General features: G+C 65.5%; 56 protein-coding genes and 1 pseudogene (1 of these 57 cut by a window edge). 21 read left to right on the top strand and 36 right to left on the bottom strand.

The window, feature by feature from the left end:
• The 3 genes from LJ737_RS14725 to LJ737_RS14715 form a co-directional block, all read left to right on the top strand.
• A protein-coding gene (locus LJ737_RS14725) for an ArnT family glycosyltransferase (RefSeq protein WP_227767004.1) crosses the window boundary here: on the top strand, positions 1-365 show its final stretch. Its footprint begins 1309 nt before the window's first position; 365 of the gene's 1674 nt are visible here — the last part of the coding sequence; its start codon lies off the left edge, out of view; its stop codon occupies positions 363-365.
• Between the two features lie 229 nt (positions 366-594).
• Positions 595-1365, top strand: coding sequence for a T9SS type A sorting domain-containing protein (locus LJ737_RS14720; protein ID WP_227767002.1), 771 nt, complete (start codon positions 595-597; stop codon positions 1363-1365).
• Between the two features lie 77 nt (positions 1366-1442).
• Positions 1443-2372: a T9SS type A sorting domain-containing protein gene (locus LJ737_RS14715; RefSeq protein ID WP_227767000.1), complete on the top strand. Its 930-nt coding sequence runs from the start codon at positions 1443-1445 to the stop codon at positions 2370-2372.
• A gap of 91 nt (positions 2373-2463) precedes the next feature.
• On the opposite strand, the gene lysA is transcribed toward LJ737_RS14715, so the two are convergent.
• Positions 2464-3609 carry a diaminopimelate decarboxylase gene (gene lysA, locus LJ737_RS14710; protein WP_227766998.1) on the bottom strand — a complete coding sequence of 382 codons (1146 nt, stop codon included), beginning with the start codon at positions 3607-3609 and terminating at the stop codon, positions 2464-2466.
• 43 nt (positions 3610-3652) lie between these two features.
• Positions 3653-4990 carry an aspartate kinase gene (locus LJ737_RS14705; protein WP_227766996.1) on the bottom strand — a complete coding sequence of 446 codons (1338 nt, stop codon included), beginning with the start codon at positions 4988-4990 and terminating at the stop codon, positions 3653-3655.
• A 784-nt stretch (positions 4991-5774) separates the two neighbouring features.
• On the opposite strand from LJ737_RS14705, the gene LJ737_RS14700 reads away from it, so the two are divergent.
• A complete protein-coding gene (locus tag LJ737_RS14700; protein WP_227766994.1) occupies positions 5775-6638 on the top strand; it encodes a DUF2911 domain-containing protein in 864 nt (287 codons plus the stop codon).
• An 83-nt stretch (positions 6639-6721) separates the two neighbouring features.
• On the opposite strand, the gene LJ737_RS14695 is transcribed toward LJ737_RS14700, so the two are convergent.
• The 7 genes from LJ737_RS14695 to LJ737_RS14665 form a co-directional block, all read right to left on the bottom strand.
• Positions 6722-8830: a glycoside hydrolase family 97 protein gene (locus tag LJ737_RS14695; RefSeq protein WP_227766992.1), complete on the bottom strand. Its 2109-nt coding sequence runs from the start codon at positions 8828-8830 to the stop codon at positions 6722-6724.
• A gap of 96 nt (positions 8831-8926) precedes the next feature.
• Positions 8927-9250 carry a hypothetical protein gene (locus tag LJ737_RS14690; RefSeq protein WP_227766990.1) on the bottom strand — a complete coding sequence of 108 codons (324 nt, stop codon included), beginning with the start codon at positions 9248-9250 and terminating at the stop codon, positions 8927-8929.
• 272 nt (positions 9251-9522) lie between these two features.
• Entirely contained in the window at positions 9523-9972 is a 450-nt protein-coding gene (locus LJ737_RS14685; RefSeq protein ID WP_227766988.1) for a GNAT family N-acetyltransferase, read from the bottom strand.
• A gap of 56 nt (positions 9973-10028) precedes the next feature.
• Entirely contained in the window at positions 10029-10562 is a 534-nt protein-coding gene (locus LJ737_RS14680; protein WP_227766986.1) for a hypothetical protein, read from the bottom strand.
• Between the two features lie 138 nt (positions 10563-10700).
• Positions 10701-10883: a hypothetical protein gene (locus LJ737_RS14675; RefSeq protein ID WP_227766984.1), complete on the bottom strand. Its 183-nt coding sequence runs from the start codon at positions 10881-10883 to the stop codon at positions 10701-10703.
• A 75-nt stretch (positions 10884-10958) separates the two neighbouring features.
• A complete protein-coding gene (locus LJ737_RS14670; RefSeq protein WP_227766982.1) occupies positions 10959-11309 on the bottom strand; it encodes a hypothetical protein in 351 nt (116 codons plus the stop codon).
• An 83-nt stretch (positions 11310-11392) separates the two neighbouring features.
• Positions 11393-12160 carry a slipin family protein gene (locus LJ737_RS14665; protein ID WP_227766980.1) on the bottom strand — a complete coding sequence of 256 codons (768 nt, stop codon included), beginning with the start codon at positions 12158-12160 and terminating at the stop codon, positions 11393-11395.
• A gap of 502 nt (positions 12161-12662) precedes the next feature.
• Between LJ737_RS14665 and LJ737_RS14660 the strand changes: the two genes are divergently transcribed.
• Entirely contained in the window at positions 12663-13355 is a 693-nt protein-coding gene (locus tag LJ737_RS14660; protein WP_227766978.1) for a hypothetical protein, read from the top strand.
• A 112-nt stretch (positions 13356-13467) separates the two neighbouring features.
• On the opposite strand, the gene LJ737_RS14655 is transcribed toward LJ737_RS14660, so the two are convergent.
• The 21 genes from LJ737_RS14655 to LJ737_RS14555 all read right to left on the bottom strand — a co-directional run bounded on the left by LJ737_RS14655 (position 13468) and on the right by LJ737_RS14555 (position 32633).
• Entirely contained in the window at positions 13468-14823 is a 1356-nt protein-coding gene (locus LJ737_RS14655) for a M28 family metallopeptidase (RefSeq protein WP_227766977.1), read from the bottom strand.
• A gap of 63 nt (positions 14824-14886) precedes the next feature.
• A complete protein-coding gene (locus tag LJ737_RS14650) occupies positions 14887-16104 on the bottom strand; it encodes a beta-ketoacyl synthase N-terminal-like domain-containing protein (RefSeq protein ID WP_227766975.1) in 1218 nt (405 codons plus the stop codon).
• A complete protein-coding gene (gene bioA / locus LJ737_RS14645) occupies positions 16097-17425 on the bottom strand; it encodes an adenosylmethionine--8-amino-7-oxononanoate transaminase (RefSeq protein ID WP_227766973.1) in 1329 nt (442 codons plus the stop codon). Before bioA ends, LJ737_RS14650 begins: the two co-directional genes overlap by 8 nt.
• Before the next feature lie 162 nt (positions 17426-17587).
• Positions 17588-18289, bottom strand: a complete 702-nt coding sequence (gene bioD / locus LJ737_RS14640; protein ID WP_227766969.1) for a dethiobiotin synthase — start codon at positions 18287-18289, stop codon at positions 17588-17590.
• Positions 18252-19415 carry an aminotransferase class I/II-fold pyridoxal phosphate-dependent enzyme gene (locus tag LJ737_RS14635; protein ID WP_227766968.1) on the bottom strand — a complete coding sequence of 388 codons (1164 nt, stop codon included), beginning with the start codon at positions 19413-19415 and terminating at the stop codon, positions 18252-18254. Before LJ737_RS14635 ends, bioD begins: the two co-directional genes overlap by 38 nt.
• Positions 19416-19454: 39 nt before the next feature.
• A complete protein-coding gene (locus LJ737_RS14630; protein ID WP_227766965.1) occupies positions 19455-19721 on the bottom strand; it encodes a hypothetical protein in 267 nt (88 codons plus the stop codon).
• Positions 19722-19869: 148 nt separating this feature from the next.
• Complete coding sequence (gene bioB, locus LJ737_RS14625) at positions 19870-20862, bottom strand: biotin synthase BioB (protein ID WP_227766964.1); 993 nt, start codon at positions 20860-20862, stop codon at positions 19870-19872.
• Between the two features lie 181 nt (positions 20863-21043).
• On the bottom strand, positions 21044-21526 hold the full coding sequence (locus LJ737_RS14620; RefSeq protein ID WP_227766962.1) for a T9SS type B sorting domain-containing protein: 483 nt from the start codon (positions 21524-21526) through the stop codon (positions 21044-21046).
• A gap of 88 nt (positions 21527-21614) precedes the next feature.
• Positions 21615-22664: a 23S rRNA pseudouridine(2604) synthase RluF gene (gene rluF, locus LJ737_RS14615; RefSeq protein WP_227766961.1), complete on the bottom strand. Its 1050-nt coding sequence runs from the start codon at positions 22662-22664 to the stop codon at positions 21615-21617.
• Between the two features lie 156 nt (positions 22665-22820).
• A complete protein-coding gene (locus tag LJ737_RS14610) occupies positions 22821-23438 on the bottom strand; it encodes a hypothetical protein (protein ID WP_227766959.1) in 618 nt (205 codons plus the stop codon).
• Positions 23439-23500: 62 nt separating this feature from the next.
• A complete protein-coding gene (locus tag LJ737_RS14605; RefSeq protein WP_227766957.1) occupies positions 23501-24100 on the bottom strand; it encodes a Crp/Fnr family transcriptional regulator in 600 nt (199 codons plus the stop codon).
• A gap of 9 nt (positions 24101-24109) precedes the next feature.
• On the bottom strand, positions 24110-24604 hold the full coding sequence (locus tag LJ737_RS14600) for a RidA family protein (RefSeq protein ID WP_227766956.1): 495 nt from the start codon (positions 24602-24604) through the stop codon (positions 24110-24112).
• 183 nt (positions 24605-24787) lie between these two features.
• On the bottom strand, positions 24788-25339 hold the full coding sequence (locus LJ737_RS14595; RefSeq protein ID WP_227766953.1) for a hypothetical protein: 552 nt from the start codon (positions 25337-25339) through the stop codon (positions 24788-24790).
• A gap of 89 nt (positions 25340-25428) precedes the next feature.
• The gene (locus LJ737_RS14590) at positions 25429-26481 is read right to left on the bottom strand and encodes a proline iminopeptidase-family hydrolase (RefSeq protein WP_227766951.1); all 1053 of its coding nucleotides are present in this window, start codon (positions 26479-26481) and stop codon (positions 25429-25431) included.
• Positions 26482-26550: 69 nt separating this feature from the next.
• Entirely contained in the window at positions 26551-27159 is a 609-nt protein-coding gene (locus LJ737_RS14585) for a hypothetical protein (protein WP_227766949.1), read from the bottom strand.
• A gap of 44 nt (positions 27160-27203) precedes the next feature.
• Complete coding sequence (locus LJ737_RS14580; RefSeq protein ID WP_227766948.1) at positions 27204-28268, bottom strand: serine hydrolase domain-containing protein; 1065 nt, start codon at positions 28266-28268, stop codon at positions 27204-27206.
• Between the two features lie 124 nt (positions 28269-28392).
• Positions 28393-29472, bottom strand: coding sequence for a serine hydrolase domain-containing protein (locus tag LJ737_RS14575; protein WP_227766946.1), 1080 nt, complete (start codon positions 29470-29472; stop codon positions 28393-28395).
• Positions 29473-29705: 233 nt separating this feature from the next.
• Positions 29706-30440 (bottom strand): YebC/PmpR family DNA-binding transcriptional regulator, encoded by a 735-nt coding sequence (locus LJ737_RS14570; protein WP_227766944.1) that lies wholly within the window; start codon positions 30438-30440, stop codon positions 29706-29708.
• A gap of 119 nt (positions 30441-30559) precedes the next feature.
• On the bottom strand, positions 30560-31429 hold the full coding sequence (locus tag LJ737_RS14565; protein WP_227766942.1) for an SDR family NAD(P)-dependent oxidoreductase: 870 nt from the start codon (positions 31427-31429) through the stop codon (positions 30560-30562).
• A 35-nt stretch (positions 31430-31464) separates the two neighbouring features.
• On the bottom strand, positions 31465-32010 hold the full coding sequence (locus LJ737_RS14560) for a hypothetical protein (protein ID WP_227766941.1): 546 nt from the start codon (positions 32008-32010) through the stop codon (positions 31465-31467).
• Between the two features lie 116 nt (positions 32011-32126).
• Positions 32127-32633 (bottom strand): hypothetical protein, encoded by a 507-nt coding sequence (locus LJ737_RS14555; RefSeq protein WP_227766939.1) that lies wholly within the window; start codon positions 32631-32633, stop codon positions 32127-32129.
• Between the two features lie 153 nt (positions 32634-32786).
• On the opposite strand from LJ737_RS14555, the gene LJ737_RS14550 reads away from it, so the two are divergent.
• The 3 genes from LJ737_RS14550 to LJ737_RS14540 all read left to right on the top strand — a co-directional run bounded on the left by LJ737_RS14550 (position 32787) and on the right by LJ737_RS14540 (position 36289).
• Positions 32787-33590 (top strand): N-formylglutamate amidohydrolase, encoded by an 804-nt coding sequence (locus LJ737_RS14550; protein WP_227766937.1) that lies wholly within the window; start codon positions 32787-32789, stop codon positions 33588-33590.
• 198 nt (positions 33591-33788) lie between these two features.
• Positions 33789-35093, top strand: a complete 1305-nt coding sequence (gene hutF, locus LJ737_RS14545) for a formimidoylglutamate deiminase (protein WP_227766935.1) — start codon at positions 33789-33791, stop codon at positions 35091-35093.
• 359 nt (positions 35094-35452) lie between these two features.
• Positions 35453-36289, top strand: a complete 837-nt coding sequence (locus tag LJ737_RS14540; RefSeq protein ID WP_227766933.1) for a DUF4097 family beta strand repeat-containing protein — start codon at positions 35453-35455, stop codon at positions 36287-36289.
• Positions 36290-36429: 140 nt separating this feature from the next.
• Here LJ737_RS14540 and LJ737_RS14535 read toward each other — a convergent pair whose 3' ends face one another.
• A complete protein-coding gene (locus LJ737_RS14535; protein ID WP_227766931.1) occupies positions 36430-37512 on the bottom strand; it encodes an MBL fold metallo-hydrolase in 1083 nt (360 codons plus the stop codon).
• 196 nt (positions 37513-37708) lie between these two features.
• Between LJ737_RS14535 and LJ737_RS14530 the strand changes: the two genes are divergently transcribed.
• Positions 37709-39085, top strand: coding sequence for a S41 family peptidase (locus tag LJ737_RS14530; protein ID WP_227766929.1), 1377 nt, complete (start codon positions 37709-37711; stop codon positions 39083-39085).
• A 143-nt stretch (positions 39086-39228) separates the two neighbouring features.
• Here LJ737_RS14530 and LJ737_RS14525 read toward each other — a convergent pair whose 3' ends face one another.
• Together LJ737_RS14525 and LJ737_RS14520 are read right to left on the bottom strand one after the other, a co-directional pair.
• A complete protein-coding gene (locus LJ737_RS14525) occupies positions 39229-39450 on the bottom strand; it encodes a hypothetical protein (RefSeq protein ID WP_227766928.1) in 222 nt (73 codons plus the stop codon).
• Positions 39451-39688: 238 nt separating this feature from the next.
• Positions 39689-40093 carry a hypothetical protein gene (locus LJ737_RS14520; protein ID WP_227766926.1) on the bottom strand — a complete coding sequence of 135 codons (405 nt, stop codon included), beginning with the start codon at positions 40091-40093 and terminating at the stop codon, positions 39689-39691.
• A gap of 358 nt (positions 40094-40451) precedes the next feature.
• Here LJ737_RS14520 and hutU point away from each other — a divergent pair, with 358 nt between their 5' ends.
• The 3 genes from hutU to LJ737_RS14505 all read left to right on the top strand — a co-directional run bounded on the left by hutU (position 40452) and on the right by LJ737_RS14505 (position 43831).
• Positions 40452-42215 carry a urocanate hydratase gene (gene hutU, locus LJ737_RS14515; RefSeq protein WP_227766924.1) on the top strand — a complete coding sequence of 588 codons (1764 nt, stop codon included), beginning with the start codon at positions 40452-40454 and terminating at the stop codon, positions 42213-42215.
• Between the two features lie 295 nt (positions 42216-42510).
• The gene (locus LJ737_RS14510; protein WP_227766923.1) at positions 42511-42906 is read left to right on the top strand and encodes a YkvA family protein; all 396 of its coding nucleotides are present in this window, start codon (positions 42511-42513) and stop codon (positions 42904-42906) included.
• A gap of 37 nt (positions 42907-42943) precedes the next feature.
• Positions 42944-43831, top strand: a complete 888-nt coding sequence (locus LJ737_RS14505; protein WP_262907943.1) for an NADPH-dependent F420 reductase — start codon at positions 42944-42946, stop codon at positions 43829-43831.
• Between the two features lie 303 nt (positions 43832-44134).
• Here LJ737_RS14505 and LJ737_RS14500 read toward each other — a convergent pair whose 3' ends face one another.
• On the bottom strand, positions 44135-44965 hold the full coding sequence (locus tag LJ737_RS14500; RefSeq protein ID WP_227766919.1) for an ion transporter: 831 nt from the start codon (positions 44963-44965) through the stop codon (positions 44135-44137).
• A 173-nt stretch (positions 44966-45138) separates the two neighbouring features.
• Between LJ737_RS14500 and LJ737_RS14495 the strand changes: the two genes are divergently transcribed.
• The 5 genes from LJ737_RS14495 (at position 45139) to LJ737_RS14475 (ending at position 47836) form a co-directional block, all read left to right on the top strand.
• Positions 45139-45765 carry a succinate dehydrogenase/fumarate reductase transmembrane subunit gene (locus tag LJ737_RS14495; RefSeq protein ID WP_227766917.1) on the top strand — a complete coding sequence of 209 codons (627 nt, stop codon included), beginning with the start codon at positions 45139-45141 and terminating at the stop codon, positions 45763-45765.
• An 86-nt stretch (positions 45766-45851) separates the two neighbouring features.
• Positions 45852-46283: a hypothetical protein gene (locus LJ737_RS14490; RefSeq protein WP_227766915.1), complete on the top strand. Its 432-nt coding sequence runs from the start codon at positions 45852-45854 to the stop codon at positions 46281-46283.
• Between the two features lie 156 nt (positions 46284-46439).
• Positions 46440-46760: a GNAT family N-acetyltransferase gene (locus LJ737_RS14485; protein WP_227766912.1), complete on the top strand. Its 321-nt coding sequence runs from the start codon at positions 46440-46442 to the stop codon at positions 46758-46760.
• A 342-nt stretch (positions 46761-47102) separates the two neighbouring features.
• Positions 47103-47294, top strand: coding sequence for a cold-shock protein (locus LJ737_RS14480; protein ID WP_111476179.1), 192 nt, complete (start codon positions 47103-47105; stop codon positions 47292-47294).
• A gap of 350 nt (positions 47295-47644) precedes the next feature.
• Complete coding sequence (locus tag LJ737_RS14475; protein WP_078014057.1) at positions 47645-47836, top strand: cold-shock protein; 192 nt, start codon at positions 47645-47647, stop codon at positions 47834-47836.
• A gap of 100 nt (positions 47837-47936) precedes the next feature.
• Here the strand turns inward: LJ737_RS14475 and LJ737_RS14470 are convergent, their stop codons facing one another.
• A complete protein-coding gene (locus tag LJ737_RS14470) occupies positions 47937-48854 on the bottom strand; it encodes an NmrA family NAD(P)-binding protein (RefSeq protein ID WP_227766911.1) in 918 nt (305 codons plus the stop codon).
• A gap of 137 nt (positions 48855-48991) precedes the next feature.
• Between LJ737_RS14470 and LJ737_RS14465 the strand changes: the two genes are divergently transcribed.
• The 3 genes from LJ737_RS14465 to LJ737_RS14455 all read left to right on the top strand — a co-directional run bounded on the left by LJ737_RS14465 (position 48992) and on the right by LJ737_RS14455 (position 51479).
• Complete coding sequence (locus LJ737_RS14465; protein ID WP_227766909.1) at positions 48992-49627, top strand: GrpB family protein; 636 nt, start codon at positions 48992-48994, stop codon at positions 49625-49627.
• Between the two features lie 30 nt (positions 49628-49657).
• Positions 49658-50851, top strand: coding sequence for an acetyltransferase domain-containing protein (locus tag LJ737_RS14460; RefSeq protein ID WP_227766907.1), 1194 nt, complete (start codon positions 49658-49660; stop codon positions 50849-50851).
• Between the two features lie 433 nt (positions 50852-51284).
• Positions 51285-51479, top strand: coding sequence for a cold-shock protein (locus LJ737_RS14455; protein WP_227766905.1), 195 nt, complete (start codon positions 51285-51287; stop codon positions 51477-51479).
• 151 nt (positions 51480-51630) lie between these two features.
• Here LJ737_RS14455 and LJ737_RS14450 read toward each other — a convergent pair whose 3' ends face one another.
• Entirely contained in the window at positions 51631-53190 is a 1560-nt protein-coding gene (locus LJ737_RS14450; protein ID WP_227766903.1) for a flavin-containing monooxygenase, read from the bottom strand.
• Positions 53191-53539: 349 nt separating this feature from the next.
• Between LJ737_RS14450 and LJ737_RS14445 the strand changes: the two are divergent.
• Positions 53540-54271, top strand: a pseudogene (locus LJ737_RS14445) (hypothetical protein); the annotation flags it as partial.

Genomic DNA, 54271 nt, shown 5'->3' with positions numbered 1-54271 from the left:
GGGCCAACGGCAGCCGCCCGGTGGCGCAGCGGCTCAAGGAGTTGAACCTGGCTGACCGCCCCGTGCTCATCTACAACGAGTTGCTGCCGTCCCTGGCTTTTGCCCAGCGCCGCCTGCCCGTCTCGCTCTACGACGGCAACCAGGCCCTGCAGCGCGAAACGCAGTTTGAGCATGGCCCGGCCTGGCACCAAAACCTCATCAACCTGCAGGACCCCGCCGATACCACCGTGCTCGGACCGCTGCTGCGCCGCCACCCGGTGCTGCTGGTGAAGGGCGAACTGCCGGCCGAGCGGGAGTACCTGCGCCGCCGCCTGCCCCAGCACGAGCACGTGGGGCCCTGGACGATTTTCTACGGCCGCTGGTAAGAAAATTGGCTTTCAACGGTGGCGGTATGGTATTTGAGCAAGCTGGAGCGTATGAACTCCGTTAGCTCGAATGCCTATGAAAAAGCTGTTACTCGTTTGTTGGTTGTGCTGTTTGGGAGCCGCCGCCGGGGCTCAGTCAACCGGCCGGGGCCTATGGTGCCCGCCGGGCGCCGTGTGGCAGCACATGACCTTCTGGGCCGGGCTGGGCTCACCGCCCGTTTTCTTACCCATGCGCACGGCGTACGTAGCTGATACCGTGATTGGTGGCCAGAGCAGTCAGGTGCTGCACGCGACCTACACCAACTCGTCGCAAATCTGGCGCATGTACACCAAGGCCGACGCCGACCGGGTGTGGATTTACGCCAACGGGCAGTTCTACAAGATGCACGACTTCAGCGCCCGGCCCGGCGACTCGTGGACCTACCAGGGCCCGCCGATGAGCAACTACCACTGCGGCCCCACGCAGCTGACCGTGGACAGCGTCGGTCAGCAGGTTATTGGCGGGCAGCTGCGGCGCTGGTTTGTGGTGCACGCCCAGCTTGGGCCTTCCCTGACTTATTACCGCTCCGCGCGCATCTACGAGGGGGTAGGCTCGCTGGTGCACTACCTTACGCCGGTAAGCAGTGCGTGTCAGGCCATCGATTTCGGCGGCTTGATCCTCGCCCAGTGTTTCAGCACCGCCGCTCAGCCCGGACTCATTATTACGGGCACGATGGTCAACTGCCAGGGCGTGGCCACCGGCCTGTGCGGCAACTCAAAGGCCTCCGAAGGCTTTGCGGTGTACCCGACGGTGGGCCCGGGCGAGCTGACGGTGAAGCTGCCGGCGGCTTACTCCCGCGCTACCGTGCGCGTGTTCAGCGCGGCGGGGCAAGTGGTTAGGCAGCTGGCGGGCACCCCCGATGCCAGGCTGCGGCTGGAGCAACTGCCCCGCGGGCTTTACCTGGTAAGTGTGCAGCAGGCCGGCTTTCCTACGTTGAGCCGCCGCATCGTGCTGGAATAAGGGCCGCCGGGTGGGGCACCAAGACCGCTCCGCCTGCTCGATATCGGCTTTGCTTACCCTTTATTGCTGCTTGATCGATGAGACAACTTTTACTCGTAATACCCCTGTTGCTGGCCAGCCTGGGCGCTCAAGCCCAACGTAACGCCGCCTGGGCGCCCGGTTCGCGCTGGACGTATTTTACTTTTGTGCAGGGCCCCCGACTCGGGGATTTGCGACTGGAATACGTCGGCGACACGACCATCCAGGGCCGGCCGTGTCAGAAACTGCGGCGGCAGCTGAAGTTTCACTCCCGCAGCACGGCGGATTCATACCCGCCGCTCTACACTTCCGCCGATGCCAACGCCGTGTGGATCTATGAGGGCGGCCAATTTCTGAAGCTGTACGACTTCAGCGTCGGGCCCGGCGACTCGTGGACGACGCCCATCGTCGTGGGCGGCATACTGCCGGCGTGTTCGTACAGCGCCCGGGTCACCGTCGACAGCGTGGGGCAACAATTCGTGGCGGGTCGGCTGCGGCGCTGGTTTCGGGCCAGCTACACGCTCACGCCGGCTGTTTCCGGCCATGTTGTACAGCGCTGGGGGCGGGTCTACGAAGGCCTGGGCCCGATCAACTCATTCCTGCTCGTTTCCGGGTCCGGCTACTTTGGGTGCGACGGCTCCGATCCGCCGCTGACCGGCGCGCTGCTGTGCTACAGCGCCGGCGCTCAGAACCTGTATACTAATGCGCAATATACGGACTGCACTACGTTGGTCACGGCCTCGGCGCCGGCGGCCCGGCCAGCCGCGCTGGGCGTGTCGCCGAACCCGAGCACCGGGCTGTTGATGCTGCCCCCGGGCATCCTGGCCGGCACCGTGCAGGTGCACGATTTGGCGGGACGTTTGGCCTGGCAGGGGCCGCTGCCCGTCGGTCAGCCGATCGATTTGCGGGCCTTGCCCAAGGGCCTCTATCTTATCCGGGTACAGCCAGTTCAGGGCGCGCCGCTACTTCAGCGCGTGCTGCTGCAATAAGCCCGCTTTTCCGCTGCCACCACGCCAAACGGCCCGCCGTTCTTGCTCGGAACGGCGGGCCGTCTTTTATCAGCGGCCCCGAGCAAAGTAATTACCCCACGTACACGGCCGCCGCTTTGTCGCGCAAGTTGTAGTGCGAGGACATCACCTCGCCGTAAGCTCCGGCCGTGCGCAGCACGACCACGTCGCCGCGGCGGGTTTCGGGCAGGGCTACTTGGCGGCCGAAGGTATCCGACGACTCGCAGATGGGCCCCACCACGTCGTAGAGCCGCTCCGGGTCCTGGCTACTGAGGTTTTCGATGCGGTGGTAGCTCTGGTAGAGCGCCGGCCGGATCAGCTCGGTCATGCCCGCGTCGAGGATGGCGAAGCGGGTCTGCTGGCTTTCCTTCACGTAAAGCACCCGGCTCACCAAGGTGCCGCACTGCGCCACCAGGGCCCGGCCCAGCTCCACGTGCACCTGCTGCCCCGGCCGCCGCTGCAGCAGCCGGCCGAAGATGCCGAAGTACTGCGCGAAGTCGGGCACCAAGTGGGCGTCGGGCTCGTGGTAGTCCACGCCCAGGCCGCCGCCCACGTTCAGGTGCCCGAGCCGGATGCCGCGGTGCTCAAACCACTGCTGCAGCTCGTTGACGCGGCCGGCCAGCGTCTCGAACACCGACAGGTCGGTAATCTGGGAGCCGATGTGCACGTGCAGGCCCACCAGCTCCACGTTCGGCAGGCGCCCGAGCAGCTCCACCACCTGCGGTAAGTCGGCCAGGTTGATGCCGAACTTGTTGGCTTCCAGGCCGGTGGTGATGTAGTGGTGGGTGCGCGCGTCCACGTTTGGGTTCAGGCGCAGCGCTACCCGGGCGCGGCGCCCCCGGGCCCCGGCCAGCTCGTCGATGATGGCCAGCTCGGGCGCCGACTCCACGTTGAAGCACCAGATGTCGGCGTCCAGGGCGCGGTTGATTTCGGCGTCGGACTTGCCCACGCCGGCGAAGACGACGTGGTCGGGCGCGAAGCCGCTGTCGAGGGCGCGCTGCACCTCGTTGCCGCTCACGCAGTCGGCCCCGAAGCCGTGCTGCTGCACCAGCGCCAGAATGGGCGCGTTGGAGTTGGCTTTCAGGGCGTAGTACACCTGAATGTCGTGCGCTTGCGCCGCGGCGCGGGCGGCCCCGAGCGTCTGGCCGAGCAGGGCCAGGTCGTAGAGGTAGAAGGGCGTGGGCCGGGTCGAAAGGTCGGCCGGAAGATGCAGGGGCATTGGAGCGGGGTAAGTAGAAACAGGCCTGCGCGCAACGACGCGGCTACGGCGTGACGGTGGCGCGGCGAAACAAGCCTTCGTTCAGGGCCAGCAGGGCGCGCTGCTTGTCGGCGGTGTTGATGAGGATGCTGATGTTGTTCGGCGAGCCGCCGTAGCTGATCATGCGCAGCGGCACGTCGCGCAGCGTATCGAACACCTGCCCGGCGGCGCCGTGGTGCTCCTGCACCAGGTTGCCCACCAGACACACAATGCTCAGGTCGGTATCGACTTCCACCGTGCCGAAGCGGCGCAGCGCCTCCAGAATATCCGGCAGGTGCGAGGCGTCGTCGATGGTCAAGGACACGGCCACCTCCGAGGTCGTCACCATGTCGATGGGCGTGCGGAACCGCTCGAACACGTCGAAAATGCTGCGCAGAAAGCCGTAGGCCAGCAGCATGCGGCTGCTCTTGATGCGAATGGCCGTCAGCCCGTCCTTGGCGGCCACGGCTTTGATGGCCTCGTCGCCGGTGTGGGCCGAAATCAGCGTGCCGGGCGCCTCGGGCTGCATGGTGTTGAGCAGGCGCACCGGAATGCCGTGCTCCCGGGCCGGCAGCACCGAGCTCGGGTGCAGGATCTTGGCGCCGAAGTAGGCCAGCTCGGCCGCTTCGTCGAACGACAGCTCGCGGATGGGGTAGGTGCCGGGCACCACGCGCGGGTCGTTGTTGTGCAGCCCGTCGATGTCGGTCCAGATCTGGATTTCCGAGGCCCCGGCCGCTGCCCCGATCAGCGAAGCGGAGTAGTCGGAGCCGCCGCGCTTGAGGTTGTCGATGCCGCCGTTCACGTTGCGGCAGATGTAGCCCTGGGTGATAAACAGCTCGGTGTCCGGGTGCTGGGCCAGCTGCTCGGCCAGGTGCTCGTGGATGTAGGCCGCGTCGGGCTCCTCGTCGGCGTCGAGGCGCATGAACTCCAGCGCGGGCAGCAGCACGGCTTGCTCGCCGCGGATGCGGGTGAGGTAGAGGTGAAACAGCCGGGTGCTCAGCAGCTCGCCCTGGGCCAGAATCACCTTTTCGCCGGCCGCCGACAGGGGCTGGCGCGTCAGGCCGAAAATGCTCTTGAACGACTCATCGACCAGCTTCAGGCCCTCGGCGGCCACGGGTTCCTCGGGCAGCAGCTCCCGGGCCACGATGTGGTAGTGCTGGCGCAGCACCTCGATCTGCAGCGAGCCGGCGGTGGTGTCGCCTTCGTAGAGCAGCTTGGCGATGTTGACCAGCGCGTTGGTGGTGCCCGACATGGCCGACAGCACCACGATGCGCGGTTCGGTCGGGGCCTGAATCAGCCCGGCCACGGCCCGCATCCGCTCGGCCGTCCCGACGGACGTACCGCCGAACTTGAGAACTTTCATGGAATCGGTGAAAGGAAGAGGTCAGAAAGCGCAGCCGCCGATGGGGCCGACTGCAGAATGAAACGCAACAAAAAAGCGCCGGTTCTCAGCAGAGGACCGGCGCGGCTATTTGGGAAAGTCGGGGAGGACGAGCAACTAGGCGACGACGGTCAGCTTCGGGTGTGTTTTACCCGTTTCGCGCCCTTGCGTTTCTTGCTCACCAGACACATGCCGCCCTGGGCCGACTTCGGCGAGCCAGCGGCGGTGAGGGTGAAAAAAGGCGGGGTCAGGGGCATCGTGCAGTAGTTGGCAAGGCCGTGGGCGCGAGCAGCGCCGGCTTAGCGGCCGCAAGTACGGACAGAAACGGGCCATTTCCAGCGGCGACCGGTAAAAAATTAGCATCCGGGCGGTTTCAACTGCTAGTACTCATGTAAGCGCAAGCCCTCCGCCGCGGCGGGCGGGGCCAGCTCGCGCAGCAGGGAATTTCGCCAGCCGATTTCGCGGGCGGATGCTTATGGCCTGGTCTGCTAGGTGATTATGCGCTGCTCGTTCGGAAAAGGGGAGGTGAATCGGCTGACAGCCAGCGGGCTTCGATGAATAATGCAAGCTCCCGCCGAATAAGCAGTGAAGGCGCACAATAAAAATGGAGCCCGCACGTTGCTTGCCGAGGCCCGCCGGGCCTGTTGTGGGTTGTCCCGGCCTTGCACCTAAGTGCGACAATACAATTTGGTCAGGGCTGGCCCATACCCACCGGAATGGGCCGATGTTTGCGGGAAGCTTCCCCGGTTCCCACCGTTTCTGTTGCATGAAAACACTCCCGACCCTCGTTCTCGCCGGCAGCCTTTGTTGCTTGGCCGTGCCCACCCTGCAAGCGCAGCAGCTCCACCTGCCCGCCATGAGTCCGACCGTGCGCCTGCGCGAGGATTTTTCCACTTCCTACATCGAGCTGACCTACGCCCGCCCTTCTAAGCGCGGCCGGGAAGTATTCGGCAAGCTGGTGCCCAACGGAGAAGTGTGGCGCACCGGCGCTAATTCGTCCACGCGCATCCGTTTCGGCGAAGACGTGAAATTCGGCGGGCAGAACGTGCCGGCCGGCACCTACGCCCTTTTTACCATTCCCGATCCGAAGGAATGGACCTTCATTCTGAACAAGGATACCTCGCAGTGGGGCGCCTATGACTACCGGCCCGAGCTCGACCTGCTGCGCGTGACGGCCAAGCCGCGCACCTCCAACACCGCCTTGGAAAGCTTTTCGCTGGGCCTGGAAAACCTGCAGCCCGAAGCCGCCGAGCTGACCTTGCGCTGGGACAAGGTGCGGGTGAGCGTGCCCATCGTGGCCGACCCCGACGCGCGCATCATGGCCCAGATTCAGGAGGCCATGAAGAGCGACAAAAAGCCCTACTTCGCCGCCGCGCAGTACTACTACAGCACCAACAAGGACCTCAACCAGGCCATCAGCTGGCTCGACGAGGCCATCAAGCAGCAGCCCAGCTACTACGGCTACTACTGGAAAGGCAAGATGCTGCAAAAGGCCGAGCGCAAAACCGAAGCCGCTGAGGCTGCCCGGCAGTCGTTGGCCCTGGTCAAAAGCGAGAAAAACGCCCGTACCAAGGACGAGTACACCCGCCTGAACGAGCAACTGCTCAAGGAAGTCGGCGGCAAGCGGTAGTAAGCCGGCATTCGTCGTTCTCACGCAAAAGCCCCGACCTGCTGCAGGTCGGGGCTTTTGCATTGGCCGGTAAGAAAGGCGGGTTATTTGGCGCCGACCGGCTTTAGGCTGACGGCCGCGCCGCCGCCCGGTGCCAGCTGCAGCTTGAGCGTGGTGTTGCGGTCCACCGTCTGCCGGCGGATCTGGTAGGCTTCCGGGTTTTTATCCCAAGAAGCGCCCTTGCCGTCGGCGTAAATGGTAGCTTGGTACTTCTGGCCGGCGGGCAGAAAATCGAGTTTCACGGTTTGCTGCCGGGCTTGCTCGTCGGTGATGGCGCCGAGGTACCAGTCGCGGCTGCCCTTGGTCTGGCGGGCAATGGTCACGTACTCGCCAGGCTCGGCCTGCAGGATGCGGGTGTCGTCCCAGTCCACGGCCACATCCTTGATGAACTGGAACGCGTCGGGGTGCTGCTCGTAGGCTTCGGGCAGGTCGGCGGCCATCTGCAGGGGCGAGTACATGGTCACGTACAGGGCCAGCTGCTTCGCGAGGGTGGTGTGCACCTGTCGGCCCTTGTTGCGCTCGGGGTTCCAGCTTTCCAGCTTGATGCGGAAGATGCCGGGCGTGTAGTCCATGGGGCCGCCCATGAGGCGGGTGAAGGGCAGGATGGTTTCGTGCTCGGGCGGGTTGCCCTCGCTCCAGGCGTTGAATTCGTTGCCGCGGGCGGCTTCGTTGGCCAGCCAGTTGGGGTAGGTGCGGTGCAGCCCCGTCGGCCGCACCGACTCGTGCATGTCGACCATGATCTGGCGCTGGGCCATGTTCTGGGCGGTGCGGTTGTAGTGGTTCACCATCCATTGCCCGTCGTGGTGCTCCCCGCGCGGGATGATGCGGCCCACGTAGCCGGTTTTCACCGCATCGTAGCCGTGGGCTTTCATGAAGTCGAGGGCGCGGTCCTGGCGCCGCTCGTAGTTGGTAACCGAGCCGGAGGTTTCGTGGTGCATGATGAGCTTGATGCCCTTGCTGGCGGCGTACTGCTGCAGCTCGGCCACGCTGAAGTCGGGGTAGGAAGTCACGAAGTCGAAGACCTCCTCCTTCCAGTTGCCGGCCCAGTCTTCCCAGCCCACGTTCCAACCCTCCACCAGCACGCTCTGCAGCCCGTTTTTGGCCGCGAAGTCGATGTAGCGCTTCACGTTAGCCGTGTTGGCGCCGTGGTGGCCGTTGGGCTTGAGCGCCTGCCAGTCGGTGTCGGCCAGCTTGAGGTTGGAGGCGTCGGAGTAGTTCCAGCTGGAGCGGTTCACGTGCATTTCCCACCACACGCCCACAAACTTCTGCGGCTTGATCCAGCCCTGGTCCTGGATGTTGCTCGGCTCGTTCAGGTTCAGAATGAGCTTGGAAGCCAGGATGGCCGGGGCGTTGTCGGCCACCACCACCGTGCGCCAGGGCGTGTGCTCGGGCGCCTGCAGGTAGGCCGCGGCGCCGGTGGCGGCGGGCACCAGCTGCGCCGCCAGCCCGAAGGACTGCGGGTTCACGCTGAGCATCATGGCCGGGTAGTTGACCAGCGCCGCCTCGTGGATGTTCACGTACAGCCCGTCGGCCGATTTGAGCATCAGCGGCGTCTGCACCCGCTGCGGCGCCGATTTTTCCTGGATAGGGGTGATGTTCGCGCTGTTGACCTGGCTTAGGCGCGAGGTGGTGTAGGCGTACTCGTTGGAGTCGTAGTCGCCCGGAATCCAGAAGGCCTTGTGGTCGGCGGGCAGGTTGAACTCGGTTTGCTCGCCCGTGACGGTGAAGTACTGCAGATTGGGCTGGCGCGGCCACTCGTAGCGGAAGCCCAGCCCGTCGTCGAACAGGCGGAAGCGCACCTGCACCTGCCGCTGCTCGGCCCCGGGCTGCTGCAGCGTCACCAGCAGCTCCTTGTAGTGGTTGCGCACCTGCTTGACCTCGCCCCATACCGGCGCCCAGGTGTCGTCGTGCTCTGTGGAGTCGACGCGCACCACCGTCAGGCCCTGCACGAAGCCCGCCTGCCCCTGCACGGCCACGCCCAGGCGGCTGGGCCGCAGCACCGCGCGGGCGCCGTAGCTGAGCTGGTAGGTCGGCTCGCCGGCGGGGCTGAGGCCGAACTGCAGCGCGAGCTTGTGGGAAGGGGAGTGGAGGCGTTGGGCGAGGGTGGGCAGGGCCAGCAGGGCGGCCGCCAGCGTGAGCAAGGCGCGGGTCATGCCCCGAAAGTACGCGGCGGCTGGGATTTCGCGCGGCCGCTGATGTGCTTGGTGGTCAGATGGTGTTGATAGTGAATGGGTAAAATAATGGCGCAACTAAAGGTGTAGTTTCGTTTCCCAGGCCCCTGGTACTATCCCATAACTACGTTCCGCTATAGCCATAGCTGCCTCCACAGTATCGGCGTGGAGCTGGTTGAGAATAACGCCTTCCTGCCTCGCATATAGCGCTATCCAATCTTTATTAGGTAAAACCTCTTCAATCGTCAGTGTAACCAGGCCTTTATCCTTTGCAGGTGCATGTAGGGAGTCGACGAAAGAATCCGGAGCGGCGGCAGGCTGGTAAGAAGTTACTGCCAATGTGCGTGGGTGCAAGCCCCTGTATTCATCTAGCAATTGATAAAAAAGCAGCATGGCTGCCATTGGTTCAGGCCTTTGTTCGGTTATCAGACTGGCCCACCCTCGAGAGTTTTCCCCATAGCCCAGCTTTTGAGCAACCCAAGCGTGAAACTGAAAAAAGTGCTCGGCCTCCGCAGAGCCACCTTGCCGACTGTATGCTTTGTGCATACAATAGCCTCCTATAAAGACAATCAGCCGCTGCAAGCATAAGACTCCGAGATACGCCGCGGGGCGGCGTCGAACCAGGTCCAATAACTCGTAAACGTTACTGGGTTCTTCAAGTTGAGACTTAGCCATTATAGTAGTTTCTGATTTGTCCACCGCGCCGCCGTCAGTTCAAACCGCACCTCCCCGCTGCTGGTGCGCCCGGTTTCCTGCCAGCCCTGGCGGCGGTAAAATTCCTCGGCCCGGGTGCCGGGCGCGGTGCTCAGCCACACGGTTTCAGTGGTTTGCTGGAAATACCAGTCCAGCATCAGCCCATGCAGCTGCTTGCCGAGGCCCCGTTGGTCGAAATCGGGGTGTACGAACAGGGCCCAGATGCTGTGACCCTGCAGGTCGGCAATGGCAAAGCCAGCTACTTGCCCGTCATCGGTTACGGCCACCCAGCCCTGGCCGCGGCGCGTGAGGTAGTCCACGTAGTCGGCGGGCGTGACGAGGCCCGGGTTATTCAGCACGTTTTCGCGCACGGCAAAGCGCACCCGACTCAGTTCGGGAATGTCGGTGGGAAGGGCTTGGCGGTAATGCATAGCTGGTTGAGGAGGCTTTTGTAATCAGGCGTCTTGAAACCCCGGCCTGCCCGGGCTTAGAGCAGCACTTCCAGCGCGAGGGCGGGCAGCACGAGCAGGCGCCGGCCGGCTTTGCGCATGGTGGCGGCGCCCTCGTCGTATTCGGCCCGGAAGCCGTTGGCCACGAACAGCTGCAGGCCCGTGCGCAGGTGCGGGTGGAAGCGCACGTTGGCCCCGAAGCTCCCGCCCACGTTCACATCGTGCACGTTGCCGCGGCCGCCGCGCTGCTGCCAGTGGTAGCGCGAGTACAGGCCGCCCACCCCGATCATAGGCTCCACGGTCTTGAGGGCGGTGGGCAGATAATAGGTCAGCAGCCCGATGCCGGCCGCGCTGTATTCCCCGGGCACGGTGCCGTCGGACTGGCGCACGGCGGCCAGCTTCAGCGCCCACGGCCCGCGGGCCCGCACCTCCCCGAGCAGCCCCACGGTGCGGTAAGAGCCGAGCACGCCCACGGCTACCCGGTAAGGCGGCGAATCGGAAGGGGCAGCGGGCGTCTGGGCCACGGCAGGCCGCGCCAGCAGGGCGGCCGCCAGCAAGAGCGGAAACTTCATAGTGGATAGGTCGAGTGGCAATGGAGCGGGCCGAAGATAACAGCGCCCGGCCGGGCACCACAAGGGCCGGCCGGGCAACTTCTGCGTCAACGAGTAACGAATCGAGTTACGTTTGGCGCCGCAACGGAATCGACTGAGCTAGCGGCCCATTACCTCGGGCGGGTGGCGAAAGGCCGTGACGAGTAGCAACGTGGCCACGGGTCCCAGCAATAGCGACAACAGAAACCAGTTGAGTCCGCTGCGGCCCTTGCTTTGGGCCAGGCCGGCGTTCAGCAGGGCCAGAGTGCCCCAGCCAACGGTTTGTTCGTGATTATAGTCCATGGATGACGAAATGGTTGGAGAGTGGGAGAAAACGAGGCACTGAAGCCGGCGGGTTGGGGCGAATCGGCGGTAGCCTTAGCGGTCCTCGGTGAGCAGCCGCACCACCGCGGCCGGGTCGCGCACTTCGATGATGAGCTGGTCGTACTCTTCGTGGTCCAGCTCGATGATGACGGCTTGATGCTCGTCGTGCACGTCCCAGAAAATGGTGCGGCCGTCCTTGAAGTAGGTGCCGGCCGTGAGCAGGCCGGGTACGTGGGTGCCGGGCATGCGCCAGCCCTTCCACCAGCCGCCCAGCGCGGCGGCATCCTGGCGGGCCGAGCGGATGTGCGCGGCCGGAATCTGCAGCTGGCTTTTGAAGGCCCAGAGCTTGTGCAGGCCCTGCACGTCGAAGACGACCATGTCGGCCTGGCGGGTTACGTTGACCATCGGTGAAAGCGTGATTGGGTGAAGGAGTGAAGTGACTTGAGCGGTACAGCTGCCCCGTGGTGGGCCGACGTTGGGGAGGGGGCCTACTGAGCGGCCTGCTGGCCGGCCATCTGCGAGAAGGCGCGGGCGGCGTTGGTGAAGTCGGAGGGCACGAGCACCACGGTGGTGGTATTGTTGTCGATGCCAATTTCGGAGAGCATCTGCATGCGGCGCAGCTCCAGGGCCATGGGGCTGTCCTGCATCTGCCGGGCGCCCTGGGTGAGCTTCTCGGAGGCTTCCAGCTCGGCTTCGGCCTTGATGATGCGGGCGCGCTTTTCGCGGATGGCCTCGGCCTCGCGGGCCATGGCGCGCTGCATGGAGCCGGGAATTTCCACGTCCTTGATTTCCACCATTTCAATCTTCACGCCCCAGGGCTCGGTGGCCTGATCCACAATCAGCTGCAGGGTGCGGTTGATCTGCTCGCGCGACTTGAGCACCTCGTCGAGCTGGTGCTGGCCGATGATGTTGCGCAGCGCCGTGACGGAAAGCTGGTATACCGCCTGGTTGAAGTTAGCCACCTTGATAACCGCGTCGGCCGGGTTCACCACCCGAAACCAGAGCACCGCGTTGACTTTGATGGTCACCGAGTCCTTGGTGATGGTTTCCTGCTGCTCCAGGTCCACCGTCTTGGTGCGCATGTCGATGGTTTGCTGCCGGTCGATGAAAGGAATGATCCAGTACAGCCCGGGCCCGCGCACGCCAATAAAACGGCCCAAGCGGAACACAATGGCCCGCTCGTACTCCTGCGCAATGCGCAGGCCCAGGAGCAGGAAGACGGCGACGACAATAACTAGGATAAAGAAGGTACTCATGACTCGGGGCGAAGTAAGGCACGAACAGCGTCGTTCGTGCCGGGTGTTTCGCACGCCGTGTGCCGGGGTTGGGTGCTTGTTGCTAAATATTTGATTAGTATATGGTTGCTTGTTTGTTGGTCGGAGCGCAAAAGAAAACCCTACCAAAATGAAAGGGTAGGGTTTTCGGTTTTGGGGTGATTGGTGGCAAGTGAGCCTTATCCATCCGTCCGGAGCAGCGTTGCCTACAGTGTCGTAACCAACAGGTGCCGTATGCCGCGCACTATGTAATCTGTAGCCGCAGCCAATCGGCTAAGTACGCATTGCCTTGTTTCTGCTGCAATTTCTATTGCCTAAAAGTAAAATAATATATAAAATTGAATCTTGTGGTTGTAATAGTAAGATTGTCAATTATTTATCAATTTGTGATGCGACTGCCAGGAGTCTGAAGACACAAACTCTTTGCATCCGTCTTGGTCTGTTCTGGTGTATACTTATTTCCGCATCACCGCTCCTGGATGCTATGAAATATATTCTCAAAGTGCCTGCCGCCAAAATTCTGCCATTTCTGATCGTAGCAGCGGGGGCTCAGACTTCATGCGGGCTGCTCCAAACGGAGCCACCGTGCCCTGAGGAGAAATATTACGCGTTTACTGCATCGGATCGGCAATGGCAACAATTTGCTCCTGAGCAGCAATGGACGTTTGAGAATCAACAGCATGTGCGCCGGCAGTATCGCGTCGGCAGGGTAGAAAGTAGGGAAAAGGTACCCCTATGGCAATCCGGGGCTCAGACTGAGTATCTAGATTATTACTTTGACGATTGGAGTATGCGGATTGAGCGCGTAGACTCCGTAGGTCTATTGGGCTATTTTGACCTGAGGAGAATACCGGTTTATCAGCATTACGACAGGTCACGATTGAATGCTGAGTTCTACTGGCCTGGATATGCAGGGCAGCACAACGATATGGGTGGGACTTATTCTAATTATTTAGAATTTGGAGAGGACTTGACGGTGACGAATTTTCGTGCGCTTACCATTCGAGGAAAAACGTACCCAAGTGTGACTTCTTTCCGGGCAAGCAGTATCGCCATAAACCGCGTTGGTAGCAGCCCCTTCTGGGAAATAACCAGCGAGGTAGACTACGACCAGCAGTCAGGAGTGGTCCGATTCGTGACCAAGAACGGAAACGTGTGGGAGCGAATACCAAATTGACTAGAGCGTTGTTGAACTCGGAGTACTCTACGCCCTTCGCTCAACAACGCCCGTGCTCTGGCGCGGGTCTACAACCCCTGGCGGCTGACCCCAAGACGGCTTTAACCGTTCATCAGCGCACCGGCTTGGGAATCACCGGCAAACTCTCGTGCCCCTGGGCATCCACCGCGGCCACACCGAAGATGTAGTTGTCCTTGCTGTGGGGCAGATCCGCCGTGAGGCCCTGGGCCGGAAAACGCTGCTGCCACACCGGCGAGGACGTTTCGCGCATTAGCACCACGTAGCCGGCGGGCTGGCGGCCGGTGGCGGGGGCTTCCCACTTGAGCTGGGTGCGGTTGGTGAGGCCGGCGGTGAGCACGCCCACGTTTTGCGGGGCCGCCGGCGCCAGGGCCAGGCCGGCCAGGGTGGCCAGGTTCACGCCGGTGTTCTTGCGTAGGTATTCGTAGTCGACGAATTCGGGCAGGTCGCCGTACTGCCGGCCGGCTTCGGTGCGCAGGTCCTGGTGCTGGTGGGTGAAGTCCTCGTTCATCTCCGAGAAGCGGATGGCCGCGTAGCCCTGCTGGTTGAAGGGCGTATGGTCGCCGCCGCGCAGAAACCGGTCGGGGCGGTACTCCAGCTCCACCTGGTGGCCGCTCACGTACTGCTCGCCGGCCTGCTTGGCGTAGCGGGCCAGCTGCCGGGAGGGCGAGTCGTTTTCGGAGGAGAGCTGCCGGCGCAGCTGGGCCTGCTCGGGCGTCTCGTTCGCGGGCACACCCTCGCTGAACACCCGCACGCGGCCGGCGTCGCTCAGGTCCGGGTCGTGGCCGTGGGAGTTGCCCACGATGTCGTTATTGAGCATGCCCACCACGTTCCAGTTCAGCTGCTTGGCTTTCTTGGCCAGGTAGCCCGAGCCGATCAAACTCTGCTCTTCGCCCTGCACGGCCACGAACACGATGGTGCAGGGGAACTTGCGCGTCGACATGACGCGGGCCAGCTCCATCACCGTGGCCACGCCCGAGCCGTCGTCGTTGGCGCCGGGCGCGTCGGCGGTGCGGTTCATTACGTCGGTCACGCGCGAGTCGAGGTGGCCGCTGACGATGAACACGCGGTTGTCGTTGGGGTCGGTGCCGGGCAGGGTAGCCATGACGTTGGCCATGACGGTTTTCACGTCGACGCGGCGGCCGTCGGGCTTCACCGTGAAGGTGTCCTGCTCCACTTTCAGGCGCCCGCCGCTGGCCTTGGCGTACTTGCGAAACTCGTCTTCCACCCAGCGCCGGGCCGCCCCGATGCCGCGTTTTTTGTCCTTGGTGTCGGAGAGCGTGTGGCGGGTGCCGAAGCTCACCAGTTTGTAGATGTCGTCCTTGAGACGGTCGGCCGAAAGTTCGCCCACCATCTTTTGGATGTCGGCATCAGCGGGCGGTGGGGCCAGCTGGGCAGCGGCGGCAAAGGGAAGGGCCAGAACGGCGGAGAGAAGCGCGAATGATTTCATGGAGCAACGTGGGAAAAGCGCGGCATGGCGAACATACGGCATTTTGCCCGCCCGGTCCACGCCCTACGCTACCCGCCGCACCAGCGCGCAGGCCGCGTTGCCCCCGAAACCAGCCGCGTTGATGAACACCCGCCGGGCCGGCCGGCGGAGCGGGTGCTCATTAAGCCAGCTGGCGAAGGGCAGCGCCGGCGGCAGCTCCTGCCGCCGCAGCAGCTCCAGCGCCCAAGCTACGCTCAGCGCCCCGGAAGCCCCGAGCGTGTGCCCGAGCAGCCACTTGTTGGAAGTACAAGCCGGCAAGTCAGCCCCGAACACGGCCGCTAGCGCCGCCTGCTCCGCCGCGTCACCGGCGCGGGTGCCGGGGCTGTGCAGCACCGCCAGGTCAATATCGGCGGGAGCGAGGCCGGCCAGCTGCAGGGCCTGCCGCATGGCCTGCTGGAAGTGCCGGCCGTCGGGCGTAAGGCCGGTTTTGGTGCCGGTGGCTTCGAAGCCAAAACCTACACTTTCCAGCACCAAGTCGCCGGGGCGCAGCTGTTCGGCGGGCACGGCTTCGAGAGCCAGCACGGCCGCGCCTTCGCCCAACACGAAGGTGGACGCGCCGCCCGCGCCGGGGCGGCAGGGCCAGTCCGCGGCCGGCAGGGTGGAGTAGATGCCCACGGCCTGCATTTGAGCCAGGGAAAAGGCGGTGAGCGGGGCCTCGGTGCCGCCGGCCACGAAGCGCTGCGCCAGGCCGGCGCGCAGCCAAGCCACGGCGTTGCCCAGGGCCTGCAAGGCTGTGCTGCAGGTGCTGCTGTGACTGATGGCCGCTTGCGCGCCGCCCAACTCGTCGGCTACCCAGCTGGCCACGTTGCCGAGCGTGGTGAGCGGCGAGGCCGCGGGGGCCGCGCTGCCGGTGCGCAGAAACTCGGCGTGGAAGGCCTCGAGCCGCTCGGTCGCCCCGCGCGAGGAACCGATGCTGACGGCCAGCGTTGCCGGTTCGGCAGCTGCCGGCAGCAGGGCTGGGGTTGAATCAGCAGCAACCGACCAGCCCGCTTGCGCTACGGCTTGGCGGGCCGTGAGCAGGGCCAGCAGCACGCTGCGGTCGAGGGCGCGGTAGGCGGGGCGGCTGCGGCGCAGGGCCTCCACGGCGGCTTCGGCGGCGGGCGGCAGGGCGGCCACGGCCAAGCCGGCGTGGTGCGCGTCCGGGCCGAACGGGTACGGGGCCGCGGCGTCGAAAGCCACGCCCAGGGCCGAGGCGCTGCCCCAGCCACGGATGACGACGGCCGGCAGGACGGAATTAGTCATTGAGCGGAAATTCGGGCAAATGCGTGGCAGCGGCGGTATCGGCGGGGCGCAGCACCAGCGCCCGCATGGCGCGCAGCACCTCGTACACTAGGTCGAGTTCTTCGTCCTGGATGCAGTAGGGCGGCAGCACGTACACGATGTTGCCGAGCGGGCGCAGCACCACGCCGCGCGCTAGGCCCAGGGCGTAAAACTCGTCGCGCAGGCGGCTGAAGTAGGAAGTGCCATCGGCCCCGAACTCCACGGCCAGGATAGTGCCCCGCTGCCGCACGGCCCGAATGCCCGGCTGCCCGCGTAGCTCCTCGGCAACGGCGGCGTGCCGGGCGGCTATGCGCGCCCGGTCGGCGCCCGACTCCGGGGTAAGCAGCAGCTCCAGGCTGGCCAAGCCGGCGGCGCAGGCCACGGGGTTGGCGGTGTAGGAGTGGCCGTGGAAAAAGGTGCGGGCGCGGTCTTCACTCAGAAAGGCCTCGTAGACGGCGACCGTGCAGGTGGTAGCGCCCAGGGCCATGGTGCCGCCGGTCAGGCCCTTGGAAAGGCAAAATAAATCAGGCTGCTCGGTGAGAAAATCGGCGGCGAACAGGCGGCCGGTGCGCCCGAAGCCGGTCATCACCTCGTCGGCAATGCAGAGCGCGCCGGCGGCGTGACAGCGGCGGATAAGCGCGTCGAGGGCGGCGGGCTCGTACATGACCATGCCGGCGGTGCCGAGCACCAGCGGCTCGAAAATGAAGGCGGCCACGGCGTGCTCCCGCAGAATGGCGTCGAGCTGGGCCAGTGCCTCGGCTTCGCGGCCCGGCACCGGCACGTCGATGTACTGCACGTCGAAGAGCAGCTCGGCGAAGGGCGCGGTGAAGGCCGAGCGCGCACTCACCGCCATGGCCCCGAACGTGTCGCCGTGGTAGGAGTCGCGGAAGGCTACCAGGGTGCGGCGCTCGGGCTGACCCAGGTGGTAGAAGTACTGCACGGCCATTTTCAGGGCCACTTCAATGGCGGTGGCGCCGTTGTCGGAGTAGAACACGCGGCGCTGATTGGCGGGCAACACGCGCAGCAGCCCTTCGGCCAGCTCCACGGCCGGGGCGTGGGTGAAGCCGGCAAACATCACGTGGGCCAGCGTACCGAGCTGTTCGCTCACGCGTCGGGCAATGACGGGATGGGCGTGCCCGTGCAGGTTCACCCACCACGAGGCCACGGCGTCGAGGTAGCGGCGGCCGTCGTCGGCTACAAGCCAAGCGCCCTCGCCGCCAACCACCGCAATGGGCAGCGGGGCGGTCTGCATCTGGGTGTAGGGGTGCCAGAGGACGGCAGCGTCGCGTTCGGCTAAGGTCATGTCGAGAAGAAAAAGCGGCGGTATGAGTGGCCCGCGGCGGGGCCGGCGAAAGGTGCGCGACCAAGCCGCGCTGCCGCAATACCAAGACCTGCGCACTGAGCACGCAGGCGGCGTAAAACCGTTCAAGCAGCGGCTGCGGTCGGCGCGGGCGTAAAACCAGGTTTAGCTGGGTTTAGGTTTTGGCGGGACGGTTGGCCCCACGGAGTCAGTCTGCTGCCACTGCACTTGCCGGGCGTAGGCTTCCACCACCTGCGGCGTCAGCTCGGGCTCCTGGCGCAGGCGTAGCAGCACCGGCGCGTCGGTGTAGGCGAGGATGGCAGCTTCGGTGATGGGGTCGTCGGGGCCGTTGAAGACCAGCCCGCGCACCGGAATGCCGCGCTGCCGCAAGGCCTCCAGGGTGAGCAGGGTGTGGTTGATGGAGCCCAGGTAGTGCCGGCTGACCACCACCACGGCCAAGCCGAGGTGCTGCACCAGCTCGGCCACGAGCAGGCCGGGGGCCAGCGGCACCAGCAGCCCGCCGGCGCCTTCCACCACCAGGTGATTAGGCGTGGCGGGCAGGGTGAAGTCGGCGGCCTGAATCAGTACACCCTCGGCCGCGGCGGCGCGGTGGGGCGAGGCGGCCAGCTGCAGGCGGTGCCGCTCGGGATGGAAGGAGCTGCCCGGGTGCGTAACGAGGCGGCGCACTTCGGCCGCGTCGGTATGGGCAAGGCCACCGGCCTGCACGGGTTTCCAGTAATCGGCGCCGAGGCTCTGGGTGAGAATGGCCGCGGCCACGGTCTTGCCCACGTCGGTGCCGATGCCGGTAACGAAAAGCCGCTCGGGCTGCTCAGGCCAGCGCCGAACGGAGGGCGGAAACGAGGTCATCGATGTCGGATTCGGAGTTGAAACTGTGCACGATCAGGCGCAGGCACTGCCCGCCCGCGGGCACGGTGGGCGGCACAATGGCGCGCACGTCGAAGCCGGCCTGCTGCACCCGCGCGGCCACGCTGCGCACCTCGGCCGGGCTAAGCCGGGGCAGGCGCAGGGGCTGAATGACGCCGGCGCTGGCCGAAACCTCGGCGCCCGGCAAGGTGGCTAACTGCCCGGCCAGGTAAGCGGCCCGGGCGCGCAGCAGCTGCCGCTCGGCGTCGAGGGTGGGCAGCAGGTCGTAGGCGGCTTGCAGGGCCGCCACGGTGTACGCCGGTAGGGCAGTGGTGTAAATAAACGGCCGGCTGAAGTTTAGCAGGTAGTCGCGCAGCAGGACGGGGCCCACCACAGCCGCGCCCTGCCCACCCAGGGCCTTGCCGAAGGTGACGACGCGGGCCAGCACCTGCTCGGTCAGCCCCAGTTCGGCCACCAGCCCGGCACCCTGCGGCCCGTACACGCCCACGCTGTGCGCTTCGTCGACCACGAGGTGCGCGCCGACTTCCCGGCAAGCCGCGGCCAATTCGCGCAGCGGGGCTTGGTCGCCGCCCATGGAGTACACTGCTTCCACGGCCACGAACACCGCGGCCCCGGCCGGCAACTGCAGGCGGGCGAGGCGGCGCTGCAGGTCGGCTACGTCGTTGTGGCGGAAGCTGTAGGCCGTGGCAAAAGACCCGCGGATGCCGTCTTTCACCGAGGCGTGGGAGGCCTCGTCGTAGAGAATCACGTCGGCGCGCTGGGGCACGGCGGCGAAAAAGCCGTGGTTGGCGGCGTAGCCCGAAGTGAAAAGCAAGGCGGCCTCGGCCCCGTGCAGGGCGGCCATCTGCGCTTCCAGGGCTTCGGCGGCGGCCGAGTTGCCGGTGAGCAGGCGGGCGCCGGTGCTGCCGGTGCCCGCCTGCTCATCAGCGGCAGCCTGCTGCACGGCGCGGCGCAGGGCCGGGTGCCGGCTCAGGCCGAGGTAGTCATTAGAGGCAAAGTCAACCAGCCCGGCTGCGGGCGGGGGCGGCAGCCGGCGGCGCGTACCGGCCTGCTCGCGCTGCTGCAGCTGCCGGGCCAGCCGCTCGAGAAGAAGTGAAGCGTCGGGCATTGGGAAAAAAGGCTGCGGCGCCGACGGGCACCGCGGCAACTATACTTCGAATCGGCCGGCCGCCAGCCACACCGAGCCGTCCTGGCCAAAGGTGCGGGCCGTGATGACGACCCACTCGGAGTCCACCTCCACCCGGTCGCCGACGGCGGGCAGGGTGCGGTGGCGCTGCCACACCAGGTTCACCGCCGCCCCGATTTTGTCTTCCAGGTCGGTGATGAGTTCCTGGGCAGCCACCGAATCGGGTTGCTGCTGGCGCAGGTGCTCGGCGTAAGCGTGGTCGAGGTTGAGGTCGAAAAGGATGTCCACAAGTCGTAGGGTATGAGGGTGTGCGGGTAGGAGGGTACGAGTCGCGTCGGGCAGGAGTTCGAAAAGCAGCGGGGCCTAAGCTCCTGCAAGCGCAGCAAACCGGACTTCCCACTTACTTCCCGAACTCCTGCCCGCAAACCCGCAGCTCCTACACAGCCGCCAGCACGGTGGCGCCTTCGGGCACGTGGTTTTTAAAGGCGGCGCGCGGCGTGAGGCCCAGCAGGGCAAACATTTCCTTGTCGGCGTCGAAGTCGGGGTTGGGCGTGGTCAGCAGCTTTTCGCCCGAGAAGATGGAGTTGGCCCCGGCCAGAAAGCACAGCGCCTGCTCAGTTACCGGCATTTCTTGGCGGCCGGCCGAGAGGCGTACCATCGTGTTCGGCATCAGAATGCGGGCCGTGGCAATCATGCGCAGCATTTCCCACACGCTCACGCGGGGCTGCTCGGCCAGGGGGGTGCCCGCCACCGGCACCAGCGCATTCACCGGCACCGACTCGGGGTGGGCCGGCAGCGTGGCCAGGGTGTGCAGCATCTTCACCCGGTCCTCGTCCGTTTCGCCCAGGCCGATGATGCCGCCCGAGCACACCGAAATGCCCGCCTTGCGCACGTGCTCCAGCGTGTCGAGCCGGTCGTCGTAGGTGCGGGTGGTGATGATGTTCGAGTAGTGGTCCTCGCTGGTGTCGAGGTTGTGGTTGTAGGCGTAGAGGCCAGCCTGCTTGAGGCGCTCGGCCTGGTACTCGTTGAGCATGCCCAGGGTGCAGCACACTTCCAGGCCGAGGTTATTCACTTCCGTCACCATGCCGAGCACGCGGTCGAAGTCGCGGTTGTCGCGCACTTCGCGCCAGGCAGCGCCCATGCAGAAGCGGGTGGAGCCGGCGTCCTTGGCGCGCTGGGCAGCAGCAATTACTTCGGCGTCGGGCAGCAGCTTGTGGGCCTGTACGCCGGTGTGGTAGCGGGCGGCCTGGGGGCAGTAGGCGCAGTCTTCGGGGCAGCCGCCGGTTTTCACCGAGAGCAGCGTGCACACCTGCACTTCGCCGGTGGTCTGGTGCTGGCGGTGCACTTCGCTGGCTTGAGCCACGAGCTGCAGGACGGGTTGGTGGTAGAGGGCGTGAACTTCGGCAAGCGTCCAGTCGGTACGGAGCATAGCGGTGGGAGAGGTTGTGGAGAATACGAAGAGCCGCTTGGGGCAACAAAAACGGCCCGCCAGCAGCCGGGGAAGCTGCTTTGGCGGGCCGAAGGTAGGGCGCCGGCTCGATTTGGTAAATGAAGCCGGCCGCAGCGGCAAACGGCTCGAAACGTAACCGGCGCAGCTTCAGCGGCGTGGCTTATTGGCAGGTCGCCCCGTTGACCTGCGGGTCGTTCGGGTCGATGGTGCGGCAGTTGCAGGCCGATTTGCTGCGCAGCACGCACACGGTGCCTTCCACCGAGTTGTCGTCCAGGGTCAGCGCGTAGCGGTATTTGCCCTCGGCGAGTTCCTTGCCGTCGTTGTCCTGGCCGTGAAACTCGTTGCGGTAATCCGCCTTTTCGTACACCGGGTTTTTCCCCTTCAGCTCGTAAATCTTGAGCATCCGGCGGGTAAAAGTGGGTTGCGGCGAGCTGCCCTGCACAAAGGCGAAGACGGCAAAATTGTCGTTGAGGCCGTCCCCGTTGGGCGTAATGGCGTTGGGCGGCACCACGGTCAAATTCGGCGTGGTCAGGTGTTGCTGGCGGCCGGCATCGTCGCAGCACTGGCTGTCCACTTTGGTTTTGTGGCAGCCCAGCAGACCGAGGCACACGGATAAGCCGAGTAAAGCGGAAGTGTAGCGCATTTTGGGATAAAGCAGGCCCAAAATAAACAGCCAGCGGTGGCCCAACCAAGCGCAGCCAGCCGTCGGCCGACGCCTGTAGCGGGGCGAATCAGCGGGTGCGGCCGCGGCCCCCGCCGGTGCTGCCGCGCCCGGTGCGGGCGGCGGGCTTGCTGGCAGGGCGGGCGGCCTTAGCAGCCGGCTTGCCCGCAGTGGCCTTACCGGCGGGTTTGGCTGCGGCCGTTTTGCCAGCCGGTTTTGCGGGGCCAGCCGCACCGGCCGCCTTGGGCTTGCCCGTGCCCGGCCGGTGCCTGCCCTTGGCCTGGGCCTCGGCGCCGTAGGTTTTAGGCCGGGGCTTGGCCTCTTTGGGGCGCGGGGCCTCGCTGAGCCACTCCTCGCTGGCTATCTGCTGGGGCGTTTTCTCGCCGCGGGCGCGGCGCTGCCGGGTGGTGCCGCTGGAGTGCTCGATGCTCTCGAAGAGCACCTTCAGCTCCTTGTCGGTCAGCTCGCGCCAGTCGCCCACGCCCAGGCCTTTCAGGGTGATGTGCATCACGCGGATGCGCTCCAGCTGCACCACTTCGTAGCCGAAAAACTCGCACATGCGGCGGATCTGCCGGTTCAGGCCCTGCACCAGCGTGATGCGGAAGATGTAGTCGGTTTCCTTCTGCACCGGGCAGGGCTTGGTGATGGTGCCGAGCATGGGCACGCCCTGGCGCATGCTCTCCAGCACGGCGTCCGTCAAGGGCTTGTCCACCATCACGATGTACTCCTTTTCGTGCTGGTTGCCGGCCCGCAGGATCTTGTTGACGATGTCGCCGTTCGAGGTCAGCAAAATCAGGCCCTGCGACTCCTTGTCGAGGCGGCCGATGGGAAAAATCCGCTCCGAGTGCTTGATGTAGCGGATGATGTTGTCTTTGACGCCCCGCTCCGTGGTGGTGGTGATGCCCGGCGGCTTGTTGAAGGCAATGTAGATGGCGTCCTCAGCCGCCCGCGGCTCGATGCGGTTGCCGTTGACGACCACCTTATCCGTGGGTTCCACTTGGGTGCCCACCTCGGCGCGCTTGCCATTCACGAACACCACGCCCTGCTCGATAAACCGGTCGGCTTCGCGGCGCGAGCAGATGCCGCTTTCGCTGATGTATTTATTGAGACGGGTAGGCATGGCAACGGAAAGGTAAGTCGGCCGCCAACGCGCCGGCCGACCCCAAAGGTACGGCGGACTGCCCGCTTCGGGCGGCCCGCCGTTCGGGAAGGAGCACTAAGCGGCGCTGCGGCGGCCAGAAAGCGGCAAGCGGCGGCGCATCGGCACCCGCAGCGCTTAGGCCCGCGGGCCGCAGGCGGCATCCGAACACGGCGTTTCGGCCAGGGCCCGCCACCAGCCGCGCACGAGCCGGCCGCTGAGCAGCAGCGCGTTGAGCAACACGAAGAAGTAGATGGTGAAAAGCAGCGGCAGCTTCAACTGGGTGAGCAGGCTGCCGAGCGTGGCGGCCGTCCAGGACGGGTGCGGAAACTGGGCCAGCAGGGCGAAAATGCAGGCGTTTTCGGCCAAGTCGACCACCATAAACAGCAGGCAGCCCGTGATGAGCAGGTTGCCCAGCCCCCGCCAGCCCCAGCGGCGGCAGGTGCGGGCAAAGAACAGCAGCCCGAACGCGGCCACCAGCACGGGGAAGAGGGTGTCGACCAGCGTCTGCTGCCCGTACTCGGCCCGGCCAGCGGGGCCGTAGGTTTGGAATAGGCGCACCACGTCGGCCGGGGAGTAGCCGGCCGGGCGGAAGTCGAGCTTGGGCAGGCCGGGCGCGAGGCGTTGCAGGCGGGCGTCGGCTACCATCAGCCAGGTGCCCACGGCGGCGAAGGGCGCGTAGGCCAGCCAGGTGTTGCGGGTGGTGGCCAGCCGGTCGAGGCGGCCCAGCAGGCGGGAGGCAGTTTGTTGATTCATAGCGCAGTTGCTTGAGCGTGAAGGATGCTGGCAAAGCAACTGCGCGCCCTGCGCCGGCGCATTTACATAGGTAAAGAAGTGCTGGGGCCGCCGCGACTGAGCTTGTGGCGGATGCGGCTGAGCTGGGTGGGGGTGATACCTAGGTACGAGGCCACGTGGTACTGCGGCACGAGCTGCTCCAGGCCCGGAAACTGCTGCCGAAACAGGGCGTAGCGCTGCTCCGCGTCGAGCAGCACGATTTCTAGTTCGCGCTGCTCCTTGGTCACGAATTGCCGCTCGGCGTGCAGGCGGGCCTGCCGCTCCAGGTCAGGGTGCTGGTCGTAGAGGGCGCGCAGGGCGGGGTAGTCGGCCACCAGCAGCTGGCAGTCGGTGAGGGCCTGCTGGTTGATGGCGGCCGGCTGCCCGGTTATCAGCGAGGAGTAGGTGCCCACGATGGCCGGCGCCACGAAAAAGGTTTTGTTGTACTCGGTGCCGCGGGCGTTGCGGTAAAAGGCGCGCATCACACCTTCGGCCAGAAAGCCCACCTGCCGCGCCGTCTGCCCCGCCTCGATAAAGTACTGGCCTTTGGGCAGCTCCTGCGGCGTAAACAGCGGCTCGACCCGCGCCCAGGTGTCCGGACGCAGGGGCCAAAGGCCGTCGAGAAAGGGGCGCAGCGCGTGCATGGCCGGCGGCTACTTCTTCGGAATGATGGCCGTAGCTTCGATTTCGATCAGCAGCTCCTCGCGAAACAGCTTGCTGACCTGCACGGCGGTGCTGGCCGGGGGCGTAGCCGTATTCACGTACCGGTCGCGGGCGGTGCGCACGGCGGGTAGCTGGCTTGCATCGAGCAAGAAGTAATTCAGCTTCACCACGTGTTGCATTGTGCCGCCCGCCGCCTCCACGATGCGCTGGATATTGCGGAAAGCCTGGTCGGCTTGCTGGCCCACGTCGCCGGCGCCCACCACCCGGCCTTGGGTATCCAGCGCCACCTGCCCCGACATGATGAGCATGGTGACGGGGCCCAGGTCCAAGCTTGCCGCCTGCGAATAGCCCTTGGGCGGGTGCACGGTGGTGGGATTGAGATACTTAACGGCGCCAGGCCGCGGTGTCTGAGCCTGGGCGGTGTAGCCGAGCAGCAGGCTAGCAACCAATAGGCTGCTGCGCCAGGCAGAGAGGAGGTGAATCATAAGGTTGCTGGCGTGAAGAATCGACTTACCGCTTGAAGGTATACCGCTCAATACGCGCTTTTTTCGTTGAAACACTGGTAATGTTGTGTCCAGTATTCTGGTTGTCAAAGCTATACACTCTTCGAGGCCCGGCCGGGCTGGCTGTTCTTTTCAGAGTCTAATGGTAACGGCTTGGCCAAGCCGTTAATTGCCGCTGTACCGGGTGAAGTACATATACCAGTTCCATTCCCAGGTCTGACCGTTGTCGTCGGAAAAAGCTTGGCTCCAGACGGGGTTGTCCTTGTCCCGGGCATCCCAGCGAAAGGCTACCAGGATATTCTTTCCCTGGAAGGTATCCTTGGTAAAAAAGTGGGCCACGTCCTGATCAAAGGAGCCGACCACCGGCGGGTCTAGCCTGCCGGCGGTGCTATCTGCCCAGTAAATGCTCCACAAGCGGGTCTGGGGGTTAAACAGCCGCACCGACATGCCCTCGAATGGCACGCCGTCAAACGTCGCGAGGTAGTTGTCGATGTTGCCCAGCCCGTGCAAGACCCGGTACATTTCCTGGGTCGATTCAAACTCAATCCACTCCGTGCAGTTTTCCAGCCGCGCTTTCAATTTTCGATTACGCAGGCGCCATTTGCCCTCGTAAAAGTCGAAATCATGCTTGGAGGAGGTGGGGGATGCGGTCAGCATCAACTCGCCAGCGGAGTCAAACTGTACCGGCGGAATAGGCAGGGGTACGTGCGTGGACATTACAAGCGGCAGGCGCGTGGGCACCGGTGATTTGGGATAAAAGTTGAAAGAAGGAAGTTGAGTTAGGCGAAGGGGAGCAGGGAGGCCGGTTACAGGGCCACCTTCTTTTCGCCCTGGTCCACGCCCAGAATCCACTTCGTCAGGCCCGCCATGTAGGTCGGCTGGTCGTCGTAGAAGCTCATGTGGCTGCCCTTGGGGCAAATTAGGGCGGTGCCGTTCTGCACCTTTTGGGCCACCATGCGCATGTGCTCGGGGTCCATGGTGTCGTGCTTGCCGCCGATGCTGAGCACCGGCACCGCGAGCTTGGGCAGGTCGGCCACCCGGTCCCAGTTCACCAGCTTGCCGGAGGCGCCAAACTCGCTGGGCCCCTGCATGGTCACGTAGAGCGACTGGTTGGTTTTGCCCAGGGAGCGGGCGGCCGGCTCGGGCAGGGGCACGCGGCACAGGTGCTCGGCGTAGAAGTTGGGCTCGAGCAGCTCCATGTAGCGCGGGTTCTGGAAGTCTTTCTTGGCTTCGATCTGCCGAATTTCGCGCAGCACCTCGGGCTTGAGCTGCGGGGCCAGTACCTCGTCGGCGTACTTGTTGTAGGCCGGAATGCTCATCATCATGTTGGAGATGATCAGCCCCTTGAGGTGCTGCTGGTATTTCAGTGCGTACTCGGCCGCGAGGATGCCGCCCCAGCTGTGGCCCAGCAGGTAGAAGTTGTCCTTGTCGAGCTTCAGGGCCTGGCGCACCTGCTCCACTTCCTCCACGTAGCGCGGCAGGCTCCACATAGCCGTGTCCTTGGGGTTGTCGGAATTGCCGCAGCCGAGCTGGTCGTAGTAAATAAACTCGATGCCCTCCTGCGGCAGAAAGCTCTCCATGCACTCGAAGTACTCGTGGGTGGCGCCGGGCCCGCCGTTGAGCAGCAGCAGCTTGATGCGCGGGTTATTTCCGAAGCGCTTGGTCCACACGTTGAACGTGCCCTTGGGCGTGCTGATGGGAATGACCTGCACGCCGCCGGTTTTCACCCGGGCCGTGTCGCCGGCAAAGTAGCTGGCGAGCGTGGAGGCGGCCGCGTCGGCGGCGGGTGCAGGCTTGGTGGGCGCGGTGCAGGCGGCGGCCAGCAGCAGGGCGGCGGGGAGGAGGCGGGAAAGGTGCATGGTCAGAAGGCCGTTGAGAAGCCCCTAAACCTAGGGTATTGCCGAGGCTCTTGCAACTGCGCCGGCCGGCTACAGCCGCCGCACGCCCCGCCAGCTGACGCGGAAAGCGTCGGTCTTGGGGCGGCCCTTCTGGTTGTGGCGGATGCGTAGGGTCAGCGGGCTGCTTTTCGCATCGTTGTTTTCCCAGCCGACCAGTTTGGCTTCGAAGAAGGGCCCCACGCGAAACAGCTTGTACTCCTCGACCGCGTCGCCGCCGGTGAGGGCCAGGTAGACGTAGTGCGAGCAGGTGCAGTAGTCGAGGGTGGCATCCCCGGGGCCGTTGCAGAGCAGGTAGGCCCGCACGGCGCAGTCGTCGGCCTGGGCGTAGACGCTGGTGTCGGCCACGCTCAGCACCTCGGCCAGTTCGGCGTCAGGCAGCTCCACCGCGGCGGGCGTGCCGTAGAGCGTACCGCTCGGCAGCTCCCGGAGCCGGGGCCGGGCGGCCGCGGAATCGGCTGGGCAGGGGTGATTGGCCGCGGCGGCGGCCCGCCGCAACTCCTGGTGCAAGCGGTCCAAGGTGTCGCTCTGCCGGGCCACCTGCTGGCGCAGCTGGGCCAGCTGGCGCTGGGTGGCCTCGTCGGGGCCGCGCTGGCAGGCGGCCGCCGCCAAGACCAGGAACAGGAGCAAGTACGCTCTCATCGGCTAAGGAAATGAAAAGCAGCTAGGTATAGCGGATTAACAGATTATTGCCCGGCCGCCAGCCACTGCGAGGTCCAATACTCGCCCGGGCCGAGCAGCAGGCGCAGAATGTCGTCGGTGAGCTGCAGGCCGTTGGCGCCGTTGGTGAAAAACACCACGCTTTCCTGGCGGTCGGGGAAGGCCACAAAGAAGTTCTTGAAGTCGCCGTTGTCGCCCCAGTGCCAGAGGGCCGGGCCGCGGCTGGTCGACACCAGACCCACGCCGCAGGCCCAGCTGATGTGGGCGTCGGCGGGGCTGGGCGGGGTGCCGCAGCGGTTGGCGGCGGTAGCGGGGGTGCGCAGCAGCTGGGCCGTGGCCGGCTGCAGCCCCTCGCCCCGCAGCACCGCCTGCAGGAAGCGGCTGTAATCGGTGGCGGTGGTCATGAGGCTGAAGGCGCCGTTGGGCGCGGCAAATTGCTTGACCTCGGTGGGCTGGCCCTGGGCGTCGTGCCCGCAGCTGGCATCGAGGGCAAACCAGGGCTGCCACACGAAGCTGCTGCGGACCATGGCCAGGGGCCCGAACACCTCGGCCTGCGCCAGCGCCTGCCACGACTGCCCGCTGAGCTGCTCCAGCACGCGCTGCAGCAGCACGAACCCCTCGCCGGAGTAGTTCCAGCAGCTATCGGGGGCCACTTTCAGCTGCAGCGCCGAGCCGGCCCACTGCGCGCTCAGCGGGTTGGCGGCCCAGTTGGGCAGGCCGGCGCGGTGGGTAAGCACCATGCGGGCGGTGATGCGCGCGGCCCGGGGCTCGGCCTGCAGGCGCGGGTTGGCGTAGTACTCCTGCAGGGGCCGGTCGAGGTCGAGCAGGCCCCGGTCGTGCAGGCGCAGGGCCGCGTAAGCCAGTACCACCTTGCTCAGCGAGGCGGCCTGAAACACAGTGCTGGCGTCCACCGGCGGCCGGTCACCGGCGCGGCGCAGGCCCAGGGCGTAGCGCTGCTGGCTTTTGCCCCGGGCGTGCACCAGTTGCAGGCCCGGCACGCGGTGTTGCTTGAGCAGCACCAGCAATTGCGCCTGTTGGGCTTGGCACGCCAGCGCGCTGAGCAGGAGCAAAGCGGTCAGAATTCGGATCATGGAATAGGAAAAAGGGGATAGAGCGGGAAACATAACACGACAACCGGGTAAGCCCCGCCGGCGGCAAGGCGGGCCGCGGGGCCGGAAAAATAGCGGGACGGCTCAGAAGCGCCAAGGCCGGCGGCTACGGCCGCGCCAGCAGCCACTGCAGAGCCCAGTACTCGTCGGGGCCCAGGAAAAGGCTTAGAATCGGCGGGGCGGCGCGCAGGCCGTTTTCGCCGTTGGTCAGAAACACCACGCTTTCGCCCGTGTCGGGGAAGACCAGAAAGAAGTTCTTGAAGTCCACATTGTCGCCCCAGTGCCAGAGGGCCAGGCCGCGGCTGCTCTGCTGCAAGCCCACGCCCAGGCCCCAGCCCAGGTGGGCCCCGGCGGTGCCAGGCGGGCCGCAGTGCGTGGCCGGGCCGCTGGCCGTGAGCAGCAGCTGGTGGGTGGCCGGCGTCAGGCCCGTGCCCCGAGCCAGCGCCCGCACGAAGCGGCTGTAGTCGGCGGCGGTGGTGACGAGGCTGAAGGCCGCGCTGGGCTCGTGGAAGCGGCGGCGCAGGGTGGGGGCGCCGGTGCTGTCGTGGCCCGCGCAGAGGCGGCCGGCGAAGCGCGCGTCCCAGCCGAAACTGCTGTCGGCCATGCCCAGGGGCGTAAATACTTCTTCCTGGGCCAATTGCTGCAGGCCCTTGCCCGTGAGGTGCTCGACCACGCGCTGCAGGTAAGCGTAGCCCTCGCCGGAGTAGTGCCACACGCTGTCGGGGCGGTAGCGGAGCTGCAGCACGCCCTGGTTCCAGCGGGTAATCTTCGTGTCGCCGTACTCAGCCCAGTGCGAGAGGCCGCTGGTGTGGCGCAGCACCATGCGGGCGGTGATGCGGGCGGCCACCAGCTGGTTTTGCGGGTGCTTGTGCGGCAGCCCGTAGCGGGCCAGCGGGGCGTCGAGGTCGAGCAGGCCGCGGTCGGCGAGGCGCAGCACCGCGTAGGCAAACACGGGCTTGCTCAGCGACGCGGCTTGAAAAACGGTGTGGTCATCCACCACGGCCGGCTCGCCCTGGCACTGCACGCCCTGGCTGAGCGTGGTGGTGCGGCCGTTGGGGGCGGTGTAGGCTAGCTGCAGGCCCGGAATGCGGTACTGCTCGGTCAGGGCCAGAAGCGCGCGCAGCTGCACGGCCGCCACCGGCGACACCTGTCCTTGCGCTGCGGCCCCCAGCAGCAGCAGCCACACCAGTAGCACCGCCCGCACTCAGCGCCGCCCCCTCGTTTGCCGCCGCCGTTGCCCCCCCCGTTGTACAATCAGACTCATCTATCGGTAGTTGATACCAGTGGGGAAAATACCGATTTACTTGGACGCTGCCAAGCCCGGCGCCGCGTCACATGCTTCGTTTGGGCCCAAAAAAAGCTTCCCCGCCGGCCCGTAGGCCGGCGGGGAAGCTTGCAAGTGGTTGAGCGTCGTGGGGCTTAGCCCAGCGTGTGGTACACGGCCTGCACGTCGTCGTCGTCCTCGAATTTTTCGATCAGGTTCATCACCTCTTCCAACTGCTCGCCTTCCAGGTGCACGGTGGTGTTCGGAATGCGCTGCAGCTGGGCGCTGATGACGTTTAGCTGCTTTTGCTCCAGGGCCTTTTGCATCTGCCCGAAGTCGCTAAACGCGGTTTCCACCACGATGTAGTGCTTCTCGTTGCCGTGCTCGTCCTCCTCCGAGTCCTCGTAAATGTCGTCGGCGCCGAAGTCAATCAGCTCCAGCTCCAGCTCCTCGGCGTCGAGGCCGTCGGCGGCCAGCTTGAACACGCCCTTGCGGGTGAAGGTGAAGTCGGAGGAGCCGGCCGTGCCCAGGGCACCGTTGCCGCGGTTGAAGTACATGCGCACGTTGGCCACGGTGCGGGTGGGGTTGTCGGTGGCCGTTTCCACCACGATGGCCACCCCGTGCGGGGCGTAGCCTTCGTACACCACCTCGGTGTAGTTGCCCTCTTCCTTCGACGACGCGCGCTTGATGGCGGCCTCCACGCGGTCCTTGGGCATGTTCACGCCCTTGGCGTTTTGCATGGCCGTGCGCAGGCGCGAGTTGGTGTCGGGGTTGGCGCCGCCTTCTTTCACGGCAATGACGATTTCGCGCCCGATGCGGGTGAAGTCTTTCGACATTCGGTCCCAGCGCTTCATTTTGCGGCCTTTGCGGAATTCAAACGCGCGTCCCATCTATGGTAAACTTGTGAGATTGTGAAGTTGTGAGTTAACGCCCGGTCAGCCGAGGGGCCGGCTGCCGAAGGGGCCGCAAGTTAGCCGAAACGCCGGCCAAGGGCAACCCCCGCCGGGCATTACGCCGGGCGGCGCGGCGGGAGCAGCCCGATGCCGCGGCCCAGCAGCCGGTCGAGCCAGCGCGCCGGCAGCAGGCGCGGCACCACCCAGGCCCGCAGCAGGTCGGGCACCAGGGCGTAGCGCACCTTGGGCCGCCGCGCTTCCAGGATGCCGACCAGCCGCTCGGCCACGAAAGCCGGCGTTAGGCCCTGGGCAATGGTTTTGTGCACGTACTGCACGAAGCGCTGCGCCGGGGCGAAGTAAGGCGTGTCCCGGTAGGCGTCCAAATCGATGCCCTTGCCCCAAATTGGCGTTTGCGTCACCCCAAGGCCAATCAGAACCACGTCGACGCCGAACAGCTGCAGCTCGCGCCGCCAAGTGGCCGACAGCCCCTCCAGCGCGTGCTTCGAGCCGACGTACGCGCCCACAAACGGGGCCGCCACCTGCCCGCTCACCGAGCCGATGTTGATAACGCGGCCCGGCGTGCCCGCAAACCCGGGCCGGGCGCCGAGCAGCGGCAGAAAGGCCTGCGTCACTTGCACCAAGCCCACCACATTCACCTCAAAGTGTTGCCGCACCACCTCGATGGGCTGGTGTTGCAGCGGCCCGCCGAAGGCCACACCGGCGTTGTTGATGAGTGCCGTGAGTGGCTGCCCGGCCAGCGCCGCTTCCACCTGCGCGGCGGCGGCCGCCACGGCTGCGGCGTCCGTCACGTCGAAGAGCAGGGGCGTAAACTGCGGCCCGAGCGTGCCGCGCAGCGCCTCGGCATCGGCGGGGCGGCGCAAGCTGCCGAACACGCGGTAGCCGCGCTGCAGCAGCGCCTGGGCCGTGGCCTGCCCCACGCCGGTGGATACGCCGGTAATAACGACGGACTTGGAGGAAGTGCTCATGGGCCTAAGGTAGCGCCGCCGGGGGCTTGCGGGCGTTACTCGAGCGTGACGTTGCCCTCGGCGTCGAATTTGCGCTTCACCTTCTCGGTGCCTTTTGCCACGAGCCCGTACACCTCGCGGCCGCCTTTGGCGTCCTCGTTGAGCACCATGCCCAGGCTCAAGGATTTCTGGTCGAAGTGAAAGGTGCCGCCGTAGGTCACGGGCTGGCCTTTGCTGTCGGCGTAAGTGAAGCTAATGCGGTTGCCTTCAATCTTGTAGCGACCCGATTCGTCGAAGTGAAACTGCCCGTAGGGCCCCGGAAACTCCAGCTTCTTTTCGTAGGTGCCGGCCGGGCCCAGCCAGAGCGTGCCGCCCACGCCGCGGGTGTTGGTGGGCTCCTTGCTGATGCTCGGGTCGTAAATCACGTAGGCCACGTAGGTGTGGCTGCCGAAAAATTGCGCCGGCAACTTGGCGGCGGGAGCCGCTGCGGTGCGGGCCACGGGCCGCGCGGGGGCCGCAGGGCGGCGGGTAGGGGCGTGCTGGGCGCTGGCGGCGGCACTCAGGCCGAGCAGGGCGGCCAGTAGCGTAAAGCGGAAACGCATCGGAAAGGCAGAAACGACGTGGGAGTAGCTAGCTGGGGAGTGGCCCAAATAGCTACAACCGGCGTACTTCCGCAAGCGGCTGGTCGGTTTTTCCGCGCGGGGCGCTGTGGCCGGCGTTAGTGCCCGGCCGGCTGGGCCACCAGGGTGTAGACGCTGCGGCTGCCCGCCGGGAAACCCTCGATGGTAACGACCAGCCCGCCCTGCTGCGCGTCGAAGCGGTAGGTGCCCGCGTCGGTGCGGGGCTGGCCCTGCTTGGTGAGGTAGCTGAAACGGATGCCTTGGCCGCTGAGCAGCTGGTACTCGCCGCTGCGCTCAAACACGTTGAGCTGCGGGGCCAGGCCAATGCGCAGGCGCTGCTCGAAGCGGCCGTCGGGGCGCAGGGTGAGGGTGCCGCCTACGCCCTCGGCCGCAATGGGCTCGGGGCCGCCTTCCGAGTCGTAAATCAGGAAGGAGAGGTAGGCGTAGGTGCCGCAGCGCAGGCTGCTATCGGCGGGCAGGACGGGGGCCGGCGCGGCCGGCGGCAGGGTAGGGGGTGCGGTCGGGCGCGACTGAGCCGGCGCGGGCCGCTGCAGCAGCAGCCCGCTCAGCCCCAGCACTACGGCAAGCAGCAAACGATACGGCATAAGCACAGGCAAAACCGGCCGCGGCGCACGGCGGCCGGCCCGCAAGTTACGCCGCCGCCGGGTAGCCGGCCCGGCGGCGTTGCGGCTTCCCGGCCCACCGCCTTACCTTAGCCCGCCGGCCGCCCCGCTCGGTGGCCCGCTTCCCCCGCCTCCATGCAGCTTTTCGACCTCACCCACCCCGCCGAGCAGCGCCTGCCCATCGTCATCAGCGTGCCCCACGCCGGCACCGAATTTCCGGACGACCTCCGGGCCGAGCTGAAGCCCCACCTGCTGCCGCCCGACGACACCGACTGGTTTGTGCACCAGCTCTATGACTTCGCTACGGAGCTGGGCATTCCCATCCTGCGCGCCCGCTACAGCCGCTGGGTAATCGATTTGAACCGCAACCCCGACAGCGCCCCGCTCTACCACGACGGGCGCGTCATCACCGGCCTGTGCACCACCACCACCTTTCTGGGCGAGCCGATTTACCAGGACGAGCGGGCCGAAGTCGCGCCGGCCGACGTGGCCTGGCGCCGGGCTCTGTACTTCGCGCCCTACCAGCAGGCCCTGCAGCGCCTGCTCGACGACACCCGGGCCCGCTTCGGCCGGGTGCTGCTCTGGGACTGCCACAGCATCCGCCGCTTGGTGCCGGCCATTCACCCGGGCCCGTTCCCCGACCTCATCCTCGGCTCGGCCGACGAAACCGCCGCCGCGCCTGCGCTGATTCAGCAGGCGCTGGAGCAGCTGGGCAGCGGGCCGTACTCGCTGCAGCACAACCACCCGTTTAAGGGCGGCTACATCACCCGCCACTTCGGCCGCCCCGAGCTGGAGCAGCACGCCCTGCAGCTGGAAATGGCCAAGGACGTGTACATGGACGACAACGAGCAAGCCTACGCCCCCGCGCGGGCTGAGCAGATCCGAGTCGTGCTGCGCCAGACGCTCCTTACCCTGGGCCAAAGCTTGCTGGACGCCTGAGCCCGCCCTGGCATGTCGAGTACGGCGTGACATCTGGGCATAAACCAAATAAGAGCGTCATGTCGAGCGCAGCCGAGACATCACGCCGGATAGTAACCCTAATCAGCAGGTTTCTACCAGATATCCGCACGCGAGATGTCTCGGCTAGCTCGACCTGACGACCTGTTTTCGTCTTCCCGCCGCCCCTCATTCCACCCCATGCACTACTACCACTTCTCCGCCCTGCTGCTGCGCAGCGGCTGGCTGCGCCCGGCCTACGTCGGCGTCGACGCGCAGGGTCTGATTCAGTACCTCTCGGCGGAAGCCCCGCCGGAGCCCGGCGCTGCCGTCGAAACCGTGAACGGCGCCGCGCTGCCGGGCTTTCAGAACGCGCACTCCCACGCCTTTCAGTACGGCATGGCCGGCATGGCCGAGCAGCACGAGCCCGGCACCCGCGACGACTTCTGGAGCTGGCGCGAGGCCATGTACGCCTGCGCCGAAACCTTCTCGCCCGAGCAAAACGAGCAGGTGGCCACGGCACTCTACCGGCATCTGCTGCGCAACGGCTACACCTCGGTGGTCGAGTTTCACTACCTGCACCACGCCCCCGGCGGGCAGCCCTACGCCAACCTGGCCGAAATGGGCGAGCGGCTGGTGGCGGCCGCCCGCACCGCCGGCATCAAAATCACCTTGGTGCCGGTGTTTTACCAGAAGGGCGACTTCGGCCGCGAGCCGCAGCCCCGGCAGCGCCGCTTCATTTCGCCCACGCTCGAGGCGTACTTGCAGCTGCTCGAGGCCAGCCGCCGGGCCGTGGGGTACTACGAGCGCGCCCGCCTGGGCTTCGGGGTGCACAGCCTGCGCGCCGTGGAAGCCGCCGACGTGCTGGCCACCCACGCCCAGGGGCCGAAAGATTTGCCCTTCCACCTGCACGCCGCCGAACAAACCCTGGAAGTGGAGCGCAGCCTGGCCCACCTCGGCGCCCGCCCGGTGGAGTGGCTGCTCGACCACCTGCCGCTCGACGAGCGGTTTCACCTGGTGCACTGCACCCACATGACCCCGGAGGAAACCACCCGCCTGGCCCAGTCGGGCGCGCAGGTGGTGCTCTGCCCCGGCACCGAAGGCAACCTCGGCGACGGGATTTTTCCGCTGGTCGACTACGCCGCGGCCGGTGGCCGCTGGTCCATCGGCACCGACAGCCACATCAGCCTGAACCCGCTGGAAGACCTGCGCTGGCTCGACTACGGGCAGCGCCTCACCCAGCGCCGCCGCAACATCTTCGCCGACGGGGCCACGGCGCTGGTCGATACCACGTTCTGGGCCGGGCAGCGCGCCGCCGGCCGCCGCGTGGCCGACTACTTCGCCCTGGGCCAGCCGCTGGATGCCGTGGTCTACGACCTGCAGCAGCCGCTGCTGGCTCAGGCCGGTCCCCAACACCTGCTGCCGGCCCTCGTCTACACCAGCGACCCATCGGCCGTGCTCGGCACGCTAGTGGACGGCCAGTGGGCGTACCGGGCCGGTGAGTAGGAGAGGAGCAGCTGAGCAGCCGATGTCGACAAGGACGCTATAGAGAAGAACGTCATCCTGAGCAGAGCGAAGGACTTTCCTCCGACCTGGCACCGCTGCTACCACTAAAGAACAAACGAAGGCCTCTGAATAAAAAAAGCGCAGCCGCCGAGCCCTGGACGATTGGGCGTAGGTGGCTGCGCTTTTTGATTGGTGCAGAGTTCGAGCAAGGTCCTTCGCTGCGCCCACGCCAGATGAGGATGCCGTATGAAATGACGCTTCGAAAAATATCTACGAAAATTTTCGTTGTATCTGCAACCGCGGATATTCCAGCGGCGTCAGTAGGGCAACATTCCAAACCAAACAGCCTTTCTGACACTATGAAAACCCTGCTGACCGCCCTGCTGCTGAGCGCCGCTGCCTTCACCGCCCACGCCCAAACCGCGCCGGCCTTCACCTCCTCCTGCGAAGAAGGGAAGTGGGGCAGCTCCGAGCAAAAACGCTACTGCGAAACCCGTGACCTGACCCTACCGGCCATCAAGTCGGGCAAGCTCACGGTGGACGGCGGCCGCAACGGCGGCATCACGGTGAAAGGCTACAGCGGCTCCGAAATCCGGGTGCGGGCCAAGGTGCAAGCCTGGGCCAAGGACGAAGCCACCGCCAAAGCCCGCGTGGCCGACGTGAAAGTGAGCACCGACAGCAACACCCTGCGCGCCGCCGGCTCCGACGGCCGCGGGCAAAACGACGGCTACGCCGTCAGCGACGGGGGCTACGCCGTGAGCTACGAAATCTTCGTGCCCGAGAAAACCGCCCTGGCCCTGAGCACCCACAACGGCGGCATTCACCTCGAAAACCTGCGCGGGCCGGTGACTTTCGAGGCCCAAAACGGCGGCGTGAGCATCCTCGGCGACGGCGGCGACGTGAAGGGCCGCACCCAGAACGGCGGGCTGAGCATCACGCTCACCGGCAGCAAGTGGGACGGCCCCGGCCTCGACGTGGCCACCACCAACGGGGGCATCAACTGGAAGCTGCCGGCCGATTATTCGGCGCAGTTTTTCACCAGCACCGTGCACGGCCCCATCCGCACCGATTTCCCCTCCAACGTGCAAGGCAGCGTCAGCCGCTCGGAAGTAGCCGTGGCGTTAGGCAAGGGCGGCGCGCCGGTGAAGGCCGTTACCACCAACGGCGGGGTGACGGTTAGCCGCGGCGGTAAATAAAAAATCGTATATTCCCAATCCGCTCACATACACAAGCCCGGGCCGTTCCGCATCCGCGGGGCGGCCCGACGTATGGGACCGGCCAACGAAAAGCCCCCGCGCTTCAGCGAAGCGCGGGGGCTTTTCAACGTTACGCCTCGTTAGAAGCGCACTTCCTTGTAGGGGTATTCGTCGAGTGCGCCGGCCGACGGCGCGCAGGACGCCTGGCCGGATTTGCGGGCCCGGCGCGCGGCCAGATCGTACACCTTCGAATTGTAGGCCGGCTCCTTGGCCGCGGTCTTGCGGCCGGTGGATTTCGTGCCCTCGGATTTGCCGCGGCCGAGCAGGGCCACGCCGGCTACTGCTGCCAGGGCCACGCCCGCCCCGATCAGCGCGGCTTTGGCCGGCAGCGTGTCTTTGGGGGCCGGCGGCAGGTACTGCACTCCTTCTGCGTCGATTACGGCCGGCTCCGCAACGTAGCGCCCGTGCGTGGGCATGGGGAAATTGTTGGCCAGTTCGCGCAGGCCGACGGCGGCTTCCGGGCCCTGAATAACCGGCCCGTGCCCGCATCCCACGGCGTGGGGCACCAGCTCGGCCAGCGTCTGCACCGAGTCGCGCACCTGCTGCCAGTTGTAGTTGAAGGGCGCGCCGGCCACGCTGATTTTGGGCACTTGCAGCAGCAGCGAAGGCACCGACTCGTGGTTGGCGGTGGCAAAAGCGTCGGCACCGAGCAGGGTGCGGTCTTCCGCACGGAACAGGGCTATCTGGCCGGGCGCGTGGCCGGGCACGTGCAGCCAGCGCCAGCCGGGCAGGTAGGGCGTTTCGTCGCTGTCGAGGGCGAGGGGCTGCACCACGTTGCTGAGCTGAAACGACTGCGGCGGGAAAAATCGCGCCACGAAGGCCAGCGAGCCGCCGCGGTCCACGGTGGGGTCGGCGGGGGGGTACACGGCTTTGGCCTGCAGAAAGGGCAACTCCAGCGGGTGAGCCAGCACCGGCACATTCCAATGCTCGGCCAGGGCGCGGGCCGAGCCCGAGTGGTCCATGTGCCCGTGCGTCAGGAGGATGGCCGTGGGGTGGGTGCCGGGGTAAAATAGCGCGTCGGCGGCAGCAATGATGTCTTTTTCGGAGCCCGGCAGGCCGGTGTCGACCAGCACCCACTCGCCGGGGTTGCTCGATTCGACAAAGTACACGTTGACAAAGCGTTGGATCTGAAGCTGGGTGACGCCAGCGGCTACCTGGTTCATCGGGGTCGGGGTGTTTGGTGTAGCAGGGAGTACGCAGCGCCCGGGCGAGGGGGTGCATTCCGGCGCGAAAATGTGCCCACTCGCCGCCATGGGCCCGGCCCTCACCCGAACATGTAGGTGCGCGGGGCCGGCTGATTCCGCATTTTTGCCGCCGGTTGGCGCCGCTCCAGTCGCCGCAGTTTCCATCCGTTCTGCTATGAAATCGTATTTGGTAGCCGCCTTAGGTCTGGGCGCCAGCCTGGCCAGCCAAGCCAAGCCGGCGCCCGAGTACCGGCCCTACACCGCGGCCCAAACCCAGGCCGAAGCGCGCCTCTGGGACAATCCCACCTGGCACACGCCTTATCGCCCGCAGCTGAGCAACGAGGAGAAAATAGCCGGCCTCTCGCGCTTCTGGTCCGAGGCCAAATTCAATTTTCCCTTCTTCGACAAAGTGCCCCACCTGGCCTGGGACAGCCTCTACGTGGCGTACCTGCCGAAGGTGCAAGCCGCCCCAACCACCCTGGCCTACTACCAGCTGCTGCAGGAAATGTGCGCCCAACTCCGCGACGGCCACACCAACGTGTACCCGCCCAAGGAGCTGTTCGGGGAAGTGTTTGAGCGCCCGCCGCTGCGCACCGCGCTGATCCAGGACAAGGTGCTCATCACCGAAGTCAACAGCGAAACCCTGCGGCGCCGGGGCATTGCGCCGGGGCAGGAGGTGGTGGCCATCGACGGCACGGCGGTGCACGACTACGCCCGCCCGCGCCTGGCTTGGCAAAGCGCCTCCACGCCCCAAGACCGCCTCGTGCGCACCTACACTTACTCGCTGCTGGCGGGACCCGCCCAGCAGCCGGTGCGCCTGACCCTGCGCGACGCCCGGGGCCGCGTGGCCGAGCAAAGCGTGGCGCGCAGCGGCTACGCCGACCAGGCGCCGGCCCGGCCGCCGCTGGAGTTTCGGGTGCTCGAGCACAACGTCGGCTACCTGGCCCTCAACTCGTTCGGCGACCCCGCCATCAAGCAGCTGATGGCCGATGTGTACCCGCGTCTTCGCCAGACCCGCGCCCTCATCATCGACGTGCGCGCCAACGGCGGCGGCAACAGCGACTACGGCTTCGACGTGCTCAGCTACCTCACCGACCAGCCCATCCCGACGGCGCGCTGGATGACGCGCGACTACCACCCCACGTTTCGGCCCTGGGAGCGGCCCCCGCAGTGGTACGCCGAGCCCGTCGAGCCCGTGCCGCCCAAGGGGGCGAATCCGTACCGCGGCCCGGTAGTCCTGCTGACCGGCGCCCGTACCTTTTCGGCCGCCGAAGACTTTGCCGTGGCCTTCGAGCTGATGCAGCGCGGCGTCATCGTGGGCGAGCCGACGGGCGGCAGCACCGGGCAGCCGCTGTCGTTCAGCCTGCCCGGCGGCGGCTCGGCCCGCATCTGCTCCAAACGCGACGCCTACCCCGACGGCCAGGAATTTGTGGGCGTGGGCGTGCAGCCGCAGGTGCTGGTGCACCCCACGGTGCAGGACGTGCGCCGCGGCCGCGACACCGTGCTCGAGGCGGCGCTAAAGCAGTTGAAAACCAGCGGAAAAAGCGGATAGAATACAACGGCCCCTGAAATGCATAGTGCCTCCTCACGAGCGGGAGGCATTATGCATTTCAGGGGCCATCGAGCCGGCCAACAACGGCCGCCTGGCAACTTGATCAAGCGGCGCGTGGCCCGGCTAGCCCGTCAACTGCGGGCTTACTGCCCGGCCATGGTATCGGGCACGGCGTTGTTGGTGGGCGTGCCCGCGTCGGTGCGCACCGTGTCGACTTTGCCTTCGTTGCCGTCGGCGTCGCCGAGGCGGGTGCTGGTCATGGCCGCGCCAGAGGCGCTGCCTTCGGCGCCGTTGGCTTTTTCTCGGTCGCAGGCGGCCAGGCTTAGCGAAGCGGCGGCCAGAGCGAGGAACAGAATCTTCTTCATGAGGGGGTAGGTGGTTGGGCTGCGGCAACCGGCGCTGGGGCCCGCGGCGGTCGGCGGCAGCCGTGGTTGTGGTATATAGGAATTGCCATACGCAAATTGGCGGCCTAGGGTAGGGGCTACCTGGGCATTTGGTGCGGCAGCCACCGTGCCCTGGTGGGCCAAGCCGCCCCTGGACCGGCCAAAACGCACAAAAGCCCCTCGCGCGGGGCGAGAGGCTTTGCCGATCGGGGAAGTAAGGTTAGCGGCCGCCGGTAGTGCCCGAACCGGTGGAGCCGGTGCCGCCCGCCGTTGAGCCCGTGGTGGTGCTGCCGGTGGTAGCCCCGCCCGTGGTGCCCGCCGTAGTGGTGCCGGTGCTGCCGCCGTCGGTGCCGCCCATAGTGGTGGTGCCGGTGGTGGCACTGCCCGTCATGGTGCCACCGGTAGTGGCGCTACCTGTAGTGCTGGCGCTGCCGGTGGTGCTGGCATCGGTACCGCCGCTCATGCTGGTGTCGGCGTTCATGCCGGCGTCGCCGCCGGTGGCATCGGTGCCCGAGCCGGTGCCGCTTTCGGTGCCGGAAGTGCCGCCGTTTTCCTGCTGGTTGTTGCCGCAGGAGGTAAAGCTCAAGGAAGCCGCGGCCAAAGCCAGAAACAATACTTTTTTCATGGATGTAAGGTGTTGGGTAGAAAAGATGGTTGTGGTTCGGTGCCGACCCGCAAGCCGCCGCCGTGGCCTTTATGCCGGCGCGGTGGTTATGTAACCCAGAAATTGTAAATTATTTCTTATGATATTGGATAAAGCTCATCAATAAGGCTGGTTGATTATATTATTTTAATGTCGAGCTTGGGCCAGTAAGGGCTGAAAAGCCCCGAGTTACGCCTGCTCCAATCATGCAACCATCATCTGCCCCGGGGCGCGCTAGGGCCACATTTTGCGCCTCCACAGGGCTTCTGATATGCGGCTGCCAGCCGCCGAAAACGCTATATTCGCCGCTCCACCCAATCCCCAATTTCCCGCCCCGACCATGTCGCACTCCGCCCTCGAAACGCCCGAACTCAACCTCGAAGCCACCAGCAAATCGGCCGACGCCGGCCAGCACGCCACCCGGCCCATGTACTACGAGTACAAGCCCGCCGAAACCGTGAAGGCCAAGCACGGCACTGAGCTGCGCTGCAAAACCTGGGAAGCCGAAGCGGCCCTGCGCATGCTCGAAAACAACCTGGACCCCGCGGTGTCGCTGGTGTACGACGAGCTGATTGTGTACGGCGGCGCCGGCCGCGCGGCCCGCAACTGGAAGGAGTACCAGACCATCGTCAGCACCCTCAAAAACCTGGAGGCCGACGAAACCATGCTGGTGCAGTCGGGCAAGGCCGTGGGCGTAATTCGCACCTGGGCCCACGCCCCGCGCGTGCTCATTGCCAACTCCAACATCGTACCCGCCTGGAGCACCCAGGAGTACTTCGACGAACTGGACAAGCTCGGCCTGATGATGTACGGGCAGATGACGGCCGGCTCCTGGATTTACATTGCCACCCAGGGCATCCTGCAGGGCACCTACGAAACCTTCGCCGCAGTAGGGGATAAGCACTTCGGCGGTACGCTGGCCGGTACCGTCACCATCACCGCCGGTCTGGGCGGCATGTCGGGCGCGCAGCCGCTGGCCGTGACCATGAACGACGGCGTGTGCCTGGTCATTGAGCCCATCAACGCCCGCGTGAAGCAGAAGGTGCAGGAGGGCTACCTCGACGAGCAGGCCCGCGACCTAAACCACGCCCTGGAACTGTGCGAGCAGTACAAGCAGGCGCGCAAAGGCTGGAGCATCGGCCTGACCGGCAACGCCGCCACCGTGCTGCCCGAGCTGCTGGCCCGCGGCTACAAGGCCGACATCGTCACCGACCAGACCTCGGCCCACGACCTGATGGACTACATTCCCGAGGGCGACATCGACGCCGTGTTGCAGCTGCGCAAGGACAACCCCGAGGAGTTCAAGCGCCAGGCCCTGGCTTCCATCGTGAAGCACTGCCAGGCCATCATCGACATGCAGGCCGGCGGGGCCGTGGCCCTCGATTACGGCAACAACCTGCGCGGGCAGGCCGAAAAAGGCGGCTTGCAAGTGCGCGACGAAAACGGCCAATTCCTCTACCCCGGCTTCGTGCCCGGCTACATCCGCCCGCTGTTCTGCGAGGGCAAAGGCCCCTTCCGCTGGGCGGCCCTCTCGGGTGACCCGCAAGACATCCTGCGCATCGACCGCGCCCTGCTCGAAACTTTCCCCGACAACAAGATGCTGGCCCGCTGGATCGAGAAGGCCCAGGCCAAGGTGCCCTTTATCGGCCTGCCCGCCCGCGTGTGCTGGCTGGGCTACGGCGAGCGGGAAAAGTTCGGCCTGGTTATCAACGACCTGGTGGCCCGCGGCGAAGTCTCGGCCCCCATCGTCATCGGCCGCGACCACCTCGACTGCGGCTCCGTGGCCTCGCCCAACCGCGAAACCGAGGGCATGAAGGACGGCTCCGACGCCGTGGCCGACTGGCCCCTGCTCAACGCCCTGGCCAACACCGCCTCCGGCGCCGACTGGGTGAGCCTGCACAACGGCGGCGGCGTGGGCATTGGCAACTCCACCCACGCGGGCATGGTCATCGTGGCCACCGGCACCCCCGAAAAGGCCGAGCGCCTGCGCCGCGTGCTCACCACCGACCCCGGCATGGGCGTCTTCCGCCACGCCGACGCCGGCTACGAGCTGGCCCAGCAGGTAGCCGAGGAGCGGGGAGTGAAAATTCCGGGGCAGATGTAGTTTTAGTGCTGCTTCAGGCACGTCATGCCGAGCTTGTTGAGGCTTCTGGCGTGCTGACGCAGGATAGCATTGCCACCGCAGCGGCGGCCGGGGGAATAGTCCGCCGGCCGCCGCTGCTGCTTTTGTGTCTTCCCCGCATTCTAGTTATCCGTTGATAGCTGCCAAACTCTCCGGTATTCTTTTTTCAAAGCATCCATGATTGGCCGGCGAAACCTGCTGCCGGCCGCCGCTTTGACTAGGCATGTTTTTGGGTAACCAGGTATGAGCCGTCTGGCCAGTTGGTCGTATACGTGGCATGTGGTCTACCCTACAAAGCCGTGCCCGCGCCCTAAAAAGCGAACTGGTGGCCCTCTACTACGCCGCCCGCGACCCGCGCACCCCGTGGTACGCCCGGCTGGTAATGCTGGCTACGCTGGCCTACGCCGCCAGTCCCATTGACCTGATACCCGATTTCATTCCCGTACTCGGCTACCTCGACGATTTGATATTGGTGCCCGCCGGCATTGCCCTGAGCATCCAGCTCGTGCCAGCCGAGGTCCTGCGGGAAGCCCGGCACCGAACTGCTACCATCCCCGTATCGAAGCGAGCCAATTGGGTCGTTGGGGCGCTGATTTTGGGGCTTTGGTTGCTCGTGCTGTTGGGCCTGGGGCGCTACGGGTGGGCTTGGTGGCAAACCCATCAAACACGATAGTAACCCGACCGGAACAACTGCGCAGCCGGAGCTCGGCTTGGAAACCGGCGCTGAACCGCCCCGTCTTTCGCTAAGGGATGGGAAGTACATAAGCGGCTTTTGCGAGTCGAAGCGGCACGGAAAAAGCAAAACGCCCACTTCCATTGTTTACCACCCTGCGCCGGCACATCAGCGGCGCACAAACCAAACCAGACAACCCATGAACATCGGAATCATCGGCGCGGGCCACATCGGCAGCGCCCTGGCCGTGCGGCTGACGGGCCTCGGCCACCAGGTATACATTGCCAACTCCCGCGGGCCGGAAACCCTCAAAGACGTGGAACAGAAAACGGGCGCCCAGGCCGTGACGGCCGAGGAAGCGGCCCAGCGCGGTACCGACCTCATCGTGGTGACCATCCCGCTCAAGAACATTCCCGACCTGCCCAAGGACCTGCTGGCCAGCGTGCCCCGGGAGGTGCCCATCATCGACACCAGCAACTACTACCCCATGCTGCGCGACGGCAAGATTGCGGAGCTGGAAACCGGCGACCTGACCGAGAGCGAATGGGTGCAGCAGCACCTAGGCCGCCCGGTAGTGAAGGTGTTCAACAACATCTACGCCCACCACATCGTGGAGAAAGGCCAGCCCGCCGGCACGCCCGGCCGCATCAGCCTGCCCGTGGCCTCCGACGATGCCGCCGCCAAGCAAAAAGTCATGCAGCTGGTCGACGAGTTGGGCTTCGACGCCGTGGACGACGGCACCCTGCACGAGTCGTGGCGGCAGCAGCCGGGCACGCCCTCCTACGGCGCCGACCTGCCCGCCGATAAGCTGCGCGAGAACCTGGCCAGCCTCGGCACCAAGCGTACCCAGGCCCAGCACGAGGAGTTTAAGGCCAACCACGCCAAGCAGGAGCAGGCCATGGCGGCGCAGGGCATCAAGCTGTAGTCGCCAGCCGTCGGCTTGCCGGGTGGTTGGCTTGTCGTCAACTCCCGCTGCGCCGGCGGTTAGGGCGCTAGGATCTACTTACCCGTTGTAGCCAAGGTCAGCCCGCTTGGAGTTCTGACTCAACCCTCCGCGAAGCGAGGTAGAAAACCCTAACAAGCCTTCTGCTTTCCGCACGGCCCCGAAGCCACGCCGGCCAACCGGCAGCGCAGCCAGGGAAAGTACCGCCCGACGCCGCGCACCCAAGTGCCCCGATACGCGCCATCAGCGCCGCCCTGGTTTCCGGGGCGGCGCTTTTGCTGGGGTCTAGAGCTTTTCCCCACAGCGCCAGCAATACTCGGCGTCGTCGCGGTGGCCGGCGGCCTGGCAGACGTGGCACACGGCCTGTTTGTAGGCGGGCTTGCCGGTGGCGGGCAGCGCCATCTGGGCCGAGACGATGCCCGTGGGCACCGCAATAATGGCGTAGCCCAGAATCATCAGCACCGAGGCCAGCGTCTGGCCCAGTACCGTCGTCGGGGAAATATCGCCGTAGCCCACCGTCGTCATGGTCACGATGGCCCAATAGATGCTTTTTGGGATGCTGGTGAAGCCGTTTTGGCCGCCTTCCACCACGTACATCAGCGTGCCTACCACCACGGCCAGCGTGATGACCGAGCTCAGAAACACCATAATCTTGAAGCGGCTGGCCCGCAGGGCGTTCAGGATAAACTCGCCCTCGCCGACGAACTGTCCCAGCTTGAAGATGCGAAACACCCGCAGCAGCCGCAGCGTCCGAATCACGAGCAGGTAGCGGCTGCCCGCCAGCACCAGGGCCGCCAGCGTGGGCACAATGGCCAGAAAGTCGATGATGCCCAGCCAGCTCAGCGCGTACGCCAGCGGCCGGCGCACCACCAGCAGGCGCATCAGGTATTCCAGCAGGAAAAGGCCCGTGAACATCCACTCCACGGCCCGCAGCGCGGGGCCGTAGCGGGCATTGATACTGGTGACGCTTTCCAGCATCACGGCCACCACGCTCAGCAGGATGGCCGCCAGCAAGGCAATGTCGAACAACTGCCCGGCCCGGGTGTCCGATTCGAAAATGACGCGGTAAGCGGTTTGTTGCCAGGAAGCAGCGCTGGCGCGGGGGCGAGTATCCATGGGAAAACAGGAGCCAGCCAGGGCGTAGAGCGGCCGGTTCGGGTTGATCCGGCATACGCAGATCGGCCAATACAAGACGCCGCGGCCGTCCTGCTGCGCGGGGTTGCGCAGCAGCGTAAGCAGATTAATATTCCATCAAACTAATATTGCTGTGGCGAATCCCATTTGACCCGATGCGGTTATCTACCAAAACCTACCACTACTGGACGGGCCTCGTACTGGCCGTTTTCATTCTGGTGCACCTGGCCAATCACCTGGTGGCGCTGTGGAGCGTGGCGGCCCACGTGGCCACCATGACCGCGCTGCGCCAGGCGTACCGGCACCCGGTGCTCGAAACCGGCCTGCTGCTGGCCGTAACGGGGCAGGTTTTCAGCGGCCTGCGCCTATACTGGCGGGGCCGCCGGGAGCCGTGGCGGCCGTTGGCGGAGCGGCTGCAGATGTACTCGGGCCTGTATCTGGCCTTCTTTCTGTTGGTGCATACCGCGGCGGTGCTCACCGGCCGGGCCTGGTTTGGGCTCGATACCAACCTGTACTTCGCCGCAGCGGGCATCAATACTTTCCCCTACAACCTCTTTTTCATCCCGTATTACTTCCTGGCTGTCACGGCGGTTTTTCTGCACCTGGCCAGCCTGCACTACCAGAAGGGCCGCAGCATCTGGGGTGAGAAAAGCGCGCGGCGGCAGGCCGTGGTCGTGGGTGGCACGGGCGTGCTGCTGGCCCTGCTCATCCTGGTGGCCATGACCAACCGCCTGCAAGGCCTGCCGATTCCGGCGTCATACCTGCGCGCCCTGGGCAATTAATTCCGCTACGAGCCCGGCGTCCCGCCCCGTAGCTTTGCGCTGCTACCGCGCCCACCGGCAGCTTTGGCACCTGTCCGTTTCTTTCCATGAAGCACTTCCTGACTGCCCGAGTTGCGGCCAACGGGATATTCATTATTCTGAGCCTCATCGTGCTATTTCACGTGTTGATAATAACGGGCGTCATTCCGTTTGCCAGCGTGTGGGGCGGGCGGCTGAAAAATCACCACCAAATGCTGACGTTCGAAACCGTATCCATCGGCCTGAACCTGCTGATGCTGGCCGTGGTGGCCGTGGCCTCGGGGCGGCTGCGGGTGCGCGTCAGCCGGCAACTCATCACGGGGACCCTGTGGCTGATGACGGCGCTGTTTTTCCTCAACACCCTGGGCAACGTATTCGCCAAAACCGACCTGGAGCGGCTGCTCTTCACGCCCCTAACGCTGCTGCTGGCCCTCTGCTGCTGCCGCCTGGCCCTGCAGCGGGAGCCCCCGGCCGCTACGGCTCCCGGCGCAAGCGCCTAGCGCCGCCCCCCACGAACCGGGCAGCAGTGGTTTACTGCGCCCGCATCGGCTCCAATCAACTCACGCGCCACGCAATCTGGGCGTGTGCTTTCCCGGTGGTAGTTTTCCGGCCCGCGCCAGCCCGGCGCACCGCCCACATTTTTCCTTCGCAAACCGATGAAACCCGAATTTGAAGCCCTACCCCTCGTCGACAACAGCAGCAGCCACCGCTTCGAGCTGACCGTGAACTACGCCACCGCCTTTATGGAGTACGGCGACCGGGACGGAGCCCTAGCCTTGTTTCACACCGAAGTGCCGGCCCAGCTGGAAGGGCAGGGGGTGGGCACGGCCATCGTGGAAAAAGTGCTGGCCGAAGTGGAGCGCCGGCAGCAGCAGCTGATTCCGCTGTGCCCCTTCGTGACCGGCTACCTGAAGCGGCACCCGGAATGGCAGCGGCTGGTGGCGCCCGCCTACCTGCGCTGGTTTCAGCCGGCCTAGCAGCCCGCCGGGGGCCAACGCCTGCGGCACTTGCTACCGCTGGCTGGCCGCAGCAGGTGCCGGTTGTGTTATGGTCCTGAGCAACTGTCTATTGGCGGATAGGAAAAAGTATATTTTACTTTAATTTATCTGGAATTGAACTTAGTATAGGTGTCCCCCGTTAACCCCATGTAACCTGCCGCCAGCCGCCGTACCCTCCCGCAACCGGGCTTGTCAGTCGCCGCGCAGCGAGTCACATTTTTTTTGGCAAGTTGCCTCGTTTCCTCTACCCCCATTCGCTTGCAGAATCCAAGTAGCGTTCCGTTGTCAGTTGCTTTTTGTACACTCTTTTCCTAAAGCAGCATGTCGACAGGAACCGTAAAATTCTTCAATGAAATCAAAGGCTTTGGTTTCATCAATGACACCACCACCGGCCAGGACGTATTCGTCCACGTAACCGGCCTCATCGACGAAATCCGCGACAACGACGCGGTACAGTTTGAGGTAGAACAAGGCCGCCGCGGCCTGAATGCCGTCAACGTACGTCGCGCTTAGTTTCGGCTACCGCCGTCTGAAGCAAGAGCAGCATCCTTTCCGGGTGCTGCTTTTTTGCGCTGGTGGGGGCCGGTAAAGCGGCGGTGTTTTGCCGCGGCCCCGGATCCAGAATCAGCCCCTGGGTGCCCCTTTTTAAGCACTTCGCCGGTGAACTTTCCTACCCCGAGTCCGGTTTGCTCCCCGTAACGCGACCTGAAAAGACCGGGGAAACCTGTGAAGGCCGGAAATAAAGGCGTATGTTTACACTGTTTAAGGCAAGTTGCCTCGTGTTACCTACCCCCATTCGCTTGCCGAACTACCGTAGTGTTCCGTTGTCAGTTGCTCGTTTTTCACCTTTTTCCTAAAGCATCATGGCAACGGGAACCGTAAAATTCTTCAATGAAACCAAAGGCTTTGGTTTCATCAACGACTCCACCACCGGCCAGGACGTATTCGTCCACGTAACCGGCCTCATCGACGAAATCCGCGACAACGACAAAGTCGAGTTTGAAGTGGAGCAGGGCCGCAAGGGCCTGAACGCCGTAAAAGTGCGTCGCGCCTAGTCCCTGCGACTACCGCTTAAAAAAGCAGCCTCTCCGTCGGAGGGGCTGCTTTTTTTGTGCCCGCTGCGGCCGGTGCAACCCGGGCCAGCTCGGCAAGGCCCTAGCGCGCAGGCTTGAGCAGCTCGGGCACCGTGGTCCACCGCAGGCCGGGGTACCGGTCGTTGTCGAGGGGCGCGGCGAGCTTGGCCTGGCCGGTGAGCATGTTGTGCAGGTACTGCATGCCCTGCCAGGGCGGGAATACTTCGTTCGGCGCGGGCACCAGGGTGCGCGTGAGCTTGATCAGGCCGCCCAGAAGGCCCAGGCCGCCGACTCGAAACAGGCGGTAGGGGAGGCCGGTATCGGCGGTGGCAGCGGCTTGCAACCCGCGGATGCTGCGCACGTCGCCGGCAATGCGCAGGTAGCGCGGGGCGTCGGCGTCGAGGGCGGCGCGGGCGGTGAAGGCGGCCGTGTCGGGCATGGTGGTGAAGTCCAAGAGCTGGTCGGCGTCGCCCCAGTAGATAATCAGGCGCGGCCCGGGCTGAATGAGCGGGGCCTGGCCTTTGAGCAACTCCATGAACATGCCGTTCAGAATGGAGGTGGCCCGGATCGGGGCACGGTCGAGGCGGCGCAGAAACTCCCGGCGCAGGTCGAAATTGCGGTTCGAGCCCTCGGGCAGGCGGGTGAAGTCGGCGGCGAAATCGGAGGGAATGAAGCGCGGCACGCCGGCCGCCACGGCCGCGTCGAGCAGCCGCGTCTGGGCCTCGACGATGACCTCGCGCAGCCCCGACAGCGCCGACACCACGCAGCCCGCGCCGCGGCAGGCCGCCGTCAGCGCCGCGGTGTCCTGGTAATCAACTTCGAGCACCTCCACGCCTTGCAGGCGCAGAGACTCGGCCTCGGCGCTGCGGCGGGCGGCGGGGCGAATGAGAGCCCGCACCGGGGCACCGAGGCGGCGCAGGTGGTGGGCAATGAGCAGGCCCAACTGGCCGGTGGCGCCGGCCAGCACCACGGGCGCGGGCAGGAAAGAAGCAGAATCCATAACGGGAGGGAAGGGTGGCGGCAACGCGCGGCCGGAGGCGGCAGCGGCTACAATACCGCCCGGGGGCGGGAAAGTTGTGAACCGGTTCCGGGGTTCGGGCCCGGCCGGTGCATCTTTGCCGCCGACCCTTCGCCGCCATGCCCGAATTTGCTCCGTCCCGCCCGGTTGTTTTGCTGCCGTACCAAGCGCGCTGGACCGCCGAATACGCCGCTGTAGCCGCTCGCCTACAAGCCTGGGCTGCATCCGCGGGCGCCCGCATCGAGCACATCGGCTCCACGGCCGTGCCCGGGCTCTGCGCCAAGGACGTCATCGACGTGCAGCTGACCGTGCCCGACCTCGACGCGGCGGGGCTGCTGCAGCCGCTGTGGCAGGCGGGGTTTCGGCAGGGGCGCGAGTGGCAGTACGACCAATTTCACGACCTGCCCGCCGCCTCGCCCGAACTGCGCAAGCTCTACCTGCGCGAACCGGCGGGCGAGCGGCGCCTGCACCTGCACGTGCGCGAGGCCGGCCGCTTCAACGCCCGCTTTGCCCTGCTGTTTCGCGACTACCTGCGCGCCGAACCGGCCGCCCGGGACGAGTACGCGCTGCTTAAGCAGCGCGCGGCCGCGCTGTTTCCGACCAGCATCGAGGGCTACCTGTACCTGAAGGAGCCGGTATTCCACCTAATTTACCAAGCCGCCACGCACTGGGCCGCCCTGACGGGGGGGCAGCAGCCGGCCGAAGCCCGGCAGATAGCGGGCCCCGGGAAATACCAATTGCGGCGGCTAACTTGAGCGGCCCCGGTTTTCGGCGGGGCGCTCCGTATGCAACCACCTTTCCTCGCTGCCCCGCACTCCGCCCCGCCGGTGCCGGCGCCCGTCCGCGTGCAAGCCATCGATGTGGTGCGCGGGCTGGTCATGGTCATCATGGCCCTGGACCACGTGCGCGACTATTTCAGCCCCACGACCTTCCGCCCCGAGGACGTGACCCAGGCCACCACGCTACTGTTTTTCACCCGCTGGATTACCCACTTCTGTGCCCCCACTTTCGTGTTTTTGTCGGGGGCGAGCATCTGGCTGGCGCAGCAGCGGCGCGGGAGTCGCGGGGCCACCAGCCGGTTTCTGCTCACCCGTGGCCTGTGGCTGGTGGCCGCCGAACTGCTGCTCATTGCGCCGGTGCTCAACTGGGGCTACGGCCTGATCTTGCTGCAGGTCATTTGGGCCATTGGCTGGGGCATGGTGCTGCTGGCCGGGCTGCTGTGGCTACCGCGCCCGGTCCTGATTGGGCTGGCCGGCCTCATTCTGCTCGGCCACGATGCGCTGCCGGTGATTCAGCCCGTCACGGCCGCCAATGCCTTGCCGGCCCTGCTGCACAACAGCCCGTTTGTGTTGTCGCTGCCGCCCTTGCCGCCGTTTTTGGTGGCCTATTCCATCGGGCCGTGGCTGGGCGTGATGCTGGCGGGCTACCTGATCGGGCCCTGGTTTGGGCTGCCGCTGCCCGCCCGCACCCAACGGCTGCGCTTGGCCGGTACCCTGTTGCTGGTGCTGTTCGGGGTGCTGCGGGCCACCAACTGGTACGGCGACCCGGCGCCCTGGAGCGCACAGACCCGCGGGGCGTGGTTCACGGTCCTCTCGTTTCTGAACGTGAGCAAATACCCGCCGTCGTTGCTGTTTGATTGCCTCACGCTGGGCGTGGCGCTGTGGCTGCTGAGCCTGGCCGAAAACCTGACCATCCGCCCCGTACGCTGGTTGCGCACCTTCGGGCGGGTGCCGTTTTTCTACTACCTGCCGCACCTGCTGCTGATCAGCGGCGGGGCATGGCTGTGGACGCGCTTGGCTTTCGGCCAAGCCGTCAACCTTTCGTTCACGCCCTCGCCTCAGTGGCCAGCTGCTTACCACCCCGACCTGCTGCGGGCTTACGCAGTGTGGCTGGCGGTGGTGCTGTTGCTTTATTGGCCCTGCCGCTGGTACGAAGGCTACAAGCGGCGGCACCGGTACTGGTGGCTGTCGTACGTGTAATCGGGTGGCGCCCCGTCCCACGGCATCCGCTACGAGTGCCGTGAGTAGCTGCGGCCGGCGGCGGAGCTGAGGCAATAGGGCCGGCCCGTGGCTTCGCTCTGCGCACCGAACGGGGGGGAGTGCGGACGAGGTACCGCCAAGGCAGCGGCAGGTGCTCGGACCGCGGCCATACCACAACCGCAGCTGGTTTTGGCGGCACGAACCGGTGAAAAAACATGCGGCCTAACAGGCTTGAGTTTGCCCTCGCGTCTGAAATAACTGCCCTGGTTCGCCGCAAATCAACTTAACGGTGGCTGCAACAATCAGAAAAAAGATGTACGTTTACTTCCGTTCAAGGCAAGTTGCCTCGCATTGCTACCGTTTATTCGCTTGCAGAATTGATAGTAGAATGCCGTTGCCAGTTGCTTTATTTTCATCACTTTCCTAATGCATCATGGCTACGGGAACCGTAAAATTCTTTAATGAGACCAAAGGGTTTGGTTTCATCAAAAACAATGAAACCGGTCAGGACGTGTTCGTACACGTAACCGGACTGATCGACGAAGTTCGCGAAAACGACAAGGTAGAGTTCGAGGTGGAGCAGGGCCGCAAGGGCCTGAACGCCGTGAAAGTGCGCCGCGTAGCGTAACTGCGCCGAACTCTGCGCAGAGTGAAAGAAGCATGCCGCCGGCATGCTTCTTTTTTTGTGTCCACTCCACCCAGCGGGCCACCAAGCAAACCGGGCCGGCCGACGCAAGTGTCAGCCGGCCCGGTGCCGGTTTAGAGAAATATTCCGCGGGTTACACCACCGCTTCGGCCGGCTGTAGGTGCTTTACCAGTTGCTGCAGGGGCTGGTGCTGCGGCAGCTTGGCGGCCAGCATCAGCAATCCGCCCATCTCCTGCTCGCCCAGCGGCAAGGGCTGGCCTTGGGTGAAGTGGCGCACGTTGCGCTCGAAGCGGGCGCGGGCGCCGGGCTGCTGGCCGTGGCCTTCCATGCGAAATTGGGCCGGGGCCAGCAGGCCAAAGAACAACTCCGCGGCCAGCTCTGGGTACCGCTCGATGCTGGGCGCCACGCCCAGGTCGTGCGAAATCAGCTCGGCTACCTGCTGGCAGGTGGCGTGGCCGCGCTGCTTCTGCTGCCGCGCTTCGGCCAGGCCCACGGCCATGTCCACGGCGGTGGGAGCGGGGCGGGCGCCGCTCCAGCAGGCCGCTATCCAGCGAGCCTGCAGCTCGGCCGTGACAAAATAAGACCCGATTTGCTCGTAGAGGCCCATAAACGCAAAGTTGGGCAGGGCGGGGTGGAAGGTGAAGTGGTGCAGCTCCAGGTGCTGGCGGTCGGCGTTGACGGCCCGGCGCAAGTCTTCGTGCAGGAAGGGCAGGTGCAGGTCGTAGCCGGTGGCCAGAATGATGGCGTCCGCTTCGAGGACTTCGCCGTCGGTGAGCACGACCCGGCCCGGGGCGTAGGCCTGCACGCCCGTCACGGCCCGGATGCGGCCGCTCTGCACGTGGTCGAGGTAATCCTGGCACTGCGACACGCCGGCTTCCATCAGGCTGTCGGCCGGGCGCAGCCCGCCAAAGTCGGCGGGGTTGCCCACGGCGCTCAGGATGAGCTGCTTCAGGCCTTCGGCGGCCTCGGCGGGCGGCAGGGCCTGGTTGATGTACGCCCCGAAACGGGTGAAGGCCAGCTGGTCGGTGGGCAGGCCGTGCATGATTTTGCGGGCAATGTAGCGCGGCTTGCGGGCCGAGGAAATGACCGTAATTGACGCGTCCTGGGCTAGGTCGCTGGCAATTTCCAGCCCGCTGATGCTGTTGCCGACTACCAGCACCCGCTGCCCGCGGAACTGCTCGCGCCCGCGGTACTCCATCGAGTGGATAACGCGCCCGTGGAAGTGGTCGAGGCCGGGCGTGTCGGGGTAGCTGGGCTTGTTGTAACGGCCCGAGGCGACGATAACGCGCTCGAACAGCTCGGTGCGCCGCTCGCCGTCTTTGTTGACCGTCCAGACCACGTACTGGTTTTCCGGGCCGCGGGCAATCAACTCGACGCGGGTGTGAAAGCGCACGTGGGCATCGACACCGAAGTGGTGGGCGTAGTCGTGCAGGTAGGCCAGCACCTCCGCGTTGGTCGGAAACATCTGCGTGCCGGTGGGGTAGTCGTAGTCCGAGAAGGACATTTTGATGTGGCAGGAGTTGGCGTGCATGCCCGGCCACTGCCCGCTGTGGGCTGCCCCCACGTTCCATTGCCCGCCGAGGGCGCCGCTTTGTTCGATGATGACGGGCGTCAGGCCGTCTTCCAGCAGGGATTTGGCGGCGGCAATACCGGCCGGGCCGCCACCGATGATGGCTACTTGGTTGGTTTTCATAGCAAGGGGTTGATGGGAAGAAGCGAAGCAAAACGCCGAGGCAACTGCGCAATCCGCAGCGTCAATCGGCGATGCAAGTCTAGCTGCATTTAACCATTATTGTCTATAGCATTTTCATGTGAGGGAACAGCGAAATGGCAGTTTTGAGTGTGCCAGCTTGGTATTTCAGCACTAATAAGTGGTGTGAAACGGGCGTGGCTGTTATGAGTAATGAGCTGAGAAACAGGAAGACTGATTGCGGGAATGCAAAAACATTTTGTTATATTTGCATTATGCAAAGAATTGCCCTGCATTATCAGCAGGTGTAGGTGCAGCTTTTTGCCTTGCCCCCGACTGCACTCACATACCTATGTCGCAACGCTCTACCCAACTCGTTTTTCCTGGTCAGCATCTAGCCGCCGGCTCGGTGCCGGTGCGGTGGCGTCGGTGGCTGGGCGCGGTCCGCGTGGCGGCCGTCATTGGCGGGGCTTTGTTAGCTTCCGGCGCCCAGGCCCAGGATGTCATCATCAAAAACGACAAGTCGGAAATAAGCGCGAAAGTCATCGAAATAACCGAGGACCACATCAAGTACCGGTTGTTCGATTTCCTGGAAGGCCCGCTCTACAACGTGCGCAAGACGGACGTGTGGATGATTATCTACGAGAAGGGCCGGCGGGAAAAATTCAACGTGCCCGAGCAAACGGCTGCCGCCCCCGCAGGGGCAGCGCCGGCCCCCGCGGCACCGGTCGCCAACCCCGCACCGGCGGTAGCACCGAGTGGCAATGCGGTTTCGGCAGTGCCGGTGGCTACGGCCGCCCCCGCCACTAGCCCGGTGACGGCCACTAGCCCGGCTGCTCCCGCCGCCAGCCCGGTGCCGGCCGCCGGTACCGCCGAAGCGCCGGTAGCGGCGCCTCCGGCCGCTGCACCCGCAGTAACGACGGAGGCTGCTGCGGCGCCGGCCACCCAATTGGCCGTAGCGCAAGAGCGGCCCGCCGAGGCCGTTCCGGCCGCCGAAGCTGCCCCCAAAGCATCCGCCGAACCAGCCGCCGCGCCTGCGCCGGCCGCCGAGGCGGCCCAGAAAGCCGCCGAAGCCGGCTCCGAC

It is taken from the genome of Hymenobacter sp. 15J16-1T3B, from assembly GCF_020711235.1.
Lineage (GTDB): Bacteria > Bacteroidota > Bacteroidia > Cytophagales > Hymenobacteraceae > Solirubrum.
The sequence above is the reverse complement of the archived record's forward strand: the minus strand, read 5'-3'. Positions and strand labels throughout refer to the sequence as shown.

Excerpts from the sequence above, each read along its gene's own strand:
- LJ737_RS14720 (WP_227767002.1), top strand. The coding sequence starts at position 595 with ATGCGCACGGCGTACGTAGCTGATACCGTGATTGGTGGCCAGAGCAGT.
- LJ737_RS14715 (WP_227767000.1), top strand. The coding sequence starts at position 1,443 with ATGAGACAACTTTTACTCGTAATACCCCTGTTGCTGGCCAGCCTGGGC.
- lysA (WP_227766998.1), bottom strand. The coding sequence starts at position 3,609 with ATGCCCCTGCATCTTCCGGCCGACCTTTCGACCCGGCCCACGCCCTTC.
- LJ737_RS14705 (WP_227766996.1), bottom strand. The coding sequence starts at position 4,990 with ATGAAAGTTCTCAAGTTCGGCGGTACGTCCGTCGGGACGGCCGAGCGG.
- LJ737_RS14700 (WP_227766994.1), top strand. The coding sequence starts at position 5,775 with ATGAAAACACTCCCGACCCTCGTTCTCGCCGGCAGCCTTTGTTGCTTG.
- LJ737_RS14695 (WP_227766992.1), bottom strand. The coding sequence starts at position 8,830 with ATGACCCGCGCCTTGCTCACGCTGGCGGCCGCCCTGCTGGCCCTGCCC.
- LJ737_RS14690 (WP_227766990.1), bottom strand. The coding sequence starts at position 9,250 with ATGGCAGCCATGCTGCTTTTTTATCAATTGCTAGATGAATACAGGGGC.
- LJ737_RS14685 (WP_227766988.1), bottom strand. The coding sequence starts at position 9,972 with ATGCATTACCGCCAAGCCCTTCCCACCGACATTCCCGAACTGAGTCGG.
- LJ737_RS14680 (WP_227766986.1), bottom strand. The coding sequence starts at position 10,562 with ATGAAGTTTCCGCTCTTGCTGGCGGCCGCCCTGCTGGCGCGGCCTGCC.
- LJ737_RS14675 (WP_227766984.1), bottom strand. The coding sequence starts at position 10,883 with ATGGACTATAATCACGAACAAACCGTTGGCTGGGGCACTCTGGCCCTG.
- LJ737_RS14670 (WP_227766982.1), bottom strand. The coding sequence starts at position 11,309 with ATGGTCAACGTAACCCGCCAGGCCGACATGGTCGTCTTCGACGTGCAG.
- LJ737_RS14665 (WP_227766980.1), bottom strand. The coding sequence starts at position 12,160 with ATGAGTACCTTCTTTATCCTAGTTATTGTCGTCGCCGTCTTCCTGCTC.
- LJ737_RS14660 (WP_227766978.1), top strand. The coding sequence starts at position 12,663 with ATGAAATATATTCTCAAAGTGCCTGCCGCCAAAATTCTGCCATTTCTG.
- LJ737_RS14655 (WP_227766977.1), bottom strand. The coding sequence starts at position 14,823 with ATGAAATCATTCGCGCTTCTCTCCGCCGTTCTGGCCCTTCCCTTTGCC.
- LJ737_RS14650 (WP_227766975.1), bottom strand. The coding sequence starts at position 16,104 with ATGACTAATTCCGTCCTGCCGGCCGTCGTCATCCGTGGCTGGGGCAGC.
- bioA (WP_227766973.1), bottom strand. The coding sequence starts at position 17,425 with ATGACCTTAGCCGAACGCGACGCTGCCGTCCTCTGGCACCCCTACACC.
- bioD (WP_227766969.1), bottom strand. The coding sequence starts at position 18,289 with ATGACCTCGTTTCCGCCCTCCGTTCGGCGCTGGCCTGAGCAGCCCGAG.
- LJ737_RS14635 (WP_227766968.1), bottom strand. The coding sequence starts at position 19,415 with ATGCCCGACGCTTCACTTCTTCTCGAGCGGCTGGCCCGGCAGCTGCAG.
- bioB (WP_227766964.1), bottom strand. The coding sequence starts at position 20,862 with ATGCTCCGTACCGACTGGACGCTTGCCGAAGTTCACGCCCTCTACCAC.
- LJ737_RS14620 (WP_227766962.1), bottom strand. The coding sequence starts at position 21,526 with ATGCGCTACACTTCCGCTTTACTCGGCTTATCCGTGTGCCTCGGTCTG.
- rluF (WP_227766961.1), bottom strand. The coding sequence starts at position 22,664 with ATGCCTACCCGTCTCAATAAATACATCAGCGAAAGCGGCATCTGCTCG.
- LJ737_RS14610 (WP_227766959.1), bottom strand. The coding sequence starts at position 23,438 with ATGAATCAACAAACTGCCTCCCGCCTGCTGGGCCGCCTCGACCGGCTG.
- LJ737_RS14605 (WP_227766957.1), bottom strand. The coding sequence starts at position 24,100 with ATGCACGCGCTGCGCCCCTTTCTCGACGGCCTTTGGCCCCTGCGTCCG.
- LJ737_RS14600 (WP_227766956.1), bottom strand. The coding sequence starts at position 24,604 with ATGATTCACCTCCTCTCTGCCTGGCGCAGCAGCCTATTGGTTGCTAGC.
- LJ737_RS14595 (WP_227766953.1), bottom strand. The coding sequence starts at position 25,339 with ATGTCCACGCACGTACCCCTGCCTATTCCGCCGGTACAGTTTGACTCC.
- LJ737_RS14590 (WP_227766951.1), bottom strand. The coding sequence starts at position 26,481 with ATGCACCTTTCCCGCCTCCTCCCCGCCGCCCTGCTGCTGGCCGCCGCC.
- LJ737_RS14585 (WP_227766949.1), bottom strand. The coding sequence starts at position 27,159 with ATGAGAGCGTACTTGCTCCTGTTCCTGGTCTTGGCGGCGGCCGCCTGC.
- LJ737_RS14580 (WP_227766948.1), bottom strand. The coding sequence starts at position 28,268 with ATGATCCGAATTCTGACCGCTTTGCTCCTGCTCAGCGCGCTGGCGTGC.
- LJ737_RS14570 (WP_227766944.1), bottom strand. The coding sequence starts at position 30,440 with ATGGGACGCGCGTTTGAATTCCGCAAAGGCCGCAAAATGAAGCGCTGG.
- LJ737_RS14565 (WP_227766942.1), bottom strand. The coding sequence starts at position 31,429 with ATGAGCACTTCCTCCAAGTCCGTCGTTATTACCGGCGTATCCACCGGC.
- LJ737_RS14560 (WP_227766941.1), bottom strand. The coding sequence starts at position 32,010 with ATGCGTTTCCGCTTTACGCTACTGGCCGCCCTGCTCGGCCTGAGTGCC.
- LJ737_RS14555 (WP_227766939.1), bottom strand. The coding sequence starts at position 32,633 with ATGCCGTATCGTTTGCTGCTTGCCGTAGTGCTGGGGCTGAGCGGGCTG.
- LJ737_RS14550 (WP_227766937.1), top strand. The coding sequence starts at position 32,787 with ATGCAGCTTTTCGACCTCACCCACCCCGCCGAGCAGCGCCTGCCCATC.
- hutF (WP_227766935.1), top strand. The coding sequence starts at position 33,789 with ATGCACTACTACCACTTCTCCGCCCTGCTGCTGCGCAGCGGCTGGCTG.
- LJ737_RS14540 (WP_227766933.1), top strand. The coding sequence starts at position 35,453 with ATGAAAACCCTGCTGACCGCCCTGCTGCTGAGCGCCGCTGCCTTCACC.
- LJ737_RS14535 (WP_227766931.1), bottom strand. The coding sequence starts at position 37,512 with ATGAACCAGGTAGCCGCTGGCGTCACCCAGCTTCAGATCCAACGCTTT.
- LJ737_RS14530 (WP_227766929.1), top strand. The coding sequence starts at position 37,709 with ATGAAATCGTATTTGGTAGCCGCCTTAGGTCTGGGCGCCAGCCTGGCC.
- LJ737_RS14525 (WP_227766928.1), bottom strand. The coding sequence starts at position 39,450 with ATGAAGAAGATTCTGTTCCTCGCTCTGGCCGCCGCTTCGCTAAGCCTG.
- LJ737_RS14520 (WP_227766926.1), bottom strand. The coding sequence starts at position 40,093 with ATGAAAAAAGTATTGTTTCTGGCTTTGGCCGCGGCTTCCTTGAGCTTT.
- hutU (WP_227766924.1), top strand. The coding sequence starts at position 40,452 with ATGTCGCACTCCGCCCTCGAAACGCCCGAACTCAACCTCGAAGCCACC.
- LJ737_RS14510 (WP_227766923.1), top strand. The coding sequence starts at position 42,511 with ATGTGGTCTACCCTACAAAGCCGTGCCCGCGCCCTAAAAAGCGAACTG.
- LJ737_RS14500 (WP_227766919.1), bottom strand. The coding sequence starts at position 44,965 with ATGGATACTCGCCCCCGCGCCAGCGCTGCTTCCTGGCAACAAACCGCT.
- LJ737_RS14495 (WP_227766917.1), top strand. The coding sequence starts at position 45,139 with ATGCGGTTATCTACCAAAACCTACCACTACTGGACGGGCCTCGTACTG.
- LJ737_RS14490 (WP_227766915.1), top strand. The coding sequence starts at position 45,852 with ATGAAGCACTTCCTGACTGCCCGAGTTGCGGCCAACGGGATATTCATT.
- LJ737_RS14485 (WP_227766912.1), top strand. The coding sequence starts at position 46,440 with ATGAAACCCGAATTTGAAGCCCTACCCCTCGTCGACAACAGCAGCAGC.
- LJ737_RS14480 (WP_111476179.1), top strand. The coding sequence starts at position 47,103 with ATGTCGACAGGAACCGTAAAATTCTTCAATGAAATCAAAGGCTTTGGT.
- LJ737_RS14475 (WP_078014057.1), top strand. The coding sequence starts at position 47,645 with ATGGCAACGGGAACCGTAAAATTCTTCAATGAAACCAAAGGCTTTGGT.
- LJ737_RS14470 (WP_227766911.1), bottom strand. The coding sequence starts at position 48,854 with ATGGATTCTGCTTCTTTCCTGCCCGCGCCCGTGGTGCTGGCCGGCGCC.
- LJ737_RS14465 (WP_227766909.1), top strand. The coding sequence starts at position 48,992 with ATGCCCGAATTTGCTCCGTCCCGCCCGGTTGTTTTGCTGCCGTACCAA.
- LJ737_RS14460 (WP_227766907.1), top strand. The coding sequence starts at position 49,658 with ATGCAACCACCTTTCCTCGCTGCCCCGCACTCCGCCCCGCCGGTGCCG.
- LJ737_RS14455 (WP_227766905.1), top strand. The coding sequence starts at position 51,285 with ATGGCTACGGGAACCGTAAAATTCTTTAATGAGACCAAAGGGTTTGGT.
- LJ737_RS14450 (WP_227766903.1), bottom strand. The coding sequence starts at position 53,190 with ATGAAAACCAACCAAGTAGCCATCATCGGTGGCGGCCCGGCCGGTATT.